Source organism: Nostoc parmelioides FACHB-3921 (assembly GCF_014696625.1).
Lineage (GTDB): Bacteria > Cyanobacteriota > Cyanobacteriia > Cyanobacteriales > Nostocaceae > Trichormus > Trichormus parmelioides.
The window spans coordinates 1-57,671 of sequence record NZ_JACJQL010000012.1 but is presented as its reverse complement, the minus strand read 5'-3'; the positions used below and the strand labels follow the sequence as shown (position 1 = coordinate 57,671).

The 57,671-nt window shown below is 41.0% G+C and carries 48 protein-coding genes, 1 rRNA gene and 1 other RNA gene (1 of these 50 running past the window's edge); 32 read left to right on the top strand and 18 right to left on the bottom strand.

Features of this window, described 5'->3' with window-relative positions; translation table 11 throughout:
* Together H6G14_RS10675 and H6G14_RS10670 are read left to right on the top strand one after the other, a co-directional pair.
* Window positions 1-375 carry the 3' portion of an amino acid ABC transporter ATP-binding protein gene (locus H6G14_RS10675; RefSeq protein ID WP_190567411.1) on the top strand. It extends 366 nt beyond the left edge of the window, so 375 of the gene's 741 nt are visible here — the last part of the coding sequence; its start codon lies beyond the left edge, outside the window; its stop codon occupies window positions 373-375.
* A gap of 871 nt (window positions 376-1,246) precedes the next feature.
* Entirely contained in the window at window positions 1,247-2,518 is a 1,272-nt protein-coding gene (locus H6G14_RS10670; protein ID WP_190567410.1) for a glycosyltransferase family 4 protein, read from the top strand.
* A gap of 180 nt (window positions 2,519-2,698) precedes the next feature.
* Here the strand turns inward: H6G14_RS10670 and H6G14_RS10665 are convergent, their stop codons facing one another.
* Window positions 2,699-3,106, bottom strand: a complete 408-nt coding sequence (locus tag H6G14_RS10665) for a universal stress protein (protein ID WP_190567409.1) — start codon at window positions 3,104-3,106, stop codon at window positions 2,699-2,701.
* 89 nt (window positions 3,107-3,195) lie between these two features.
* On the opposite strand from H6G14_RS10665, the gene H6G14_RS10660 reads away from it, so the two are divergent.
* Window positions 3,196-4,398, top strand: coding sequence for a phosphoglycerate kinase (locus tag H6G14_RS10660; protein ID WP_190567408.1), 1,203 nt, complete (start codon window positions 3,196-3,198; stop codon window positions 4,396-4,398).
* Between the two features lie 198 nt (window positions 4,399-4,596).
* Window positions 4,597-5,502, top strand: coding sequence for an amino acid ABC transporter substrate-binding protein (locus tag H6G14_RS10655; protein ID WP_190567407.1), 906 nt, complete (start codon window positions 4,597-4,599; stop codon window positions 5,500-5,502).
* Window positions 5,503-5,605: 103 nt separating this feature from the next.
* Here the strand turns inward: H6G14_RS10655 and cofH are convergent, their stop codons facing one another.
* Window positions 5,606-6,775, bottom strand: a complete 1,170-nt coding sequence (gene cofH / locus H6G14_RS10650) for a 7,8-didemethyl-8-hydroxy-5-deazariboflavin synthase subunit CofH (RefSeq protein WP_190567406.1) — start codon at window positions 6,773-6,775, stop codon at window positions 5,606-5,608.
* Window positions 6,776-7,030: 255 nt separating this feature from the next.
* On the opposite strand from cofH, the gene H6G14_RS10645 reads away from it, so the two are divergent.
* The 4 genes from H6G14_RS10645 (at window position 7,031) to H6G14_RS10625 (ending at window position 14,638) form a co-directional block, all read left to right on the top strand.
* Window positions 7,031-8,617: an LA_3751/LA_3752 family putative glycosyltransferase gene (locus H6G14_RS10645; RefSeq protein ID WP_190567405.1), complete on the top strand. Its 1,587-nt coding sequence runs from the start codon at window positions 7,031-7,033 to the stop codon at window positions 8,615-8,617.
* A gap of 373 nt (window positions 8,618-8,990) precedes the next feature.
* Window positions 8,991-10,859 carry a glycosyltransferase family 39 protein gene (locus H6G14_RS33555; protein ID WP_242053404.1) on the top strand — a complete coding sequence of 623 codons (1,869 nt, stop codon included), beginning with the start codon at window positions 8,991-8,993 and terminating at the stop codon, window positions 10,857-10,859.
* Between the two features lie 774 nt (window positions 10,860-11,633).
* Window positions 11,634-12,878, top strand: coding sequence for a glycosyltransferase (locus H6G14_RS10630; protein ID WP_190567404.1), 1,245 nt, complete (start codon window positions 11,634-11,636; stop codon window positions 12,876-12,878).
* A gap of 86 nt (window positions 12,879-12,964) precedes the next feature.
* Window positions 12,965-14,638: a glycosyltransferase family 39 protein gene (locus tag H6G14_RS10625; protein WP_199326122.1), complete on the top strand. Its 1,674-nt coding sequence runs from the start codon at window positions 12,965-12,967 to the stop codon at window positions 14,636-14,638.
* Between the two features lie 90 nt (window positions 14,639-14,728).
* Here the strand turns inward: H6G14_RS10625 and metK are convergent, their stop codons facing one another.
* Complete coding sequence (gene metK / locus H6G14_RS10620) at window positions 14,729-15,991, bottom strand: methionine adenosyltransferase (RefSeq protein WP_190567403.1); 1,263 nt, start codon at window positions 15,989-15,991, stop codon at window positions 14,729-14,731.
* 263 nt (window positions 15,992-16,254) lie between these two features.
* Window positions 16,255-17,259 carry a phosphoribulokinase gene (locus H6G14_RS10615; RefSeq protein WP_190567402.1) on the bottom strand — a complete coding sequence of 335 codons (1,005 nt, stop codon included), beginning with the start codon at window positions 17,257-17,259 and terminating at the stop codon, window positions 16,255-16,257.
* A gap of 1,167 nt (window positions 17,260-18,426) precedes the next feature.
* Between H6G14_RS10615 and petH the strand changes: the two genes are divergently transcribed.
* Together petH and H6G14_RS10605 are read left to right on the top strand one after the other, a co-directional pair.
* Window positions 18,427-19,749 (top strand): ferredoxin--NADP reductase, encoded by a 1,323-nt coding sequence (gene petH, locus H6G14_RS10610; protein WP_190567401.1) that lies wholly within the window; start codon window positions 18,427-18,429, stop codon window positions 19,747-19,749.
* Between the two features lie 223 nt (window positions 19,750-19,972).
* Window positions 19,973-21,262 carry a homoserine dehydrogenase gene (locus H6G14_RS10605; protein WP_190567400.1) on the top strand — a complete coding sequence of 430 codons (1,290 nt, stop codon included), beginning with the start codon at window positions 19,973-19,975 and terminating at the stop codon, window positions 21,260-21,262.
* Between the two features lie 206 nt (window positions 21,263-21,468).
* Here the strand turns inward: H6G14_RS10605 and H6G14_RS10600 are convergent, their stop codons facing one another.
* Complete coding sequence (locus tag H6G14_RS10600) at window positions 21,469-21,900, bottom strand: CAAD domain-containing protein (protein WP_011317642.1); 432 nt, start codon at window positions 21,898-21,900, stop codon at window positions 21,469-21,471.
* Between the two features lie 712 nt (window positions 21,901-22,612).
* Between H6G14_RS10600 and H6G14_RS10595 the strand changes: the two genes are divergently transcribed.
* The 3 genes from H6G14_RS10595 (at window position 22,613) to H6G14_RS10585 (ending at window position 25,499) form a co-directional block, all read left to right on the top strand.
* Entirely contained in the window at window positions 22,613-23,152 is a 540-nt protein-coding gene (locus H6G14_RS10595; RefSeq protein ID WP_010998257.1) for a DUF3172 domain-containing protein, read from the top strand.
* A 223-nt stretch (window positions 23,153-23,375) separates the two neighbouring features.
* Complete coding sequence (locus tag H6G14_RS10590; protein ID WP_190567399.1) at window positions 23,376-24,611, top strand: hypothetical protein; 1,236 nt, start codon at window positions 23,376-23,378, stop codon at window positions 24,609-24,611.
* Window positions 24,612-24,794: 183 nt separating this feature from the next.
* On the top strand, window positions 24,795-25,499 hold the full coding sequence (locus tag H6G14_RS10585) for a M15 family metallopeptidase (protein WP_190567398.1): 705 nt from the start codon (window positions 24,795-24,797) through the stop codon (window positions 25,497-25,499).
* 8 nt (window positions 25,500-25,507) lie between these two features.
* Here the strand turns inward: H6G14_RS10585 and H6G14_RS10580 are convergent, their stop codons facing one another.
* Both H6G14_RS10580 and H6G14_RS10575 read right to left on the bottom strand, forming a co-directional pair.
* Window positions 25,508-25,981: a TspO/MBR family protein gene (locus tag H6G14_RS10580; RefSeq protein ID WP_190567397.1), complete on the bottom strand. Its 474-nt coding sequence runs from the start codon at window positions 25,979-25,981 to the stop codon at window positions 25,508-25,510.
* 89 nt (window positions 25,982-26,070) lie between these two features.
* Window positions 26,071-26,544 (bottom strand): TspO/MBR family protein, encoded by a 474-nt coding sequence (locus H6G14_RS10575; RefSeq protein ID WP_190567396.1) that lies wholly within the window; start codon window positions 26,542-26,544, stop codon window positions 26,071-26,073.
* Window positions 26,545-26,758: 214 nt separating this feature from the next.
* Here H6G14_RS10575 and H6G14_RS10570 point away from each other — a divergent pair, with 214 nt between their 5' ends.
* Window positions 26,759-27,352 carry a DUF3611 family protein gene (locus H6G14_RS10570; protein WP_190567395.1) on the top strand — a complete coding sequence of 198 codons (594 nt, stop codon included), beginning with the start codon at window positions 26,759-26,761 and terminating at the stop codon, window positions 27,350-27,352.
* 23 nt (window positions 27,353-27,375) lie between these two features.
* Here H6G14_RS10570 and murD read toward each other — a convergent pair whose 3' ends face one another.
* A complete protein-coding gene (gene murD, locus H6G14_RS10565) occupies window positions 27,376-28,737 on the bottom strand; it encodes a UDP-N-acetylmuramoyl-L-alanine--D-glutamate ligase (protein ID WP_190567394.1) in 1,362 nt (453 codons plus the stop codon).
* Between the two features lie 84 nt (window positions 28,738-28,821).
* Complete coding sequence (gene glyS / locus H6G14_RS10560) at window positions 28,822-30,972, bottom strand: glycine--tRNA ligase subunit beta (protein ID WP_190567393.1); 2,151 nt, start codon at window positions 30,970-30,972, stop codon at window positions 28,822-28,824.
* A gap of 233 nt (window positions 30,973-31,205) precedes the next feature.
* On the opposite strand from glyS, the gene corA reads away from it, so the two are divergent.
* The 5 genes from corA (at window position 31,206) to H6G14_RS10535 (ending at window position 35,683) form a co-directional block, all read left to right on the top strand.
* The gene (gene corA / locus H6G14_RS10555) at window positions 31,206-32,348 is read left to right on the top strand and encodes a magnesium/cobalt transporter CorA (RefSeq protein ID WP_190567392.1); all 1,143 of its coding nucleotides are present in this window, start codon (window positions 31,206-31,208) and stop codon (window positions 32,346-32,348) included.
* Window positions 32,349-32,407: 59 nt separating this feature from the next.
* A complete protein-coding gene (locus tag H6G14_RS10550; RefSeq protein WP_190567391.1) occupies window positions 32,408-33,115 on the top strand; it encodes a hypothetical protein in 708 nt (235 codons plus the stop codon).
* A 47-nt stretch (window positions 33,116-33,162) separates the two neighbouring features.
* Window positions 33,163-33,609: RNase P RNA component class A (rnpB, locus tag H6G14_RS10545), an RNA gene on the top strand.
* Between the two features lie 93 nt (window positions 33,610-33,702).
* Window positions 33,703-34,431: a ribonuclease III gene (gene rnc / locus H6G14_RS10540; RefSeq protein WP_190567390.1), complete on the top strand. Its 729-nt coding sequence runs from the start codon at window positions 33,703-33,705 to the stop codon at window positions 34,429-34,431.
* A gap of 226 nt (window positions 34,432-34,657) precedes the next feature.
* The gene (locus H6G14_RS10535; protein ID WP_190567389.1) at window positions 34,658-35,683 is read left to right on the top strand and encodes a Gfo/Idh/MocA family protein; all 1,026 of its coding nucleotides are present in this window, start codon (window positions 34,658-34,660) and stop codon (window positions 35,681-35,683) included.
* A 60-nt stretch (window positions 35,684-35,743) separates the two neighbouring features.
* On the opposite strand, the gene H6G14_RS10530 is transcribed toward H6G14_RS10535, so the two are convergent.
* Window positions 35,744-37,801: a sensor histidine kinase gene (locus H6G14_RS10530; protein ID WP_190567388.1), complete on the bottom strand. Its 2,058-nt coding sequence runs from the start codon at window positions 37,799-37,801 to the stop codon at window positions 35,744-35,746.
* A 474-nt stretch (window positions 37,802-38,275) separates the two neighbouring features.
* Between H6G14_RS10530 and H6G14_RS10525 the strand changes: the two genes are divergently transcribed.
* The 3 genes from H6G14_RS10525 (at window position 38,276) to H6G14_RS10515 (ending at window position 40,786) form a co-directional block, all read left to right on the top strand.
* A complete protein-coding gene (locus H6G14_RS10525; protein WP_190567387.1) occupies window positions 38,276-38,959 on the top strand; it encodes a RibD family protein in 684 nt (227 codons plus the stop codon).
* 63 nt (window positions 38,960-39,022) lie between these two features.
* Window positions 39,023-40,198, top strand: a complete 1,176-nt coding sequence (locus H6G14_RS10520) for a GNAT family N-acetyltransferase (protein ID WP_190567386.1) — start codon at window positions 39,023-39,025, stop codon at window positions 40,196-40,198.
* Between the two features lie 204 nt (window positions 40,199-40,402).
* Window positions 40,403-40,786 carry a DUF4346 domain-containing protein gene (locus H6G14_RS10515; protein ID WP_010998241.1) on the top strand — a complete coding sequence of 128 codons (384 nt, stop codon included), beginning with the start codon at window positions 40,403-40,405 and terminating at the stop codon, window positions 40,784-40,786.
* Window positions 40,787-40,971: 185 nt separating this feature from the next.
* Here H6G14_RS10515 and psb32 read toward each other — a convergent pair whose 3' ends face one another.
* Together psb32 and H6G14_RS33550 are read right to left on the bottom strand one after the other, a co-directional pair.
* Window positions 40,972-41,709, bottom strand: coding sequence for a photosystem II repair protein Psb32 (gene psb32 / locus H6G14_RS10510; RefSeq protein ID WP_190567385.1), 738 nt, complete (start codon window positions 41,707-41,709; stop codon window positions 40,972-40,974).
* Window positions 41,710-42,165: 456 nt separating this feature from the next.
* Window positions 42,166-42,477: a LysR family transcriptional regulator gene (locus H6G14_RS33550; RefSeq protein ID WP_242053403.1), complete on the bottom strand. Its 312-nt coding sequence runs from the start codon at window positions 42,475-42,477 to the stop codon at window positions 42,166-42,168.
* A gap of 569 nt (window positions 42,478-43,046) precedes the next feature.
* Between H6G14_RS33550 and H6G14_RS10500 the strand changes: the two genes are divergently transcribed.
* The gene (locus H6G14_RS10500) at window positions 43,047-43,241 is read left to right on the top strand and encodes a hypothetical protein (protein WP_190567384.1); all 195 of its coding nucleotides are present in this window, start codon (window positions 43,047-43,049) and stop codon (window positions 43,239-43,241) included.
* Between the two features lie 522 nt (window positions 43,242-43,763).
* Here H6G14_RS10500 and H6G14_RS10495 read toward each other — a convergent pair.
* From H6G14_RS10495 to H6G14_RS10480, 4 genes are all read right to left on the bottom strand, one after another.
* Window positions 43,764-44,414: an HAD-IA family hydrolase gene (locus H6G14_RS10495; RefSeq protein WP_190567383.1), complete on the bottom strand. Its 651-nt coding sequence runs from the start codon at window positions 44,412-44,414 to the stop codon at window positions 43,764-43,766.
* Between the two features lie 82 nt (window positions 44,415-44,496).
* The gene (locus H6G14_RS10490) at window positions 44,497-45,726 is read right to left on the bottom strand and encodes an NAD(P)/FAD-dependent oxidoreductase (protein WP_190567382.1); all 1,230 of its coding nucleotides are present in this window, start codon (window positions 45,724-45,726) and stop codon (window positions 44,497-44,499) included.
* A 77-nt stretch (window positions 45,727-45,803) separates the two neighbouring features.
* Entirely contained in the window at window positions 45,804-46,025 is a 222-nt protein-coding gene (locus H6G14_RS33545; RefSeq protein ID WP_242053406.1) for a GNAT family N-acetyltransferase, read from the bottom strand.
* 529 nt (window positions 46,026-46,554) lie between these two features.
* Window positions 46,555-46,800, bottom strand: a complete 246-nt coding sequence (locus H6G14_RS10480) for a ChaB family protein (RefSeq protein ID WP_190567381.1) — start codon at window positions 46,798-46,800, stop codon at window positions 46,555-46,557.
* A 490-nt stretch (window positions 46,801-47,290) separates the two neighbouring features.
* Between H6G14_RS10480 and H6G14_RS10475 the strand changes: the two genes are divergently transcribed.
* The 3 genes from H6G14_RS10475 (at window position 47,291) to H6G14_RS10465 (ending at window position 50,694) form a co-directional block, all read left to right on the top strand.
* The gene (locus H6G14_RS10475; RefSeq protein WP_190567380.1) at window positions 47,291-48,352 is read left to right on the top strand and encodes a J domain-containing protein; all 1,062 of its coding nucleotides are present in this window, start codon (window positions 47,291-47,293) and stop codon (window positions 48,350-48,352) included.
* Between the two features lie 149 nt (window positions 48,353-48,501).
* Window positions 48,502-49,779, top strand: a complete 1,278-nt coding sequence (locus H6G14_RS10470; RefSeq protein WP_190567379.1) for a S41 family peptidase — start codon at window positions 48,502-48,504, stop codon at window positions 49,777-49,779.
* Between the two features lie 141 nt (window positions 49,780-49,920).
* Window positions 49,921-50,694: a hypothetical protein gene (locus H6G14_RS10465; RefSeq protein ID WP_190567378.1), complete on the top strand. Its 774-nt coding sequence runs from the start codon at window positions 49,921-49,923 to the stop codon at window positions 50,692-50,694.
* A gap of 102 nt (window positions 50,695-50,796) precedes the next feature.
* On the opposite strand, the gene H6G14_RS10460 is transcribed toward H6G14_RS10465, so the two are convergent.
* Window positions 50,797-52,326 (bottom strand): YifB family Mg chelatase-like AAA ATPase, encoded by a 1,530-nt coding sequence (locus tag H6G14_RS10460; RefSeq protein WP_190567377.1) that lies wholly within the window; start codon window positions 52,324-52,326, stop codon window positions 50,797-50,799.
* A 67-nt stretch (window positions 52,327-52,393) separates the two neighbouring features.
* Between H6G14_RS10460 and H6G14_RS10455 the strand changes: the two genes are divergently transcribed.
* A complete protein-coding gene (locus H6G14_RS10455; protein WP_190567486.1) occupies window positions 52,394-52,744 on the top strand; it encodes a histidine triad nucleotide-binding protein in 351 nt (116 codons plus the stop codon).
* A gap of 114 nt (window positions 52,745-52,858) precedes the next feature.
* Here the strand turns inward: H6G14_RS10455 and H6G14_RS10450 are convergent, their stop codons facing one another.
* Window positions 52,859-53,350: a hypothetical protein gene (locus H6G14_RS10450; protein ID WP_190567376.1), complete on the bottom strand. Its 492-nt coding sequence runs from the start codon at window positions 53,348-53,350 to the stop codon at window positions 52,859-52,861.
* 159 nt (window positions 53,351-53,509) lie between these two features.
* On the opposite strand from H6G14_RS10450, the gene nfi reads away from it, so the two are divergent.
* The 5 genes from nfi to H6G14_RS10425 form a co-directional block, all read left to right on the top strand.
* Window positions 53,510-54,175: a deoxyribonuclease V gene (gene nfi, locus H6G14_RS10445; protein ID WP_190567375.1), complete on the top strand. Its 666-nt coding sequence runs from the start codon at window positions 53,510-53,512 to the stop codon at window positions 54,173-54,175.
* A 128-nt stretch (window positions 54,176-54,303) separates the two neighbouring features.
* A complete protein-coding gene (locus H6G14_RS10440) occupies window positions 54,304-54,885 on the top strand; it encodes an FHA domain-containing protein (RefSeq protein WP_190567374.1) in 582 nt (193 codons plus the stop codon).
* A gap of 52 nt (window positions 54,886-54,937) precedes the next feature.
* The gene (locus tag H6G14_RS10435; protein WP_190567373.1) at window positions 54,938-56,896 is read left to right on the top strand and encodes an FHA domain-containing protein; all 1,959 of its coding nucleotides are present in this window, start codon (window positions 54,938-54,940) and stop codon (window positions 56,894-56,896) included.
* A gap of 134 nt (window positions 56,897-57,030) precedes the next feature.
* Complete coding sequence (locus H6G14_RS10430; protein WP_190567372.1) at window positions 57,031-57,186, top strand: hypothetical protein; 156 nt, start codon at window positions 57,031-57,033, stop codon at window positions 57,184-57,186.
* Window positions 57,187-57,370: 184 nt separating this feature from the next.
* Window positions 57,371-57,671 (top strand): 16S ribosomal RNA (locus H6G14_RS10425); the annotation flags it as partial.

Genomic DNA, 57,671 nt, shown 5'->3' with positions numbered 1-57,671 from the left:
GCCATGCAACTTTTAGAGAGAGTGGGAATTCTAGAACAAGCAAATAAATACCCAGGGCAATTATCTGGAGGTCAACAACAAAGAGTAGCGATCGCCCGTGCATTAGCTATGCAGCCGAAAATTATGCTATTCGATGAACCTACTTCTGCCTTAGATCCAGAAATGGTCAGGGAAGTGCTAGACGTGATGCGCTCTCTAGCCCGCGATGGTATGACAATGGTAGTGGTTACCCATGAAGTCGGTTTTGCCCGTGAAGTTGCCGACCGAGTAGTGTTAATGGATAGCGGTCACCTAGTCGAATCCGCTAGTCCTGACAATTTCTTCACCAAACCCCAAGAAGAGCGCACTCGCAAATTTCTATCACAGATTCTCTAGTATAGCTGTAGCCAGATATATTAGGACATCAACCTAAGATAAAACCCTGACAAGACAAGGCTTTCAAGTCTGTCAACCGTTAACTGTCAACAGCTATAAAAAGAATTACTTCGATTCAAAAACTGCATTTATCGAAATCTTACCCACTGCCGTCATTCAGATACAACCGCCCATAATATCTACTCTTCCTCATTGCCCAAAAGGTTGAATATAATCTCACTCTTCCCAATGGAAGATGTAAAATTTTTAAAATGCCATGACAGCATTTAAATTTACTAAATCTTTAAAATTAGTCGCTTAGTTTCAACGATGTGCAGCAAGTTTAAATAAGCGAAAAATTTTCAACCTCAGCCAATATGGAGGTTTAGCTAAAATCTCTATCTGGTTTTTTCGGGTGTAAATACTGTTCAATCACATCCATAAAACGGAATGATAAGCTAATGCGCGCCTAAATTACATAACTACTAACAAAGGCTGTTGACAGTCAACGGTCAACGGTCAACAGTTAACAGGCCTCACGATGGATTATCCGACTTAAGAGCAGAATAGCCTAGCTATGAGTTACCTTAATTTCGGCTATTATTTGCATATAAGTTGTATTTACTACAGTAATATTTAATGGATAACAATAGGGTTTATGTCTATAGTGAATAAATAAATTATACATGGTACTTACTTAATAAAAAATACAAAATCCATCACATCTTACTGATGAAAGCAATAACAATTTTTACCGAATCTTCAAAGAAAAACCAGTGACATAGAAATACTATAAAAGGGAAAACTAAGTATTAGATGCTCTCAAAAGATAAGCAATATAGACCTTGCTTTATTTATCCAAACCAGCCAGGGGACTTCTGACTAATTTGTTATGCGGATTTTAATTTACTCATATAACTACTATCCAGAACCAATTGGTATAGCTCCCCTAATGACAGAATTAGCAGAGGGACTGGCCAAGCGAGGACATGAAGTGCGTGTCGTCACTGCTATGCCTAACTACCCTGAGCGGAGAATATACGATGCTTACCGTGGTAAATGGTATCTGACAGAATATAAGAATGGTGTCAAAATCCAACGTAGTTACGTGTGGATTCGCCCCCAACCGAAATTATTGGATCGAGTATTGCTAGATGCTAGTTTTGTAGTTACGAGTTTTTTACCTGCTCTTTTCGGGTGGCGACCTGATGTGATTTTGTCAACTTCACCATCACTACCCGTATGCGTACCAGCATCTTTACTAGGATGGTTGCGTGCTTGTCCTGTAGTCTTGAATTTACAAGATATATTACCAGAAGCAGCCATTCATGTTGGTTTACTGAAAAACAAATGGCTAATTAAAGTATTTTCTCTATTAGAAAAATTTGCCTATCGTCATGCCACTAAAATTAGTGTAATTGCTGATGGGTTCGTAGAAAATCTCCTCTCCAAAGGTATATCGCCCGACAAAATAGAGCAAATACCCAACTGGGTTGATGTAAATTTTATTCGTCCCTTACCAAAAGACACCAATAATTTTCGTACTATTCATAATCTGCACAACAAGTTTGTTATCCTCTACTCTGGCAATATTGCTCTCACCCAAGGCCTAGAAACTGTTATTCAAGCTGCGGCAAAGTTGCGCGATATCGCCGAAATTGCTTTTGTTATTGCAGGTGAAGCCAAAGGTTTAGAAAGGCTGCAAAAGTACTGTACAAACTGCGGTGCTGATAACGTCTTGTTACTACCTTTTCAACCACGAGAACATTTACCAGAAATGTTGGCGGCGGCGGATGTTGGTTTGGTGGTACAGAAAAAAAATGTGATTTCTTTTAATATGCCATCAAAGATTCAAGTCTTATTGGCTAGTGGTAGGGCATTGATAGCGTCTGTACCTGATAAAGGCACAGCAGCCAAGGCAATTAAACAGAGTGGTGGTGGTATTGTGGTTCCCCCGGAAGATCCTCAAGCTCTAGCAACGGCAATTTTAGACTTATACAAACATCCCGAAAAAGCGAAAACTTTGGGCTATAACAGCCGGAAGTTTGCTGTGGAACAATATGCTTTTGAGCAGGCACTAAATCAATATGAAAGTTTATTTTACTCAGTGACTACAGAAGGTCGAACAATCCCGTCTAAGGTAGTTTCCAAGCAGGAAGTCTAAATTCCAAGTGGGAGAAGCTCTAGCCATAAAAGTTAGTTGTAATTTCTGGGGGTTGAGGATATTGGTATCTCCTTAGCCCTATTTTTGTGTCTTAATTTACCCCCTACTATAGGAATCATAAGTAGGTCGGTGTTCAATTTAGATGGTGCGTCAACGGATGTAACGCACCCAAATTGTCACTTAAGGGACAATTAGCACCGGACAAGGGGAAAGGTTAATGACGCGAGTCGTGACGCTATCGGTAGCGCCTTCCTCGGTTAAACCTAGTCCTCGACAACCCATGATGATTAAATCGGCACCAATCTCATCGGCGACATCGCAGATGGTAAAGGCAGGCTTGCCTTGTTTTTCCACAACTTCTGAAGAAATACCTTGCTGCAAAAATAAAGCTTGGGCATCCTTGAGCAGTTTGGCAACGGCTTCGGGAGACACCATTGGATCAGCATTAGGTGTATCTGGGGAAGATTCTTCTACCACAGACAGCAGTATTAAACGACTGCTATATTTCTGCACGACGTTGGTGACAACATCAGCAGCTTCCCTTGCTTCTCGGCTTTGATCAATCGGAAATAAAACTGTCTTGAACATCTCTGCACCTCCGCACCCCCGACTCCGGTAAAATCTTGATGGTTCTACTTTCAAAACAATAACAAAAAGGCAATCAGGAGGGTTTGGCTGTGTCTAAAAAAACTGTGGCTAGTTTATCTGCTGCTGATATCTCTGGTAAACGCGCTTTAGTGCGTGTTGACTTTAACGTGCCTTTAGATGATCAAGGCAACATCACAGACGATACTCGCATTCGTGCGGCTCTGCCAACCATCCAAGATTTGACGCAAAAGGGCGCTAAGGTTATTCTAGCAAGCCATTTCGGTCGTCCCAAGGGTGTAGATGAGAAGTTGCGTCTTACCCCAGTAGCCAAGCGGCTATCTGAGTTGTTGGGACAAGAAGTTATCAAAACTGATGACTCAATTGGTGATGAAGTTGCGGCGAAGGTGGCTACTTTGCAAAATGGCCAAGTTCTTTTATTAGAAAACGTCCGTTTTTATAAAGAAGAAGAGAAAAACGATCCTGAATTTGCCCAAAAATTAGCGGCTAATGCTGATTTTTATGTAAACGATGCTTTTGGGACTGCACACCGCGCTCACGCTTCTACTGAAGGCGTGACTAAATTCCTCAGTCCATCTGTGGCTGGATATTTGGTTGAGAAGGAATTGCAGTATCTCCAAAGTGCGATCGAAAATCCCCAACGTCCTTTAGCAGCCATCATCGGTGGTTCTAAAGTTTCCAGCAAAATTGGTGTGATTGAAACCCTACTAGAGAAGTGCGACAAGCTGATCATCGGTGGGGGGATGATTTTCACCTTCTACAAAGCTCGTGGCTTGAATGTGGGTAAGTCGCTGGTGGAAGAAGACAAGCTGGAACTAGCGAAGTCTTTGGAAGCTAAAGCCAAGGAACGCGGCGTTAGCTTGTTGTTACCTACAGATGTGGTATTAGCAGATAACTTCGCGCCTGATGCCAATTCTCAAACCGTCAGCATTGAAAACATCCCCGATGGTTGGATGGGTTTGGATATCGGCCCTGATTCTGTCAAAGTCTTCCAAGCAGCCCTTGCAGATACCAAAACCGTAATCTGGAACGGGCCTATGGGTGTGTTTGAGTTTGATAAGTTTGCTGCTGGTACAGAAGCGATCGCTCATACACTAGCAGAGATTGGTAAAACTGGCACAACTACCATCATCGGCGGTGGTGACTCGGTAGCGGCTGTTGAGAAGGTAGGTTTGGCTGATCAAATGAGCCACATCTCCACCGGAGGCGGCGCTAGCTTAGAGTTGCTCGAAGGCAAAGTACTGCCCGGTATCGCTGCTCTAGATGAGGCGTAAGTAGAGGATTGGGGAGTAGGGATTAGGGAGTAGGGAGTGGGGGGAATCACCCCAGCCTCTAACCCTTCATCTCTGACCCCAACCCCTAAACCCGTGTAAAAAATATATGCAGCCAAAATGGTTAGAGTGGACGCAAAAGCTACAAAAGCCAGATGAGAATAACTAATGACGATTAACTATTGACTAATAACTACAAATATGTATAAAAAATTGGCGATCGCTCTTTTCAGTTTGACGTTGACGACAGTTATACCAGATACAGCATTAGCAGAAACGGTAATGCAAAAAGTTGCGCGTACAGGGGTGCTAACAGCCGGTACTAGTAGAGATGCCATGCCTTTTGCCTATACTAATGCTCAGGGACAGTTGACTGGTTACTCTGTCGATATGTTGTCTGAGATTAAGCGACATTTAGAAAAAGAATTAGGTAAAAAAATACAACTAAAATTAGTGCCATTAACTCCTGCACAAAGAATTCCCAAAATAGTTAATCGGCAAGTTGATATTGTTTGTGATGCTAGTAGTTTTACCTGGGAAAGAGATAAAAAGGTAGATTTTTCTGTCAGCTATGGCGCTACGGGTACTCAATTATTAGTGAAGTCTGGCAGCAATCTTGGTTCGCCTGAATCCCTCATTGGTAAACGCGTTGGTGTGTTAGCACAAACTACCAATGAACAGGCTATCAAGCGGGTACAACCCCAAGCTAAACTGGTGTATTTGAAAAGTCGTTCAGAAGGTTATACAGCTTTGCAAGAGGGCAAAATAGATGCTTTCTCATCTGATAGCATTTTGTTAGAAGGCTGGTTGCAAAAGGTCAAAAATCCCGATGATTTTGCGATTGTCCCTGATCGCCCATATTCACGAGAGGGTATCGCCTGCATGGTTCCTGAAGATAACTCTAAATTTTTGGATGCAGTCAATTATTCTCTGGTGAAATTTATGCAGGGATTTGTCAATGGTGATACTCGATATGTGACGATTTTTGATCGCTGGTTTGGGGCTAAAGGTGCTTTGCTGTTGAATCGGGATTTGCGCGATTTAATGAAAGAAACTATGCAGTTGTTTATCGAATTTCGGGAAGAAATTCCTCAGCGTGAACTTTAACAGTCAACAGTCAACAGTCAATAGTCAATAGTCAATAGTCAATAGTCAATAGCGCCGCACTGAGCTTGTTGAAGTGTCAACAGTTAACAGGCCTTATTAGTAGTTATGCAATTACGGCATTAGTCAGTTGCTTAGCTGCATCCACTTTTTGATAAAGTGTATCTCGTTGTTGGTAAGGTCTGCCTATGGAGACGATCGCATTTTGCAAGGTTTCGACTTCCATACACGTACCACCGACAGCACCAGCCATTGTGGTGATGTGTTCTTCCATCAATGTGCCGCCGATATCGTTACAGCCCCATTTTAAAGCTTCTGTTGCTCCGTCTAGCCCCAACTTGACCCAACTTGGTTGATGGTTGGGTATCCAATTACCTAAGTAAATTCTTGCCACTGCACCTAGTAGTAAGGCATCAGCTAAAATTGGTTGATCCCGTCCTACACGACGGCGTAAAGATTTAGGTGCTTCTTGACCAACAAAAGGTAAGACAATAAACTCTGTAATTTTGGCTGGGTATTTATGCTTAATGGCTATTTGTTGGAGCGATCGCAATTTTTCTAAATGCCCAATTTGTTGTTCTGGGGTTTCAATATGCCCAGATAATATTGTGCTGGTGGTATGTAATCCTAATTTGTGGGCTGTACTAATAATTTCCAACCAAGTAGCAGTATTAATCTTCTCAGGACACAGTATGCGCCGGACTTGATCATCTAAAATTTCGGCGGCTGTTCCTGGTAGGGAGTTAACACCTGCATTCTGCAAAGCAGAGATTACATCAGCATATTCCAGTCCGTCCACTCTAGCGATAAACTGCACCTCTTGGGGTGAAAAAGCATGGAGATGAATGTGGGGATACTCTTGCTTAATCGTTTCTATGAGTTTGAGGTAATAAGGTAAGGATTTACCGTTAATCTGCGCTTGTGGGTGCAAACCTCCCTGCATACAGATTTCCGTCGCCCCTCTCTGCACCGCATCATGGGACTTTTCCCGAATTCCTGCCCAATCTAACCAATAAGCGTCTGTATCCCCATCATCTCGCCGGAATGCACAAAAACTACAGTGCTGCTCACAAATGTTGGTAAAGTTAATATTCCGGTTAATTACGTAAGTAACAATATCCCCGGCTTGCAGCTGGCGGAGTTTGTCAGATGTAGCGCGAATAGAGGCGATCGCTCCTGAGTCCGTTTGCGTCAGTAATACAACTCCCTCTTGTGGTGATATATCATCCCCTAACAAGGCACGCTCAAGAATTACATCAACAGTTTTATAATTCACAGTAAATTAAAAATATCTCTACAAAATTTTGTCCTGACGAGCCTACAGATACCTAATTTGTCGTTAATCACACCAAAAAATTATATAACTTTTACACTTTGGCTTAACAAGGTAATTTGCTGCATGGTATTGTAGGTCATATTACTTATGACTATCCATCAGTATATTACCCATTGAGTAAATACCTGCTGATCATCCTAAAGTTTTAACTTTCTCTCATTTAATTTTAGTAGTAATTATTCTGTAATTCTCAATATGAAATTACCAAAAATTAATCTGCCTTTACTGATAATTTTATTGGGTGTAATTTTTTCATTATACTTACTATCAAGGGTACCCGATGATATTTACTTTAGTGGCGACGCTGGATTAAAAGCTCTACTAGCAAAGCAGTTTAGTTCTGGGAAGTTAAACTTTGATTTAGATTTATCAGTACCCGGATGGGTGCGTAATCTTTGGGATAATGGGCTTTACCCTTTTGAGCCACCTTTTAGTTATAAAATTTCTAATCGTTACTACATTACTTTCCCCTTTACTTTTCCCTTAATTACAGCGCCTTTTCACGCCCTATTTGGTTATAGAGGTTTTTATATAGTACCAATATTGTCTACATGGATAATCTGGTTTAATTTTTATCGCATTTGCCAATTTTTCAAAACGAGTGTAGTTGCAACTTCTATAGGTCTTGCCACACTAATATTTGCTTCTCCACTCACAATGTATAGTGCCATGTATTGGGAGCATACAATTGCAGTGAGTTTAGCTTTTGCTGGGCTAATAATTATTTTAACTAAGGGTGAAGCAGGGTTTAATCAAAAAGATGCAGTAGTTAGTGGAATATTGATTGGTTTGTCTGTTTGGTTCAGACCCGAATTTCTTGCCCTAATTGCAATTCTAATTCCCTTAGCTCTTGTTTCCTATAAAGTTAAGCTAATAAACATCAGTATTATCAATCAGCATAAAATCTTATTCATTATTAGCTTACTGGGAACAGTTTCCTGCTTTTTTATCATTAACAAATTAATCTATAATCATCCCTTAGGCGCTCATGCACTCCAAGTCGTAGAAGAATTTTCTCTTCAAGAACGCTTATCAAAAGCTAATAGAATTTTCGGTCGGTTGTGGAAGAATTTCCGAGAATACTTTCCTGTTGTATATTTCACAATCATTTTTACTGGCTTGGCAGTGTTCTATAAATCTATAAACCTGACAGCCGCAATGCGAAAAATTGTGTTGATATCCATCCCCTTTATTTTTTTAGTGCCTATACTCTTGCCAAGTGACGGTGGTAAACAATGGGGGCCTAGATTTTTGTTGATTCTGATTCCATTACTGAGCCTATTAGCAGTATTTATTCTAGAATCTACGTTATCAATTAGAGAATTTGGCATCAAATATATTAGTACTGGCATCTTCGCAGCACTATTTATGATTGGTGTTCACGCAAATACATTTATGGGGATAAATTACAGCTATTTTACCGGAAACTCCGAAGCCATAGATATCCTCAATTTTTTCCGCCAGGATAACCACAAAATTGTAGCCGTTGCCCATCAATACATTAGCCAAAGTTTTGAAGCTGCTTTTGAAAATAAACTATTTTTTCTTACAAAAAATTCAGACGATGTCAGCAAGCTAGGTTTAGCTTTAAAAGAACAAGGATATGATAAGTTTGTTTACGTATGTGCTTCTTATGATCCATGTTTCTCTTCACCAACTATACCCAGTCAACTAAATATTTCTGCGAAAGACAAACTTTTACGCGTTCAACTGACAGAAGTGAAAAAGAATAAAAAGTATATCATCCAAGAAGCGGAGATTGTTCAAGCAAAGGATAGTTGAAAATTAATTCGTACCTCTAATAAGGTTTGGTACAGTGCGTCAGAGCGATAGAACCGAACTATACTGGAAAATTATTCATACTGACGCACCCTAAGTTTTGGATATTTTTTATCTGGAAATCTTTACGTAAGCTTTTTAAGGAAAAAAGTTTTACTATTTTTTGACTGAATCATTAATACCTCTGTGTATCTTCCAAAGGATGCCAAAGCCTTACTTAAGCATATTACTGGATGTATCTAAGGTTAAAAATATAACTTTAATTGCAAGTATTTATATTTAAATCAATCTCAAAGAGATATTTAACACAAATATTACAGTAGTCTGTGAATATTCTTGGTATCATCAGGGCAACACCATATAAGCAAATATATTGATGAATCCTGGGTTTCCAGTTACTAAACTTAATAAACTAGTTTCTCTAGAAACTTTAGCATTAGGTGCGATCGCTATCGCCGTGCTATTACGTATAGTGAATTTAGGTAGCCGAGAATTTTGGTATGACGAAGTGCTATCTCTACTCCTAGCTACAGGCCAAAAAAGTGCTTACCAGACCCCCAAAGATATACCAGTAGCCTTGGCTGAATATTTGCCGTTACTCACCTTACCTGTTGAAACTGGTTTTGGTGCAGTTATCTCTACCGTTAAAGAATTACTCCTGAGTCTACTGGGAGGAGAACCGCATCCACCATTATTTTATTTGAGTCAGCATTTGTGGTTGCGACTTTTCGGTAATAGCGAAGCAGCCATGCGGAGTTTAAATACATTATTCAGTATTGGCGCGATCGCTAGTGCTTACAGTTTAGGTAAAGTTTTCATTGGACATCGTGGTGGCTTACTGCTGGCGGCGTTCTTGGGAATCAACCCATTTTATTTATTCCACTCTCTGAATGTGCGGATGTATGCGCCTCTAGTTTTGTGGACAACACTCAGTGCTGCTGCACTCTTTCATTTGATTCATGAAAAAGCAGAGGAGCAGGGAGCAAGGGAGCAGGGGGAAAAATCACCCACAAGGGGTGTTAGCGAAGCAGAACTTAGTTCAACCAAGGGGGAAAAGGGGCAACGGAGCTTTCATCAACAAGGGGTGAGGTTTGTACCTTTAGTTACCCCTGCCCCCCTCCCCCCTACCTCTTATCAACCTACCGATTCCAAAGCTAATCACAGTCGTCATCATCAGTTGTGGTGGAACATCCTATTTATTGGTTCCATTGCTGCTGGTTTGTTAACCTTTTATTTTTATTTATATTGGGTGATAGCTTTAGCCGTTTTAGTAGTTTATCTTGATAGACAGCATTGGTGGCAACATGGTTTGCGTTTAGGCGCAGGAGTGATGCTAACCGTCCCTTGGATGCTGTGGGGGGGTATCAAACAAATCCGCAGTGCAGATTTGCAAAGATTTGGTAGTCTGAAAAATACTGGTTCAGCAATATTAACCCACTTGCAAGACACAACTCAAACCTTAGCAAGTAATTTAGTATTGGGAGACTGGGTAACAAGCTTGCCCACAATCAGTATAGTTATAGTTGGTTGTTTAGCGATCGCCTTGCTCATTGCCTCTAGTCTGAAACTTTGGCGACAAGGTGAGCGAAAAGATTTGACTGTAGCTTTAATATTAGGAATTTTGCCCCTTTTAATAGCTTTAGGATTAGATATTGTCACCAAAAAGACTACTTTAAATTTTGGTGGCGGAAGAACCATGATTATTATTCTTCCTGGGTGTTTATTACTACTAACTTTGTGGTTAGAAAAAGCCTTGTCTTCACAATGGCGCACACTTGTAGTTTCTAGTTTATTGGTGTTATATCTCACCATTGGCATCAGTGATTTTAGTTTACGACAGCGCTCAATCTTTCACGCAGTCGTCGAAATTATATCTCAACAGAGAGAACAACCAACCCTAATTGCCATGAACTCTAAAGCTTGGGGTCACGTTTTGCGTTTAGCATATTACGCACCTGCAAAAGCCCCAGTAATGTTATTGGCTGAACATCCTGCGGATTTAGCAACTTCACTAGAGAAGGTTTTAAAAAATGAACCCCAAAAATATCCCCGGATTCTTTGGTTAGAAAGTGCAAATCCTGTATGGTCGAAGTTAAAAACACCAGCACAGATAGAAACCGAACATCAGAAGGTACAGGAAATTTTATCAAAGCAGTTTCAACTAACAAAAACCCAAAATCTCACGGGTACGATGAACTTAGATAGTTTTACCCTGAAAGTTTACAATCATTCTGCCAATAGTTGAAATTTACAGAATATAATCATCAAAGACTAAATCAGACATTTAAATTGTGTGGTTAACATATTTCTCAATGGCATTGATGGAATTATTGTCATATTCTCATCAAAATACATCAAAGCCATTGGGAAATTTTTCTTATTTAACCATTTATAGTTGTTGACGGTTGACTTTGAGGCAGTCGCAGTCTTCTCTACGAGAGGCTGCGCCAAGGCGCTTTGCGTCGTAGGCGGAATGCCTTCCCGTAGGGTATGCGAACTGCCGTTAGCGTAGCGGTAGCGACGTTAGGAGCGTCACCCGGAGGGTTGTCTGTTGACAGACTAGAAAGCCTTTTATTGTCGGGGTTTCATCTTAGCTTGATGTCCCAACCTATCTGGCTACAGCTATATCACGTGAATTTAAATTATCTTGAAGTTTTAGATAGTATCTCATCAGTAAATTCAGTAGTATTAATAATTTCAATTTAATCAAGACTTTAAAATTAGCGCTCAAGTCTAAAAAGCTTGTGAACCTTTAAGGATTTCATTAGTCATATTCACTTAGTTACTGCATACTGAAGTAGTCACAGTAAAACTCTGGTTTCTTGACTCCATTCATAAAAACCTAATACCTGAATTAAGTAAATTTCCTTATTTCTATTTCCTATAGTAATCCGTTCTAATTCGTTTTGGTTTTGATGCTAGCCTTGCCCATCAAAGAGAATAGACTGCCTCAAAAGTAACTGACTAAGGACAACTGACCGTAAAAATAAGCTTTATTTTTCATCCCTAATCTAAATTTATGAAAATCAACATCACCAACGAATTATTGAATGTACCGACTGGCATTTTACAAGTTTCTGATGTACCACCTAATAGTGTCAGTACTGGTAATAGAGACATATATTTTTCCTTAATCATCCCCACCTATAAAGAACGGGACAATATTGAAAATGTCGTCAAAATTTTGAGTCAAACTCTAGATGAATTTATTCCAGGGGACTATGAATTAATTGTTGTGGATGATGATAGCCCGGACATGACTTGGGAAGTTGCCCACTCTTTGACCGAAGTTTATCCCCAACTGCGGGTGATGCGACGACAACAGGAACGAGGACTATCTTCCGCAGTTGTTCGTGGTTGGCAGGTAGCGAGAGGGAGCGTTCTAGGGGTAATTGATGGAGATTTACAGCATCCACCAGAAGTACTAACACAACTGTTGACAAAAATTACCCAGGGAGCCGATTTAGCATTAGCCAGCCGTCACGTAGATGGTGGTGGTGTTAGTAGTTGGAGTGTAGTTAGACGTTTCTTATCTCGTGGCGCTCAAGTTTTGGGGTTGATGCTACTACCGGGAGTATTGGGAAGAGTTTCTGACCCCATGAGTGGCTATTTTATGGTGCGTCGCAGTAGCGTAGCCGGAGCAACACTCAACCCAGTGGGATACAAAATTCTGTTAGAGGTAATCGGCCGGGGTAATGTTAAAAATATTGCTGAGGTTGGTTATGTGTTTTGCGAACGCCAGCAGGGTGAAAGTAAAGTCACATGGAAACAATATATAGATTATATTCACCATTTAATCCGGTTGCGTTTATCTACTGGGCGTGTAGGTCGAGTCAAGCAAAAAATAAATTTCCCTATAGATCGATTTCTGCGCTTTGCCTTGGTAGGACTGAGTGGAGTGTTTGTAGATATGGTACTGCTTTATTTACTCAGTGACCCCTCAACCTTGGCTTTGCCCTTGACTCGCAGCAAAATTATTGCAGGTGAAATTGCTATCTTCAATAACTTTCTGTGGAATGATGCTTGGACGTTTGCTGATGTGACCATGAAACAGCAGGAATGGCATCAACGCCTGAAGCGATTTGCTAAATTTAACGTTATTTGTTTGGCGGGGTTGGTGCTGAATGTATTGGTGTTGAATTTGGTGTTTAATTTCCTCATTCCTAACCGCTACATTGCTAACCTAGTAGCGATCGCCGTTGCTACTATTTGGAATTTCTGGGTTAACCTCAAACTTAGCTGGCGAGTCACTGACGTAAAATAGTCAGCAAACTTAAATTGGCGTGTGCGGTCTAATATATACAAATTGACTTGTTCTGCCACTTGGCTTTTCGCAAGGAATAAATTGGTTTGTATAATTGGCACTCTCAAGTTTCAACTCGCTGGTTTCATCCTTTACTCTTACTAGCCTGGTTTATCATCGGTCTGGGCTTACGTTTTACCAACTTGACCGCCAAGCCTCCGTGGACAGATGAATTTGCTACTTTAGTGTTTAGCTTGGGGAATAGTTTTTTACCAGTACCCCTAGATCAGGCGATCGCACCTGATATTCTCTTACAACCCCTACAACCAAACCCAGCCTCTGGAATTGGCAACGTAATTCACAACTTAATCACAGAAGACAACCATCCACCACTGTATTTTGTCCTGGTACATCTGTGGATGAAGTTGTTTCCCAATCAAGGAGAATTAGTCTCCCTATTGGCGGCGCGTTCATTTCCCGCTTTACTAGGCGCAGTTTCCATTCCCTTTACATATATATTAGGTAGGTTAGCCTTCCGTTCTTCATTGGTAGGACAGTTAACGGCTGGAATGATGGCAGTTTCACCATACGCTGTGTATTTAGGACAAGAAGCACGCCATTACACCCTATCTATGATTTGGGTGATTGCATCCCTGTTCTGCTTAGTAATTGCCACACGCCACATTCAAAACCGCACATTATTACCCTTCTGGTTAATCATCTTGTGGGTGGGAATTAATGCTTTGGGAATTGCCACCCATTACTTCTTCACTTTGACCCTTTGTGCAGAAGCCTTGGTATTAATATTTTTAGCCTGGCAACAATCTACACAAAGCAAAACTTTAGTATTTTTCTCATCTCTTTGGTGGCGCATCTATATTGTAGCCATTGGTACTGCTGTAGCTGGTTTAGTTTGGCTACCCAGTATTTTAGAAAATCGCTATCGCAGTAGTTTAACGGCATGGATTCAAGTTGATGGCATCGGTTTACACTTAATCAACCCGATTTTCCAAGCTTTCGCCGCATGGGTGACAATGATTATGTTGCTCCCAATCGAGTCATCACAGCTAGCGGTTGTGATTGCTTCTGGCTTGGTAATGCTAATTTTCGCTATTTGGGCTACACCGATTTTAGTTCGTGGTTTTAAATTCCAACTACAACAACCCCAAACCAGTTTGGCGACGCAAGTATTTATTGGGGTAGTTTTAGGAGCGATCGCTTTATTCTTTATATTGACTTATATTTTTGGTGTTGATATCACACGGGGCGCTCGTTACAACTTTGTCTATTTTCCAGCCGTCATTATTCTGGTGGGTGCTAGCCTAGCCGTCTATTGGCGAACTAGGAAAAAAGCCGTAATGATCATCTGGCTGATGGGATTCATCAGTGCTGTCACAGTTATTTGTAATTTGGGTTATCAAAAATACTACCGCCCTGATTTATTAGTTCAAGTCATTCAACAAAATTCTCAGGTTCCCGTTCTCATCGCCACAACCCATAAAACCTTAGTCCAAACTGGCGAAATGATGGGAATAGCCAGGGAATTAAAATTATCTACTTCACAAACTTCTACTCAGTTTCTCCTAGCTCATCAAGAAACAGATCCCAACACTTCCACTGTTTCCCTAGAAAATACACTGAAACAACTGCCACGACCTTTTGACCTGTGGCTCGTCAACTTCCACGCGCCAACAGCAGCAGAAGTCAAACAATGTCTGGCTGACACCAAATCGTTAACCACCGTAGACGGCTATGAATACAAAATTTATCAATGTCGTTAGTAAAGGGTGAAGAGTGGGGAATAAAAACACTCTCTTTCCCCTATACCCTTACACCCTTATACCCTTACACCCCTAATTCTATTGGAGTATCTAGGCGATCGCAGCTGACAATGAATGAGTAACCGCTTGCTTCAAGAAATCCGCCTTATCGGTACGTTCCCAGGGTAAATCTAGGTCATTGCGTCCCAAGTGACCGTAAGCCGCGACGTCCTGATAAAAACGTCCGCCTCGTTCGCTTGGTAAGTTGCGTAAGTTGAAACTGTGGATAATCCCTGCTGGACGTAGTTCAAAGTTATCTTTAACTAGTCCCAACAAAATTTCATCATCTACCTTGCCAGTCCCAAAGGTGTCGAGAAAAATACTCACCGGTCGCGCTACACCAATGGCATAGCTCAACTGGACTTCGCATTTTTCTGCCAACCCAGCAGCTACAATATTTTTAGCTACATAGCGAGCCGCATAAGCCGCAGAGCGGTCTACCTTTGTGGGGTCTTTGCCAGAGAAAGCGCCGCCGCCATGTCGGGAGTAACCGCCATAGGTATCGACAATAATTTTCCGTCCTGTCAAACCAGAGTCGCCTTGAGGCCCACCAATGACAAACTTGCCAGTGGGGTTAACTAAAAAGCGTGTCTCTTGATCTGGTTTAATTTCCAGGTCACCAAACACTGGTTCAACTACAGCAGTCCATAGGTCTTGTTTGATTTTGGCTTGTACTGCTGCTTCATCAGTAATATCCCCGATGGTGGCTGTATGCTGCGTGGAAATCAGTACTGTATCAATACCAACTGGGCGGCCGTCTTCGTAAACTACGGTAACTTGAGTTTTACCATCAGGACGTAAGTAAGACAATTCCCCAGTTTTACGGACTGCTGCTAGTCGGCGAGCAATCCGGTGAGCCAAGCAAATAGGCAAAGGCATCAATTCTGGAGTTTCGTTACAAGCGAAACCGAACATGATACCTTGATCACCAGCGCCGATTTTATCGAATAGTTCTTCACTATCCTGTTCGCGGGTTTCTTGAGCAGTGTTGACACCTTGAGCAATATCTGGTGATTGTTCATCTAAAGCCACAATTACACTAGTGCTGTTAGCAGAAAAGCCATTATCAGCATTGGTGTAGCCAATTTCCGCAATTTTTTGGCGGGCAATATTGGCATAATTAACATTGGCTTTGCTAGTGATTTCACCCGTAATTAACACCAAGCCAGTATTTACCACAACCTCAGCTGCCACCCGACTAGTCGGATCTTGTGTCAGCAAAGTGTCTAAAATCGTATCAGAGATTTGATCGCAGATTTTATCTGGATGGCCTTCGGTGACTGACTCGGAGGTAAATAAATAACGTCGAGACAATTCGTATTCCTCCTAATGATAGTATTTTCACTGACTAAGCATTTGAGATATTTAGTCAAGCTACTAATTACTGAAATCATAACAATCTTGACACATCCAGCAGTGAGTATCTTGTTTTTTCGGGTAAAGTTACTCTATTTTTAAGTATTTATATTAGACAATTTTAATTTACCGAAATTATCAATAGGTTGAATATGTTTTCATAGATACAAAAAAAGGGTACTCGTAAGTACCCCAGAAGTTTTGACACAAAAACTGCTGTATTAAACCTGAACTGCTAGTTTGGCTTCCTTTGCTGTCAAGCGCTCGTAAGCAGCACGCATTTTCAAACCTGTTAGTACTTGGAAAAAACCAGTTCCGTTGTTAGAACCAGGATATTCACGGTGTTGGAGTAACAGCTGAGTTAACTCACCTTGATACTTAGTGGATGTATTGCTGAGGTGTGTTTCGATGTAGATTACTTCTTCGAGGTTGTCAAATTGACCATCCACCTCTAGAACTGAGACATAGCGTCCGTAGTAAACATCGGAACCGTAGTATAACTGCATTCCTGGGTAAGAACAGGTCAGCTTACGTCCGCAAGGAGTCCAGTTGATTGTTGAACCTTCATCAAACAAGTAAGCTGGTTCAAAACCTTCTTTACCTTCCCGTTGTAGCATCCGCACCCGCAGGACTTTACGCTCTGTATCATCCTTGATCAAGTTGGTGGGCAATACTTGTAGCACCACATCGGCGAATTCTCTTTGAGGTTCGATATATTTTTGGAAATCTGGCTTACGAGAATTGATAGCAGCTAGAACGTCTTCGTAGCGATGACCCCTTTCTGCCATATCACGCTGGATTTTCCAAGCAATCTTGACTTCATCGCTGATGTCAAAGTAGACGCTGAAATCGAGGAGCGATCGCACCCGTTCATCATATAAAGGGTGTAGACCCTCAACCACTACAATGTGATTTGGCTTTACTATTTCAGGTGGATCAATTAGGCCGGTTTCGTGGTTATAAATCGGCTTGTTAATCGTTTGCCCTTCTTTGAGCGCTTTGATTTGCTCATACATCAGGTCAAAATTGTTGGCCCTGGGGTCAAGTGCGGTGATTCCAGTTTCTTTACGTTGTTTCCGATCTAAAGAATGATAGTCATCTAAACAGATGACCGTCATGAACTCTTCACCAAATAAATCTATCAGACGACGCAAAAACGTAGATTTACCGCACCCGGAGTCTCCGGCTACTCCAATCAGTACCACGCGTTCCGGCTTAGTTGTCATAAATCTCCTCAGATACTAAATGTGTCAATCAATAATTTTTCACACAGCAGAATGTGAAGCCAGGAGTTTACCCCATAGGTTTGTCCTGCGTTCTTGCTACCTAACAGCATTAACTAATCATCCAGATAGGACTACAACCGAAATTAACGACTGCAATCCTCTAAATATCCTTGATTTATAGCTGGTAAGTATTTAATCCTAGTGGTATAGCTGATTTTAACAGAATGGGGTATCCCATACAAGATTGATTGTCAAGAGAACCTACCGACTGAACAAACATACCAATGATGTAATTGTGGTTTCTAAAATTCCACTAATCACTACTCGTAATCTGTGTAGCAAACTCGTCTATTATTTTGTAAGTTTATATCATTCAGTCTATAAGGTATAAATTTTTTTTGCAGCGAATTTGGGAAGATTTTCGCTAATTTTTTACTTATACCGTCGCCATAGCGAAAAATATTCTCGGCTGAATCTATCTCCAGAGCGAACCACCAAGTTGTACAAAAAAGTTATGGGGATCATCCTATACAGATACACAAAGCTGCATTTAAGCATGATCCCAAGCTGCTGATATAGGTTGACAGATGTTTCACATCAAGTAAAACTTATGTTATGTATCTAACTTCGAAAAGTGCTGAGTGCTTTGTGCTGTAAAGCCCTACGCGCATAGCTTTGCTTAGAGCAGTAGCAAGGCGTGTAGTCAGTGGTGAGTGCTAAGTAGAAAGCACAGATATCTCATCTCCAGTCTCTATTCGCTTTTTCATCCGTCCTGGTGTATACAGTTGATGATGGCTGCTGATAACAAGTCTTCCCAATAGCATTCATGTTTGCTAATTGCACTTGAATACAAGACTCAGGACTCAGGACTGAAAACTAATTGCTCTTTCAAGGCAGGCGTATAAGTTCACGAAAAAAAAGATTAAATTGATTCATTATTAACATTCTCCACAAGACTTATCCTCTAAGTTAGAAGGTGAACAGGTGTGTTTATTACTATGCCTGCACGTCTTAAGGAGAGTGTAACAACCAAAGCATTGTATTGATAATGCTACTTTCTCAGAGTGCTAGTTTTAGTAACGAAAAATCCGATAAACTAAAGCTGGCTTGTGAAGAGAAAAGCTTTTTTGAGAAACGGTTAAGTTAAAGATCGGAGTGGTAGAAGGAATGTCTAATCAAGGTGCTTTTGATGGTGCTGCCAACGTAGAATCAGGTAGCCGCGTCTTCGTTTACGAAGTGGTGGGTATGCGTCAGAACGAAGAAACTGATCAAACGAACTACCCAATTCGTAAAAGTGGCAGTGTGTTCATTAGAGTGCCTTACAACCGCATGAATCAAGAAATGCAGCGTATCACTCGACTAGGCGGCAAAATTGTTAGCATTCAAACGGTAAGCGCACTACAACAACTCAATGGTAAAACCGCCATTGCAACAGTAACAGATGCGTCTAGTGAGACTGCTAACTCTGAGGGGAATGGTAAAGCCACACCTGTAACAACTGATAGTGGAGCTAAAGGCTTCGCTAAACCACCAGCTGAAGAACAGCTTAAGAAAAAAGACAACAAAGGCAACACCATGACTCAAGCGAAAGCCAAACACGCTGATGTTCCTGTTAATCTTTACCGTCCCAATGCTCCATTCATTGGTAAGGTAATCTCTAATGAACCACTGGTAAAAGAAGGTGGGATCGGTATTGTTCAGCACATTAAATTCGATCTAACTGGTGGTAACTTAAAGTACATCGAAGGTCAAAGTATTGGTATCATTCCACCAGGCGTGGACAAGAATGGCAAGCCGGAAAAATTGAGACTCTACTCCATTGCCTCAACTCGTCACGGTGATGATGTTGATGATAAAACCATCTCATTGTGCGTCCGTCAATTAGAGTACAAACATCCCGAAACAGGCGAAACAGTTTACGGTGTTTGTTCTACTTACTTGACTCATATTGAACCAGGTTCAGAAGTAAAAATTACTGGACCAGTGGGTAAAGAAATGCTGTTACCAGATGATCCTGAGGCTAATGTCATAATGTTGGCAACAGGTACTGGTATTGCGCCCATGCGGACTTACCTATGGCGGATGTTCAAGGATGCAGAAAGAGCTGCTAACCCAGAATACCAATTCAAAGGATTTTCCTGGTTAGTCTTTGGTGTTCCTACAACTCCCAACATTCTTTATAAAGAAGAACTGGAAGAAATCCAACAGAAATATCCTGATAACTTCCGCCTAACTTACGCTATCAGCCGGGAACAAAAGAATCCCCAAGGTGGCAGAATGTACATCCAAGACCGTGTGGCAGAACACGCTGATGAACTGTGGCAATTAATCAAAAATGAAAAAACCCACACCTACATCTGTGGTTTGCGCGGTATGGAAGAGGGCATTGATGCTGCTTTAAGTGCTGCGGCTGCTAAAGAAGGCGTTACCTGGAGTGATTACCAAAAAGACCTCAAGAAAGCTGGTCGCTGGCACGTAGAAACATATTAGGTTGGTCATTTGTTATTTGTTATTTGTCGGTGGCGAAATACAAACAACTGACAACTGATAACAAACAACTAACAAAATTGATGAATTTGTAGGGTGGGCAGTGCCGACCCTACAATTGTTTTGTATATAAATAGCTGAGAAATGAGTTCTTAGTTCTGGGGATGATGACTCAGGACTCAAAACTCAGGAATCAGCACTTAAAACTAAATTTGGTACAAAGTTTGTGGGTGTAAAGCTGGGAATCTTAGGATTAGGTACGGTAGGAACGGGGACAGTGCAACTGCTACAAGATGCAGTTGGTCGTCACCCTTTACTGCAAGAAATAGAAATATATCGGGTGGGAGTACGATCGCTTGATAAATCCCGTGATGTACAATTACAGCCGGAAGTTATAACTACAGATTTAGAGTCGATTGTCAATGACCCGGCAGTAGATATTGTTGTTGAGGTGATGGGAGGATTAGAACCAGCGCGATCGCTCATTCTCCAAGCCATAAATAACGGTAAGCACGTAGTTACAGCTAATAAAGCGGCGATCGCTCGTTTCGGGGCAGAAATTTTCACGGCTGCTAATCAAGCCGGAGTCTACGTGATGCTGGAAGCCGCCGTTGGTGGCGGTATTCCCGTAATTCAACCATTGAAGCAGGCTTTAAGTGTCAACAGGCTGCATACTGTTACAGGCATTGTTAACGGTACTACCAACTACATCCTGACTCGGATGCAAACAGAGGGTAGCGACTTCGGTGATGTATTAGCTGATGCTCAACGTTTGGGTTATGCAGAAGCTGACCCTACGGCAGATGTGGACGGCTTAGATGCAGGCGATAAAATTGCTATTCTGGCATCACTAGCTTTTGATGGGCGAATTAACTTAGAGGATGTCTATTGTGAAGGGATTCGCCAAGTTAGTAAGACAGATATCGCCTATGCCGAAAAATTGGGATTTGTAATTAAATTATTGGCGATCGCTAAAAATCAGGCTCAAGATGCCACTAAACTATCGGTTAGGGTTCACCCCACCTTCGTACCCAAAACACACCCCCTAGCAAGCATTAACGGCGTGTATAACGCCATTCTTGTAGAAGGAGAACCCATCGGTCAGGTGATGTTTTTTGGCCCTGGTGCAGGTGCAGGTGCAACCGCCAGCGCCGTCACCTCAGATATATTGAGTTTGGTAGCGGCACTCAAGAGTAATACAACAGCCCCCAATCCCCTATTAACCTGTAGACACGAAGAATATAGCCATGTTGCTCCCATCAGCGACCTTATAACCAGATTTTACGCTCGATTCCTCACCAAAGACCAAGCTGGCGTAATTGGTCAATTGGGTACTTGCTTTGGAAATCATGGCGTAAGTATAGAATCAATCGTCCAAACTGGCTTTCAAGGGGAACTAGTAGAGATTGTAGTTGTGACGCACGATGTCAGAGAAGGTGAATTTCGCCAAGCCTTAGCAGAAATTCAGAATTTATCCGCTATTGATAGCATTCCTAGCATATTGCGGGTGTTGTAGTAAGCGGGATGGGCATTGACAACTGACACCAATTCTCTATGAAGTTGCACCAAATAAATGATGTAGAGACATTGCATGCAACGTCTCTAAAGTCCGGAAGAAACTGTATGACACGCACAGCACAGTAAAAAAATGACCAAGCAAAACTATGCTTGGTCATTTCTCTTATGAAACTAATATTGGGTGCTAGTTAGTCAAAAATTAGACTATGAGTCCTCTTGACCAACTACTTGGGATTTGAGAGTAGTAATTTCATGAGTTAGCTCTTGTCTAGTTGAAGCTTTCAATAAGTAGCGGTAGACAAACCAAGCAGAGTAACCAATACCAATCAATTCAAACGTCGGTGCTACTAAAGGAATATCATTCAAAGAATCTAAAACTGCTAACAGTACCTTAACTGCGACAATTGATGCCACAATCAAGCCCACACTGACTAAGGGTTGTTTGTATTGATTAAAAAAGTTTCCTACGTAATCGGGAAGAGTCGCTAAAAAATCAGAAACTTGTTCTCCATATTTGCGCCATTCCTCTTGAGACTGCACAGGAGGCTGGAGTTTAGTAATAGTTCCTGTTTGGCTGTTGATTTCTGGCACTGTTGCCTCTTTTGACTGGGTTTGGGCGAATTCCGGTTCTTGCATTTTCACTTCCGTAAATTTGACAGTTGAGGTTCTCTATTAGGACAATGACAACCGAAAGGCTGTTGATTAGGCAATGCACAAGTGCATCAGATTGAGTTGGGGAACAGGGTTTGGTATCCTATTAACCATACTTGTCCCATAACATCTACTGCATCAACTACAAGGTAGACGGTCAGTAGGAAGATAGAAGTCAGAAAACTGCGAGATGTAATACAATCAGCACCTTTCTAAATTCTGTTTTCGTGGATCAACTGCAATCTTCAGGTTGTTATTATCCCAAACTATGTCAGTTGCTCATAATCGTACTCATTTAAGTACTAATTATGCAAAAATCACTCTACCTCTCATTTATATAAGCATAAACGCCAATTTTATCTGAATATTAAAGCTATCTTAAGCCGTGATGGTCTAGAACTGACCGTCAGTCATCATCAATTAGCCTGATGGTTCTCAACACCAATATTGAACAGAAATTCTTATAAGTTGAAATTCACTAGACATTGGGATTTTCTTATGATAAGACATCAGATATTAAATATTGTCTGAGAAGTAGCGGTCAATTACGTCAATAATCGGCATACTGAAATAGGGAGAGTAAATTAAATCAGTGAACAGCAAACAGTTATTAACATTCTCTTGCATTGATAACTCGTAACTTATTACTGTTAGAACAACTCCCGACTTTTTCAGGTATGAAGGTTATAAGGCAAGAATGAGACGTAAATCTACTGGTAGATCAACTACTACATCTAAATCTCCTGGTTTCCAACCCTCCATATTTAACTTTGCCACCATTGCTATTTTGGGGGGAGTCCTTGTACTAGGAATTGGAATCGGTATTGCTTTTAGCTCTACAACCACCTTATCTTCATCAAATGTTGCCTCTCGTGAATTTATCGACACGAAAGCACCAAATCCAGAGATTTGCGTCCAGTATGGGGCTAGTGCAATGGTAATGGACGCTCGATTATTTGTAACTCTTAACCCGTTCAATGTCTATGTTGCTCAACCTAGTATGCGGCCTGGATGTGTTCTGCGTCAAAATAACTGGGCGCTTTTGGAACAACGTAAGCTTGTTACATCTGATCAAGTTAGAGAATGTAAAAATCGTCTCAACACCTTTGGCTTTACAGGTAATTTAGACAGCGAAAAACCTGATATTAGGTGTATTTATCAAAACGAGTCTGCCCAAAACTTCTTTATGTCTCAACCGGGAGCCGTCGCACCATCTCAGGAAACAGAAAGATTTTAATGAATGAAGAACAGGTAATGGGTAATAGGTAATTGGTAATGGGTAAGAGTCTTTTCTTGATTGGCAATTATTTTTTTACCGTTTGGCTGACTCTGATGGTAAAAGCCCATTACCAAACTTCAAGACTACAACACCTATACTTTAAATAGGTAAGTAAAAATAAATCATACAATCCTAAGTATAAATAATATAAAACTATAAATCAGTCATCTAGCAAAAATATATGCCAAATCCTCGTTATCCCTCTCCATACTGGCGCTATCTCAGAGCTAGGTTATTAAATTTGGGCAAACCTAGTTTTTGGGGAACAGCAATTTTCTTATGCGTCGTAGGGCTAGTTCTTCAGCAATACTGGGCTAACCCCGATGTATCAACTAATAATCCAGCAACTCAGAACCCTGTTACAAATGCTAATGACCCCTCTCTTTCCGAGGAAGATAAAGCTATTGCGGCAGATATTGATAATTTGCAGTCCTTGTTTGCTGACACTGAGCCAATCATTACACCAACAACGACAGCTAAATCGCAGGAGAATAAAAATAAAACTCCATTACCTAATACAGCCAACAAAACACAGTCTATTGATACGCCTAAACCAAATTCAGGTTCCAATTTAGTTAACGGTCAATTACCTACAACTGTTGGAAAAAATATTTTTGTGTCAGAAGCAGAAAACTTATTACGGTTTGGTGCAACAGATAATAACCAGTTGTTGGGATACAAGGTGGGGAATGGTTCCAATACACCTACAAAAGAAACTGCTAATTCTTCTATAGTCAATCCAGGGTTAGTTAATCAAATTAACGGTGGGCAAAATGTTAACTCAAGTACTGTATTACCAACAGGACTGAGCCAATCGCCTAATCAAACCGTGCCTAGTTTAAATAATAACCCTTCAGCCATTATCAACCCTACAGGCGTAACTTCTTATAGTGGAGCGATCCAGTCTTTTCCCAGCAGCACTCAATCTAGTCAAACGTTTTCACCCAGCACTGGTTTAAATCCTGGCTCAAATTATACACAACCTGGTTCTTACAATAACTTAAATAACGGTCAGGCTGTTCCACTAAACACGAGGTTAAATTCGGGAGCAGGTTATATTCAGCCACTCCCTTACAATAACTTGAATAACAATCAGCCGATCGCACCTAATACAGGAATCAATTCGGGAACGAGTTATGTTCAGCCAACTTTACCGAATCCTGCCAATAATCTAAATTATCTTCAAAATTTACCAAACCAAAATCAATCGACATCAACTTTCCTGACTGGAACATCGCCGATTATTGGCCCCTACCGTGTGCGAAACCCTCGCGCTAACGTTAACACAACCACAAATCCAGCAATTCCTGGGAATTACGGCAATTCACAAATCCCTCAATCCAATTTCCCCAATAATGGCTTGCCTCAAGGGCAGAATATCAACGGCATTCAAAATAATGGTTACTCTTATCCTTAAAAGGACTTACACACCCAGGTTGTCTGTTGAGACTGAGTATAAGGGGGTAGGGGTATAGGGGTAGGATTTTAAACATTTACACCCTTATACCTTTGTGTAAACCCTTGATTTTTCCTTTTCATGGGTAAATCCTACTTAAAAAAAGGTAAATTCTAGGTTTAGTTAAATCTAAATCTACTGAGAGTGATTAATTACCAAGTCAGACCTTATCATCAAATACTTATTGTGGAATGTGGTGAACCACTAGTAGAGATTCCTTTAGAATTACTTGCGTGGGAGTCTCCCCATCCTTATGCAAGATTAGGGGCTGCTTACGGAGAATATTCACCTTATTTTTTACGTCAGAGTGTTGTTAACTGTTTAATAAAAGCTCAAAATTATTTAGATTTGGTGCGTCCTCACTGGCGTATCCAGATTTTTGATGCCTATCGTCCGGTAGCTGTACAGCAGTTTATGGTAGATTACAGCTTTGCTATGGCGGTCGAGGAACGGGGGTTAATTGCGGCTGAATTAACGCCGCAGCAACGCCAAGAAATTTGGCAAGCAGTTTATGAAATTTGGGCTGTACCGAGTTTGGATGAAAAAACTCCTCCTCCCCACAGTACGGGCGCAGCAGTGGACGTGACTTTGGTAGACGATAGCGGACAGGTTGTGAATATGGGTTCGCCGATTGATGAAATGTCAGAGCGATCGCATCCAGATTACTATGCCAATAGTGTAGAACCAGGAGCGCGGGAATATCACGCCCATCGTCAGTTGTTATATGATGTGATGTTAAAAGCTGGTTTTCAACGCAATCCCAAAGAGTGGTGGCATTTTTCTTACGGTGATCAAATGTGGGCTTGGTTGAACAAGCAGCCTACCGCCCTCTATGGACGTGTGTTATAGTCGTGGGTTTAAGCGTCTTCGGGATTGAGTTGTCTTAATTCATCGGTGGTATATGTACCGATGGGACTCCATAGTAGATAGGGAATCAGTAATACAGTTGCTAGTCCAGAAATGGGAAGTACGGCGATCGCCAACACAATACCTGTGATGAAACCGCTTAAGCCAATAATTTCTCCTGTTTTGAGACTGCGAAATCTCAACATTAAAGGTATATAAGTTACGGTGATGATTTCTACTAAAAGGTATAAACCCATCAGCAACCAGGTGATGATACCGCCTGGATTATGTTCCCAAACGATGTAGGCGGAAACTGCACCGGAGATAAAAATTACAGTCCAAATTAAGGGGATAAACGGCTCAAAAACTAACCATCGGGGGCGACTTAATTGGGCAAACCATTTAACATCGCGGGGTGTAATGAAGAAACTACCAACTGCAACTAAGAAAGTTACAGCCCCAATCACCATCCAAGAGGGAATCATACTTTTTCCTATCCCTACACTTTTGTCCAGTCATATACTGTCAGTTTGACAATCGCGGATAAGGGATTAATCAGTCGTTGGTAAGAAGATTAAGCATCTTGAGGATTGAGATGAGCCATTTGCCAAGTGGTGTAAGTGCCGATGGGACTCCACAGCAAATAAGGAACTAGTAATAATGCTGCCCAACCAGAAATATTTAAGACGACCAGCGTTAAAATTACGCTAACAACTAAACCTATACCTCCGACAATTGTACCCACCCGAAGACTGCGGAGCTTAGACATCACAGGTGTATATGCAATAGTTACAATTTCTAATAGCAGATATAAACCCATGATCATCCACGTTGTATTGGTTCCTGGGTTTTTCTCCCACACAATATAAGCAGACCAAGCACCACAGATAAAAATTACAGTCCAGATCACTGGGATTGCTGCTTCAAAAGTCAGCCATCTAGGTCTTTGCAGGCGGTTGAACCACTTGCGATCGCTCGGTGTCATTACATTAGCAGCCAAGGCCACCAAAATAGCCACACCGCCAATCACCATCCAAGATTTAATCATGCCCCTTATTCCTTAGTAAATGCTATTTATCGCTTAAATATGCCTTATCCTGCCCACATTTTGGCAACTAGAATGCTAATTACTCATCAATCCTAAGTTTGAGATAGCCAACTTTATGTCTCCAGGCTGGAGGGGAGTTGTGTCTGTGGGTGGGGGTATGTGTACAAGAGGGGAAATATCGTGGTAGTTGGGGGATAAGACGAGGAAAATTGATATGGAAGCGGAATCAGAAATGCGATCGCCAACTGTGGGTGAAACGCCATCTGTAGCACCAAAACTATACGGAATTGCCAATACAATTCGGCTCACAGGCTGGATAATACTTTGGGTACAATTGGGGCTGGCTGTGGTTACTGGTTTAGTTTTACTATTTGCCTCCACTGGTCGCGGTTTTGCAGATCAACCGAACGCAGGCTTAGGAATAGGCATATTTTGGGCTGTCTGTGGTCTTATAGCGCTCTTATTTAGCGTTTATTGGGATTTTCGTTACACCCGCATCGGGAAGCATTTGGCCAATCCCAATCCGGCTTTACACCCCAGCAAGGCAGATACAACTCAAGCGATTCGATTAGGAATCATAGTTAGTTTAGTCGGGATATTATTAACCCTGGTAGGTGCTGGTGCAACTCTGGGTGTACTTATAGCAAAATCGATTTCTCAACCGCCAGGAGTAGCCATCACCGATCCCAACAAAATTATCAGGGCGCTGGATGTGTTTGTCATGGTAGCGAATATTAATGGTATTGCTGCCCATTTTGTCGGGGCGATCGCTTCAATTTGGTTACTTGAGCGAGTACATCAACATTAATGGTGATTTGAATTTGTTTCTCTTTACCCTACCAATTCCAGACACAGTTGACGAAAATGATCGCCTCGTGCTTCAAAATTGGGGTATTGGTCGAAGCTGGCGCAGGCTGGGGATAGTAAGACTACGGGGGCTTGATGGTGTTTGGCTAATTCTAGCGATCGCCTTACCGCTTTTTCCATCGTTTCCACTATTTCATAATTGCTATAGCTGATTTCTTGTAGACGTTGGGCAAATGCTGGTGCTGCACTACCAATTAGTAATACGGCTGATGTTTGCCCTTGGATTTTCGCTAACCAGCCTGTATCATCCCCTGTTTTGGCTTCACCGCCAGCAATTAACACCACTGGGCTTTTCACCGATGCTAGTCCTACTTCCGCCGCATCGTAGTTGGTGGCTTTGCTGTCGTTGATAAAGTCGATGCCTTCCCAAGTACAGATGTGTTCTAACCGATGGGCAACCCCTGGAAATTCACGCAAGGCTTTTTCAATTGCTTGAGGGGGAATATCTGCTAAACGGGCTGCGGCTACTGCCATGAGGAGATTTTGCTGGTTGTGCGCCCCTACCATGCGTAAAGCTGAGGCTTCGACAATTCTTTGGGGTGGGGAGTTTGGCAATTGTTCTACCACCCAGCCATCTTCAATATAAAAGCCTTTTTCACTAAGCAAAAATTCTTTACCTTTGACGCTTGTCCAATAGGCATCCGGCCAATGACTTGCACCTATTTTGGATAAGTAAGCGTCATCACCATTGAACACCTGTAAATGGGATTGACGTAATAACTTGGCTTTGATGTCGTAATAATTTTCTAACGTTTTGTGACGGGCTAGGTGGTCTGGGGTGAAGGTTGTCCAGATACTAATGTGGGGGGCTAAGGTAATGGAAGATTCTATTTGATAGCTGCTGATTTCCCCAATAATCCAATCGGGGGGTATTTCTGCTAAGGCGACTTCACACGCAGCATAGCCGATGTTACCACAGGCGGGGGCATCAAATCCGGCTGCTTGAAAGATAGCGGCAATTAAGGCGGTGGTAGTAGTTTTGCCGTTAGTGCCGGTAATTCCTACCCAAGGCAAGGACTTTAAATGTCGCCAAGCGAGTTCCATTTCACCGATAGTTTCTATGCCTAATTCTCGCGCTTTGATTAAGGCGGGAATATCCCAAGGAACGCCCGGACTCACAACAATCAAATCGGGCAAAGTACCAGCAAAATCTAGTGAATACCCTAATTCAACTGTGATTTGTTCTTTAGCGAGTTCTTGTTGCTGTTTAAGGAGGGTATCGGAGGTATTGCGATCGCTCAGAATTACCTCCCAACCTTCCCGTTTCAACAATCTCGCCGCAGCAACACCGGACTTTCCTAATCCAACTACATGAGCTTTGGACATAGACTGTAGCAGAGTTCCCTGGTTAAGCACTCATAATGGTAGCGCTTAATGGGCAAAAATTACACCACTTTTTATTGCTTTATACTACAGATTTTTCACGATCGCCCCAAAGTCAGCTAACACACGGGCATGATTCCGCAATAATCCCAGGATATTTAGGCGATTGCGCTTGATTTCTGGGTCGGGGTCAATAACTAAAACGCTATCTGCTCCATCAAAGAAGTTACTCACAGTAGGCGCAATCTCCACCAACCCCGCGACTAACAATTGATAGTTGCGTGACTGTTGTGCTGCTTGCGTTTGCGGTACTAGTTTGACTAAAGCATCATAAAAAGCTGATTCGGAAGGCTTTTGGAACAATTCAGGACGCACTACAGAAGCGGGGTCTAGCTGTTGGGTATCTAAATCACCTTGGGCTGCTAGGCGTGTGGAACGGTTCACGGTTTCGTAGATTTTATCTAGTGTACCGTCGCGGCGGATTTGTTGCAGGTAGAGAGCGCGATCGCGCACATCTAGTAAATCCTGTAATGCCCTTGCTTGATACTCTTCGTCATTCTCTCCTAACACCGCATTTACCAAGTCGTAGTCAATTTGTTTTTCTTCTTGTAATAAGGTGCGGATGCGTTGTAAGAAAAATTCGTTTAAGGCTGTGATTAATGGTGCTTGGTCTTTGTTGTATTGGGCGGCAAATTCGGCGACTGTTTGTGCTAGCAAACTAGCTAAGTTGATTTGTAAATTAGCAGCCCAAGTAATGTTAACTACAGCGTTGGCGGCGCGGCGTAAAGCAAAGGGGTCAGATGAACCTGTGGGAATTAAGCCCAAGCCAAAGATACTCACTAAGGTATCGAGTCTATCTGCCAAACCCACAACTTGACCTGTGAGGCTTTGAGGTAAGATGTCATCGGCTCCTCGTGGGAGATAATGTTCAAAAATTGCTGTAGCGACTTCTGGACTTTCTCCACTAGCTACAGCATACTTTTGTCCCATAATTCCCTGTAATTCTGGGAATTCAAACACCATTTGAGTGACTAAGTCAGCTTTACATAATAAAGCGGCTCTTTGGTTGTTTTGGCGATCGCTTTCTCCCAGTTGCAGTTGAGCGCTGAACCGTTCAGCAACCTTAACAATTCTTTCTACCTTGCCACGTAGCGATCCCAAGTCTTCTTGAAAAGTGACTGTTTCTAATTGGGGTAAATAACTTTCTAAACTCTTGGATAAATCTGTTTTATAGAAAAACTGACCATCTGCTAATCTAGCCCGAATCACTCTTTCATTACCAACCGCAATCACTTCTGATTTAGTGGGGTCGCCATTAGAAACGGTGATGAAATAAGGTAAAAGTTCTTGATGATCCCCAGTCTTGAACACAGGAAAATAACGCTGGTGACTCACCATGACGGTTGTCGTCACTTCCGTCGGTAAGTTTAAAAATTCTTCTTCAAATTTACCGACAACTGGGGAAGGCCATTCTACTAAATTAGTAACTTCCTCTAACAAATCTGGGTAAATTTCTGTATAACCGCCTAATTTTTGTACTGTAGCTGTTACTTGCTCTTTAATTGTAGTTTTCCGTTCATTAGCATCTACAGTCACATAACCAGAACGTAGTGTGTTGACATAATCAGTGGCTTGGTGAATTGTGATCGTTTCTGGGTGTAAAACCCGATGACCGTAAGAAATGCGATCGCTCTTCACTGTCAAGGAACCATTCACCAATTCCAGGGGTAAAATCGCCTCATCTAATAAAGCAACTAGCCAGCGAATAGGACGAGAAAACCTCACATCCCCATCACCCCAACGCATCAACCGCTTACCTTCTAGGCTATAAATCCATTGGGGGACAAGTTCGGTTAGAATGTCTGCCACAGGACGACCGGGTGTTTTTTTCTGAATAAAGACAAATTCCCCCTTATCCGTGGGGCGTACCTCTAACGCCTCTAGTTCTACCCCTTGCTTTTTAGCAAAACCGACGGCTGCGGGAGTTGGTTGACCATCTTTAAAAGCTGCTTGGGCGGGTGGGCCTTTGATTTCCTCTTCCCGATCTGGCTGTTGGGATGGTAAACCTGTGATGAGTACTGCCAAACGCCGGGGAGTCCCGTAGACCTCTACAGATTCACTGGTGAGGCTATTAGCTGCTAAACTCTGGGGAATCCGCGATCGCCACTGCGCGATCGCACCACTGAGAAAGCTTGCAGGTAATTCTTCTGTTCCAACTTCCAATAAAAACCCAGGCATAGGACTCTGTTTTTAACTTTGCGTAGCTTAACTTTATCAATTCCAACAGTTTACCTTGCAGACTGGCTTAGGGTGTAAGGGTGGGTGTAGGGGTGTAGGGGTGTAGGGGTGTGGGGGTTTAGGGGAAGAAACTCTGAATCAGCGTTCAAGAGGTAGATACACAGAAGCTAGCTTTTGACTATTGACCATTGACTCTTGACTCTTTTTATTAATTAAGTTTCGGGTAAAACTGCATGATTAGAAAACTGCGTCGCTTTGCCAAAGTAGTCAATAAACCATATAAAGATGAGTTCTATCACTACCCTGGAACCATCCCCGGAACCATCATTATTGATGCAGATGCGCCGCCACCGGAAATTGACTTAATTGACTATAACCAAATTGATTTTACTCATCAGCGAGTTGCCACACCGGAAGAATGCGTTCCCTATTTGGATACGGAGTCTGTGACTTGGGTAGATGTCCAGGGTTTGGGTAATCAGGAAATATTAGAGCGATTGGGGCAAGTTTTTGAGTTACCGCCTCTGGTGTTGGAAGATGTGGTAAATGTCTCGGAACGTCCTAAAACAGAGGATTACGACGACCAATTATTATTTATTGCCCGGATGGTTGTACCTAAGGAAAGAGAGTCTGGGTTTTATAGTGAGCAAGTCAGTCTAGTTTTAGGTAAGCACTACTTGTTAAGTATTCAGGAAGAACCAGAGCATGATTGCTTTGAAGGCGTAAGGATGCGAATTGAAAAAGCTAAAGGGACTATCCGCCGCCAAGGAGCCGATTATTTAGCTTATGCTTTGCTTGATGCGATTATTGATGGTTTTTTCCCAGTTTTAGAACGTTACGGCGAGGAACTTGAGGATTTGGAGGAAGAGGTAATCGTTAGTCCTACGCGCCAAACACTGCAAAAAATTTATCATGTGAGGCGCGAATTATTACAACTTCGTCGCGCTATTTGGCCGCAACGGGATGCGATTAATTCTTTGATACGCGATCGCAGTCAACTAATTAGCCCAGAGGTGCAAATCTATCTCCGCGATTGTTATGACCATGCAGTGCAAGTCATGGATATGGTGGAAACCTACCGTGAGTTAGCCTCTGGATTAATGGATGTATACTTGTCAGCAGTCGGTAACAAAATGAATGAAGTGATGAAACTACTGACAGTGGTTTCATCCATCTTTATTCCCCTAACTTTTGTTGCAGGTATATATGGCATGAATTTTAATACAGAAAAATCGCCATACAATATGCCTGAGTTGAACTGGTATTGGGGTTATCCCCTGTGCTTGGGAGCGATGGGAGCGATCGCTTTTGCATTACTATTTTTATTTTGGAAACGAGGTTGGCTAGAAAATTCTTCTATGATTGAGCGTGATTAATATTGAACGTTGCCGAGGGGTTGCGTAAAAAATTATTATATGGAGTTCATATATTAAGTATGACTAGGAGTACTGACCAAAATTTACTTGTCTTAACAATCTATATTATTGGTGTATCTTATATATTCAATCGCATGGTTGATGCCATTGACGATCGCATCAAATATGAGTTTAAAAAATCCGTAGTAGATGACCAACTCAAAGAACAAGAACTCGACGACAAAATAGGCATATCCTTTAAACTTGCAGCCTCCAACTCCTATGATGACGTTAAAGACCTCTCAATCAGCATTGAGAATAAATCTGATGATGTTGCTGTTTATGTAGACTGGGACAATAGTTCTTTAGTCGTTGAGCATTCCAAACAATCACGGCGAGTTATTAGAAAATCACCAGATTTGACCCGTGATTTAGCTGTACCACAAAGCCCTAGTTTAATTGTTCCCAAAAAAACACTAACAGAGTCAATTACAGCAGAAGATGTCTTTGAGCGCGACAAAGAAAGTGGCACTTATTCAGCGAAAAAACCCTTAATTAATATTACAGGGTTACAAAAGGGCGGGCCACCTCAGAAAAAATTGTATGGCGAATTTATGAATAGAGGTAAGGAAATAGACTTTTCTCTACAACTAGTACTGCGTGTAACTAAAGTACGAGCAGGTTTTGCTCCTGGGTCAGAATTTCCTCCCATATCCATTATTAATTGTCCCTTCACTATCAGAAAATTACCTTGGACTTACGCCCTACCCTGGAATAAAAAGAAATAAGCAAAACAGACACAAGACACCATCCAAGATTACACTGGAACTAGGGAGAGAGTAGGCGTTGGCGGTTGCAGACCAGTTAGTTTAACTGATTTGAGGAAAGTCCGGACTCCCGAAAGACCAGACTTGCTGGATAACTTCCAGTGCGAGCGATCGTGAGGATAGTGCCACAGAAAAATACCGCCAAAACAAGTTAAAAGTAAAAAGTGAAAAGGCAAAAGAAACATTTCTTTCTTTTTAATTTTGCCTTTTATCTTTTGCCTTTTTTGGTAAGGGTGCAAAGGTGCGGTAAGAGCGCACCAGCAGTATCGAGAGGTACTGGCTCGGTAAACCCCGGTTGGGAGCAAGGCCGAAGGAACTATGGTTGGTCTTTTACCAGTTCCGTTATCAGAGAGCCGCTAGAGGCGTTTGGTAACAAACGTCCCAGATAGATAATCGCCCTCCTGTAAAGCAATTTACACAGAGAACAGAACCCGGCTTACTACCAACTCTCTCCTCTTTTTGTCAATAGTCTATAGTCAATAGTCCATAGCAAAGACTATTAACCGTTGATTGTTGACTGTTGACCGTTGACCAATGACTAATGAATAATGACTCTTGTGTATCCCCGCCGACAAAGGCAACTTGAAAGTTTAGTAAGAAAATTAGGTCTACCAACAACAGCACCCATTAAGTGGGAATTGCTGGATTTGGCATTGACTCATCCTACTGTGTCCGAATCCGCTAATTATGAACAGTTGGAGTTTGTTGGTGATGCGGTGGTGCGATTAGCTGCGGCTGTGATGCTTTGGGAGACTTACCCTGACTGCCCTGTGGGGGATTTTGCGGCAATTCGTTCGGTATTAGTGAGCGATCGCATCCTTGCCCAGTTAGCTAGAGAATATGGTTTAGAATTACATTTATTGGTTGCTGGCAGTGCCACCAGTGACAAAATTGGTCAGGAGTCCCGATTAGCAGATGCTTTTGAAGCTGTTTTAGGTGCGCTTTATCTCAGCACTTCTAATCTAGAACTCATTCGCCCTTGGTTAGACGTTCACTTTCGCCAACTAGCAGCCGAAATTCGCCTCGACCCCGCCAGACTTAACTACAAAGCCGCGCTACAAGAATGGACGCAAGCACAATTTAAGGTGTTACCTGAATATCGAGTCGTCGAAATCAATCAGGCAAACCGCACCCAAGAACGTTTCGCCGCCGAAGTTTGGTTACACGGTAACAAACTCGGTGAAGGTAAAGGACGCTCCATCAAAGCGGCCGAACAAGCAGCCGCCAAAGTAGCCTTTTTGGCTATCACTCCTCCAGAAGAAATTGGTAGTCAATAGTCATTGGTCATTAGTCCATAGTCAAAAGCAATTACACGTAACTATTGACGCTTAATCATTTACCAGTGACTATTAACTAATAACAAACATAAGAGATAGTTCACGCAGCATATTTGTTCTTAAGCTGTGTATAAAAAAACTAGCTTCCAATGACCAATGACCAATGACCAATGACCAATGACCAATGACCAATGACTATTGACTATTGACTATTGACTATTGACCAATGACTAAAATCGCTGTTATCGGGGTAGGACGCTGGGGTGTGCATTTGTTGCGGAATTTTTTAGCACATCCGCAAGCTGAGGTTGTGGCAATAGTTGATCCCCATCCAGAAAGGTTGGCTGTAGTTAAGCAGCAGTTTAATTTGGCTGAAAATGTTCTGTTAACCACCCAGTGGTCTGACTTACAAAAAGTGCCAGGATTAACAGCAGTAGCGATCGCCACTCCAGCTACCACTCACTACGCTTTAATTAAAGACGCTCTCACTCAAGGCTATCATGTTCTAGCAGAAAAACCTCTAACCCTAGACCCTACAGAGTGTTTAGAACTTTGCCAATTAGCAGAGCAACAGCGATTAATACTCATGGTTGATCACACCTATTTATTTCACCCAGCCGTAGAAGAAGGTCAAACTGTAGTTCAGTCCGGTAAATTAGGTGAGTTACGTTACGGCTATGCTACACGCACTCATTTAGGCCCTGTCCGTCAAGATGTTGATGCTTTATGGGATTTAGCCATTCATGATATCGCCATCTTTAACAACTGGTTAGGTAAGGTACCTGTGAGTGTACAGGCGACGGGTACAGTTTGGCTACAGTCAACAGTCAACAATCAACAATCAACAGGTTTAGCCGATTTAGTTTGGGTCACACTAACTTACCCCGATGGTTTTAAGGCGTATATTCACCTGTGCTGGTTGAATAATGATAAACAGCGCCGTTTGGCGGTGGTAGGAAGCCTTGGGACTTTGATTTTTGATGAAATGTCACCATCATCACAGTTAACTTTGTTACACGGTGAATTTGAACGTCAGGGAAATCTATTTTTGCCTGTAAATCAAAGCCGAGAAGTTTTAGAACTAAAAACCGGCGAACCTTTACAGCGAGTGTGCGATCGCTTCATTACTTCTGTTTTCCAGAATACACCTACAAGTATTTCTTCTGGTTGGGTAGGTACAGAATTAGTCAAAATTCTCTCTGCTCTAACCACGTCTCTCCAACAAGGCGGCCAATCTGTTTCTCTTCAATAAAATTTATAATAATTTACAGCATTACTACAACACGAATGTTTACCCACATCACATAATCAATTACGAATTATGAATCACAAAAAGATTAACTCGCTCTATATCAGTATACTCTTCTAACTCTGTTTTTTTCGAGATGTAGTTTTCATCACAAGCGAAATGTACTACTTCTGGATGGTTAGAGGAGAAGGAGTCTTTTCCCTTAATATTTTCATCTTCTTCTGAATTTTTCGGGTTTTTAGTATTATGATCTGTGGCTGATAAACCTAATAAAGAGATATCAATTAATGGCAAAGTAATATTAACTGTTGTACCTTGATTGATACCAGCACTTTCCAAAGTGATAGTGCCACCCATGAGTTCAATTAAGTTTCTTGAAATAGCTAATCCCAAGCCTGTACCCTCAAATTTTCGTGTGGTACTACCATTCACCATCACAAAGGGACGGAATAGTTTATGTTGTTGAGCAGGTTCAATCCCTAAACCTGTATCTGTAATACTAACCATCACTTGCGATTTACCATCAATTTGAATTTGAATGGTTGTCGCAATACTAATACCACCTTCATCGGTGAATTTAGTAGCATTACCAATGATATTAATTAATACTTGCTTTAATTTAGCTGCATCCGCTTTCACAGGAATGGGTTCTGTGCCTAAGTTGGTTTTCAGTTGTAAGCCTTTTTGTTGGACATTGACTGACTGTAAATTGATTACTTCTAAAAGTGTTTGTCGCAAATCTAAAGGTTGGCTGACTACAGAAAGTTTCCCAGCTTCAATTTTAGAAATATCGAGTAGTTCGTTAATAATTCCTAGTAAATGTATCGCTGTTTCATCGGCACGCTGAAGAAATTCTATTTCTTCTTCTCGATTATCACACAAGCCATCCTTAACTAAACGTACGCAGTTGATAATAATATTTAATGGATTGCGTAATTCGTGGGAAGTAGTAGCTAAAAACTGACTTTTAACTTGATTAGCACTTTTTGCGTCTTTCCATGCCGTCTCGATTTCTTCTGACCAGACTTTAAGCCTATCAACCATTTGGTCTATTGCTTGTGCTAGTTGGTTAAACTCCCGAATCTTGAAGTTATCGGGGACTCGTCTAGATGTATGGTGGCTATGAATGTTTAAAGCATAATCGCGCAATTCTTCCACAGGACTAGCTAAGTAAGGTGCTAGATACAAAGATGCTACTAAACTTGCACCAATTAGACCAACTGTTAAAACAATAAGGATGAGTTTGATTTCTTCTAAGCCAAATAGAGCATTTTCTACAGTTGTCACAGACATGACTATCCATTTCTGCTGTGGCTGTATTGTTGTGGGACTGTCAATTACTGTATAACCTGCTACTAATTCTTTCTTATTCTGGAAAATTAAATTGATTGGCTCGTTACGTCCTGCAACTGCATTTTTGATGATGCTTTGTACTTGCTTGGCATCTGAGTGTTCTTTGATATTAGTTCCCACTAAATCAGATAGGGGGTGAGCTAATATTGTCCCATCTTCAGCGATGACTATGGTAGAACCAGTGAGTGAACCTGGTTGATTACGAGTTTGTTTATATAATGCTGACTGAAGATTCAAAGCATATTGCAATTTCCCAGACTTGTCATATACGGGGGCGGTGAGTAGTAATTGTAATTGCTCTTGGGGATTACGTGGGCCAGTCACTCCAGGTTTTGGGGGGGCGATGCTTCTCAGTTCCACACTATCACTTGGTAGAAGCGGGCCAAATTGAGTAATTTCTTTTTTACCACAGCTACTGGCAACTATTTCACCATTTTGCCAGTTAATTAGCTGCAAGCATTCAATTTGGTTGGGTAGTGCTTGTACTAGCTGTGTCAGAAATGCTTCTATCTCCTCTGGAGAACCGGACTGTACAACCGTTGTGCGGCTGGCAGTTAGTAAGTTAGTTTTAAGAGTGGCGATCGCATTGAGAATTCTCTCCCCTCTAATAACAGCACTTTCTGTGAGATTTTGTCGCGCAGTTTTTAGTAAGCTAGAGCGTGCCTTATTCAACGCCGCTATCTGTCCAACAAACAACACCGGGACAAACAAGAGCAAAATCCTGGTTACTAAAATACGTCGAAAGGATGATTGACCGTTACTAGGCATCTAGTGTCTCACTTCGCAACTGCACATCACAACAGAAAACACGGGCAATTTAGACTAGCTAAAGGAGACATTTATGAAGTTATCATAAATTTGTTATCAGGAAATAAAAGTATCAAATATTTAATATACAAAAAGCAATGTAATATACAAAAACTTAAGCAAAGTAGATGTAGGAGAGACTTGTGCTGCATACAGATTCAGTACCAAGTGACAAAATATCCTATGGGTAAGAGACTTCCTATTCAAAAATATCTCAATCTTATGCCGACTTTATGCAGGTAGGGGACAGGGCGCGGGGAGCAGAGGGGGGAGAGAAAACATGATTGAATAATTTATGTTGTGGAAATCCCTGAGCTTGCGCTGAACCAGGAAGGGACGCTGCAAAATTTAAACAGCTTATAGATTATTTAAGCGTTTATGTAAAGTTATGATACTTTTGTTTCTGGCATCATTTCCGACTATCAAACCAACCTTATGGTGCAACACCGTCCTCATACCACAGTAGTTTTGGCAATGAGTGCAGATGGCAAGATAGCAGATTTTAGGCGATCGCCTGCTAGATTTGGTACCAGTGTCGATAAAACACACCTGGAACAACAAATTGCTGCCTCTGATGCCGTTTTAATAGGTGCTGGCACTCTCCGAGCTTATGGTACAACACTGACCGTATCTGATACGGTTCTGCTGCAACAACGCCAACAGCAAGGCAAGCCTGACCAACCGATTCATATAGTGATTACACATTCTGCCAACCTCAATCCGGAAATTAGGTTTTTTCAGCAGCCAATTAGGCGTTGGTTAGTTACAACAACCTTAGGCAAGAATTTTTGGCAAGGACGCTCAGAATTTGAGCGCATTCTGGTTTTTGAAACTCCAACGGGAGAAATCGATACTATCGCAGCCGTAGAGCAACTAACATCACTACAAATAGCACGATTGTTAGTATTAGGCGGGGGAGCATTAATAGCTTCTATGCTGGAATTGGATTTAATAGATGAATTTTGGCTTACCGTCTGTCCATTAATCTTAGGCGGTGTGACCGCACCCACACCCATCGATGGTAGAGGATTCACATCACAACTAGCCCCCCATCTTCAACTTCTGGAAGTTAAAAAAGTGGAAGATGAAGTTTTTCTCCACTATCAGCTACAACGCTAGATCAATTAAATTTTTTACCTTTTTACTTTTTACTTTTTTGTCCCCAATCCCCAGTCCCTAAATATGGTTGAACAACTCAAGCCTCGCTATTCCAGCGTTTGGATTAACAAAATCGCTGAAGTACCCCAAGATGCTTGGGATGCTTTAGCCTTACCACTCAAAACTCCTTTTTTGGAGTGGGATTGGCTGAATAATTTGGAAACTTCTCACAGTGCTACAGCTAAAACTGGTTGGTTACCAAATCACTTGACCCTGTGGCGAGATAGAACATTGATTGCTGTGGCTCCACTGTATATTAAAGGACATAGCTATGGTGAATTTGTTTTTGATCACCAGTGGGCAGAGTTGGCAGAACGTATTGGGGTGCAGTATTATCCCAAACTTTTGGGTATGACACCATTCACCCCAGCCGAAGGTTATCGGTTTTTAATTGCCGATGGGGAAGATGAAGAGGAGATTACTGCCATGATGGTGCATGAAATCGACTCTTTTTGTGTCAAACATAATATTTCTAGTTGCCATTTTCTTTATGTTGATCCCCAATGGCAACCAGTATTAGAAAAACAAGGGTTTACAGCTTGGTTGCACCATAGTTTTATTTGGGAAAATTCAGGTTTTCAGAATTTTGATGATTACTTGATGGTGTTCAATGCTAATCAGCGTCGTAATATTAAGCGCGAACGTAAAGCTGTGGCAAAGGCGGGTTTACAACTGCAAGCCGTGACTGGTGATGACATCCCTAAGTCTTTATTTCCCTTGATGTATCATTTTTATGCTGATACTTGTGACAAGTTTGGTTGGTGGGGCAGCAAATATTTAACAAAGCAATTTTTTGAGCAGTTACACCATAACTATCGTCATCGAGTCGTGTTTTTCCCTGCTTATCATGAGCAAGATCCCCGCCAGCCTCTAGGTATGTCTTTTTGTTTATTTAAAGACGATCGCCTATATGGTCGTTATTGGGGCAGTTTTCAAGAAATCGATTGCTTACATTTTGATGCTTGCTATTATGCACCGATTGAGTGGGCGATCGCTAATGGTATTCAAAGCTTTGATCCTGGCGCTGGCGGAAGACATAAAAAACGTCGCGGTTTTCCGGCTGCACCTAATTACAGTCTCCATCGCTTTTATAATAATCGTCTAGGACAAATTTTACGTCCCTACATTAGTGAAGTGAATCAATTAGAAGAGCAGGAAATTGCAGCTATCAATGCAGAGTTACCTTTTAGTCAACAGTAAATAGTCATTAGTAAGTTGTTAGTTGTCATTGGTTCATAGTTCATAGTTATTCTTTTTTTCTTCCCCCGCTTGCCCATCTCCCCTAGTTCTTCCCATTCCCTACCTCTGAATATTGATGATTGCAGGTAACAGGTAACTAATAAAGATTTACACTTGATATGGAGTGTAAAATCCCTGAATAAAGAAATTTAATTTTTAAAGCTTATGGATTTGATAGTTGAAGATTTAGCTGCCATTGATAATAAACTTTCTCAGCGTCATATTGACCTTGACCCGAACGGATACTTCATTATCTATATAGATAAAACTGCTGGCTTGATTTATGCCAAGCATTTTACAAATATCATTGACGAACGTGGTTTAGCAGTAGACCCAGAAACAGGTAAAGTAATTCCTGCTAGAGGAAAGGTGGAAAGAACTTACACCACTGTTTTCGCCGGAAGAACAGCCAAGGAACTTTGTGTCAAAATTTTTGAAGAAACTCAGCCCTGTCCCGTAACTATGTTGGATCATGCGGCTTATTTAGGTCGTGAATTTGTTCGTGCTGAAGTCGCTTTGGTAGCTGGGCAAGAGTACGTGCAAGATTAAGTAGGGAGTAAGGAGTGATAAGCTATTCTGCTTTTAAGTTGCATAATCCATCGAGAAGACTGTTGACCGTTGACCGTTAACAGTCAACAGCCCCTATCAGTAATTATGCAATTTAGGCGCGCATTCGCTTAGGTAGGGATTAAAACATTATTCTTCCCCTACTCTCTACTCCCTATCTCCTAAACCTAGCCTTCAGATGATGGTTGAACGGCTAGGTAGATGTAGTAGGTTGCCATTGGGATGATGGTAGCAGCAATCAAAAGTCCTACTACCCAAGCAGTGGCGTTACCTTTATCGGTTTCTCCGGCTTTTTTGAATGTGCCTTCTACTTGTACTGTGTCAACGATTTGTGGGGGGCCAGGATCAGGTTGACCTGAGAGAACAGCAACTAGGCGATCGCTAGCATCTAAAAATGCCTGATTATATTTATTACCATCTCGCAAGGGTGCAGCCAAGGTTTCCTCAGCCACACTGTTGGCAATGGTATCTGTGAGTAAAGGCTTGACTTCATCTCCAGTAATAATGGCAGTACCGTTAGTCACGGTATCCAGTACTAACAAAATTTGATTTGCTTGGGCTTCTTTGCTGGGAAACCATTTTTCAAACAGTGCTTGACCAAAGCTTTCGGGCGTTTCCCCATAGTCTAGGCGATGGATCGTCACAAATCTGACTTCCTTACCTGTTTGTTTTGCTAAGTTCTCTAAGCTGCTGCTAATTGTACCTTCATTGATTCGGCTAATTACATCGCCTTGGTCTAGCACCCATGTAGAATCACCTGCTGTTAGGTTTGGTATTTGATACACTCCCGAAGCTAGTGCAGGGGCGCTAGATAGCGATGCAGCGAGAATAATAGTCAAAAAAGGCAATATTAGCCGGATGAGGAGTTTTTTCATCCTAAAAACTTGCTGGAGGATATGTGTCATTGGATAATTCCATAAGTACGAATAACACAAAAATACTACATAACTAATGTCAAAATCACCCTCTAAGGGGGGTTAGGGGGATAAGCAAGTTATTAAAATCACATTCTACCACTCTTAAAACAACCTCTTAAAGAGTGATTTATATTTTTTAAATACAAATTAAAAATTACATTTGACTAAAGTAAAAAGGTCAAAATCCTTGAGTATTTGTAATAATTTAAATACAGTCAAGATATGGAGAGAGTAAAGCAGATTATCTAGCTCAATTGCTCTTTCTAAAGGTTTTTGTAAACTATAAACTCACACTATTGAAGGAATTTTTACTGCCGCTAAACGAGGAATGATTGCGGCTGTTAATCCCTGTTGAACCATGTTAACAATTATTGATTATTCTGCAATATGACTGGTAGTAATGATCACAAGTGCTAATTGTTTGAGGCTTTGAATGAGACACTATTACTGGTGAGTATCTAGTGATATCTTCCCAAGTAAGGTGACACCATGTAGACCTTTGTGGATGTTGGCTTCTTCCTGTAGCATTTCTAAATGCTGCATTACTTGGCGAATATGATGTAAAATTCGCTCTCCAACTGGTGTTAATACAGCGCCATGACGACCTCTGGCAAATAAAAGTATACCCAATTCTTCTTCTAAAGTGGCGATCGCATGACTAACCGCCGGCTGTGTCAGATGTAATTCTAAAGCTGCTTCACTAAAATTACCATGCTCTGCTACTGCAACTACAGCGCGAAGTTGGGAAATTTTCATAGGGAATTAAACAGTTAACTTTTTTATCAATAATTAATGATGGCTAATTAAGAAAGCCCAAGTTATCTTGGATTTCTGAAAGCCATATTTAATTACTACTTGAAATATTGTTAAGCTTCTATTTGTTAGACAAATGTTATATTTAATTCTATGGAAGGTTATATTGTTTGTCTACCGCCTCAAGATAGATAAGCGGCAACTATTATAATATTTGGATATTTGGCAAAATTGATTTCTAATATCATTTGCAAAATATTTTCTAAACACTTGTAAAAATCCTATTTCGATTTTTACATAGGACTCATATTTGATTTCTGAAGAACCAAATGGGCTAGAAGCTTGCCATACAAAGGTTTATTTCTCAATATACTTAGCAAGATGCAAGTACGATTCCTATATACTTTGTAGTAAATGCCCATTTTGAGGGTTTAGTTAAAAATACATCAGAAATCCTAAACAATACTTCCGATAGAGGCACAAAAGAGAAATTACTAGATTTTAGATAGATAAAATCACCAATATTGTTCTACTAAAATGATGGGCAAGAATAAACAAAGGAGTATTGAATTATGTCTGAAGAGAAAAAAGCAAAGTCTAAGAGTCAAGATACTACAGCTTCTGGTGGCTACCAAACTCCCCTCAATGAAGAGATTCGTAAAACTGGCACTGCTGCTGAATCTAACGCGAGAGAAAGTGCTAAACCAGAATCACCGGGTGAAGATGATGTTGCAGGTAGCCCCAATCAAGGGACTGAATCACGGTAATCGGACTTAAATATTTCCTATAGAAATAACTTTGGTGGATTTTTGCATACTTGCCATAGTTGAACTTGAGCGGATAAATACATTTTTTAAAGTATTTATCCGGTCTTTTTATACTCTTATTTTTCAGTTATATCTGTTAACTGTAAACAGACTCGAAAGCTTTTTATTATAGCCGTCGCCAGTAGTGTTAGGGTATCAATAGATGATACAACATATATACAGAGAGACTTTCCACTCAGTCCCCAGTCCCCAGCTATAATATATAAAATCAGATGATTCAGGAATAAAATCGGATTCCTATAGATAATTAGTAAGAGCTAACACATAGAATTCTTCACTGGCATCTATGGGTTTTGAATGTTATGGAAAAATTACAAAAGTTTTAGGTGCTGTATAAATCTGGCTACAAAATACAACGGCATCAAGAAGCAAAATTTCAGCACATGAATTTGGGCAATATATCAAAGATAATTATTACCAAGGTTATATTTTCGCGGTATTAATTACCTAAGAATAGATATTTTAACCTTTCTCTCGATTAATCCAAACACCCCTTAACCCGGCTGCTTTTGCGCCTTGATAATCTTCTTCAATGCTATCGCCAATGTGCCATGCCTCTTCAGGAGAACTATTGTGTTTTTCTAGAGCGATCGCAAAAATTTTGGGATCAGGCTTTGCAGCACCTACTTGAGTGGAAATAGTTACCGAAGAAAAGTAGTGACTCAAGCCTAAACTTTGCAAAACTGAGTACAACCGCGAATCGAAATTAGACAAAACACCCAATTCAATCCCTATATGTTGCCAGTTGCTTAAAGATTGCACAACATCAGGATATATCACCCAAGGTTCAGCAGTGCCAAAGTGAATATATAGTTCGCCAAAAAAGCTGGAAAAATCAGCAAATTGGGGCAGAACACCAGCACTTTCAAAAGTATTCAGGGCAATTCTGCGCCACCACTCAAATTCAAGTTGTGGTATGTCTTCAGTGTCTGCATCAGGGAATACAGGCGGCGGAGATGCTTTAAAACTTTCAATAAATGCTTTATCCACAATATCCGGTGCAACTTCTACACCAAACTCCTGGGCTATTTGACTGTAAACTTTTCCGACACTACCCTTAACGCCAAATAGTGTCCCCACAGCATCCACAAAAATAACTTTAGGCCTTTCCATTAAACTGCTTGCAAATTATGAATGTTAGTCGTTAGTCATTGGCTTCCCTGCGCGAAAGCGTTCGAGCAAGGAAGTGCAATTCCTAATACTTAGTACCCTTTTCATTCACAGCATCCACTGCTGAGTAAATTGTTTCTATAATAGGACGTACAAGCCAGTTAAAGCCAACTTTAAGTTGATGATCTAATGTTGGTAACCTATACAAGTAGGCGAGACGGCGGGCAACATAAGCCAAAGAACCATCTAGTTTCACTCCTAACCCTGTAAGAGTGGCATTATCTGTACCTAGTGCCATCATCTCCCCTAACTGCTGGTAACGGAAAGGTAATAGGGGACGTTGAGTCAGAGAAGCCCAAATATTCCAAGCGGCGTAGTCTGCTTGTTGAAAAGCGGCTTGTGCGGTAGCGGGTACTTGCTGACCTTCAGCGTCAATACAGTCAGCTAAGTCTCCCAGGGCGAAAATGTCTGGATGGTCAAGAACTTGGAGAGTTGGTGTATTGGTAATTTGACCACGCTGGTTCTGTTTGAAAGGCAAACTTTTCACTACGTTTGTCACCCTTGTACCCACAGTCCAGATTACCAAATCTACGGGAATGGTATCCACTTGATTTTTGTACTCTAGGGAGATGGTATTTTGTCCTATTGATTCAACTTTGGTTTCTAAATCAATAAACACACCTTTTGCATCCAAAGCTTTCTTGGCAGCCTCGCGGTTAAAATCTGGGGAAGTACGTAAAATTTGATCGCTAATCTCCACCAGGCGGAAGCGTCCTCTTTCCCCTAGTCTATCTGCTAACTTACAAGCTAACTCAACACCGCTATAACCAGCACCAACAATTGCAACACGAATTTTTTCTGCATTTGACTCTTCTAAAACTCGCAGACGTTCTTCCAAGCGATAGGTGTCAGCAATAGTACGGAAAGGATAGGCGTAGGATATGGCACCAGGAACTAAGTCTAATGGTGTTTCGCCACCCAGTGTTAAAACTAAGCGATCATAAGGGATTTCTGGGCCATCTTGCAGATGTACTCGTTGCTGGTCGATATCAATACCAGACACAACTGCTTGATAAAAACGTACACCTGTACCTTCGAGAAGTTCAATAAAAGGGGGTGCAATTTCCCATGATTGCAGTTCTCCTGTAAGCAATTCGTACAATAAGGGGGAAAATAGAAAGCGATCGCTTTGATCTACCAGTACAATTTCCGGTTTTTGCTGAGTTTCCCAAGGTAATTGGCTTAGACTTAAAGCTGTATAGAGGCCGCCAAAGCCTCCACCCAGAATTACAATTCTCTTAGTCTGTTCGGTCATAAATTCTATGGGAGATTCTATCCCAGTGAGGCAACTAACTCTCAGTGTAATGATTTATTTCCTTATATGACCATCAGTCAGCAATCTGAGTACTTTCCTTCACGCAGTTCATGAGCAGGTAATAACTTGACTTTTACAAACCCACATTTCTCATAGCACGGGATAGCACGGATATTGCCAACAAGGGGATCAATCACAATCTGAGCAGCTAAGAATACGTCAAAAATATAGCTTACAACTATTCTTAATATTTCCGCACCAGTTTCGCGATCCCAATTATTGGGTTCTCCCGTACACAAATCAATATCACAAATCAATATCGTAGACCTTATCTGTACTATCTAGACAGTATTTTTGTTGATCTATCTCTGATAATTCGGACACTGAATATTACTGTGAATAGCCAATCTTCGTATTTTTATAACTAATAAAATACGGCTTAACTGGCTGGCTCATTTTCTATAATGATGGGTTTGTAGATTTCTATAAACTCTTTTAAGCTAAAAGAATTATTTCTGCATCATAGAATTGTATTACTTGTTAACCAGTCAACTATTTTGACATTAATTGATAGTCTAATTCAGTATCTTCTATGATAAGAATACTAGGTTCACATTTTTGAAACATCATAGCAAAAAATCGTAATTCGTAATCTTCAGGCTTGACCCACAGAATTATAAAATTAGTGGTCTTCCATTGGTTAAAATCTAAAACCATAAATAAATTAATTACGAATTACGTTAGCTTTGGTCTTTACTAAACTACGCTACCACGAACCATACAAAGGCATTAGGATAACCGTAGACTAAGAAAAACTACGAATTATGTTTAGTTACCACCTGTTGTGATAGATTTATGATGTATTGCTGAGTCTTCAGCTTTTTTTTGCCATTGACCATTGTTGCCTTGTTTATACTCATTTCTTACACTATTCCAAGCAACATCAGCTGCACCTTCTTCACTTAATCCATCACTTTGAGCTGCATTGAAAGCTGCGAAAAAAATCTGTTGGGCGTGTTCTGGCAATTGTTCTTTAATCTCTTGAGGTAATTCACTTATTTGTTGATAAGGCATAATTGCACTCCCATTAGTCTAACTTTAGTTCATGTTAAAATAACTGTCAGTAATTTTGCCTCTTTCTATAAGTAGAGATGTGAAATACCCTTCTGCGGGATTATTCAAATAGACTGAAATTCAATCGAATTATAATATTAAATTAATATTAGTAAATAACATCGTCAAATTATATCTATCCTAGCTAAGTTAGAGATATTGAATTAATTAGAATATTAACTATAATAGACCCATCCGTATCATAAATAATTAAGTAATTTTCATATACAATATTTATTATTAATTTTGTCAAAAGTAACTCATTTTAAAATAAATATACAAATAGTCAATTATTAATTGACTATACAACGATTGTAGATAAATATCTTAAACATAGATACTTCTGCCGTAACTCTTTGTTATAGATCATGTATTATCTAAAAAGTATAGTCGATGGGTATTAACCCAAAAAGCCAGACACCTTAAAACCTAAAACTGACCTGCATATCCTATGCCTCGTAAAACTTCATCTACATCTCATAGCCTTCATACAACACCATTAGCTCTTTCCCAGCTACATATCCGCTTGGCAGGACTAGAAAAGGAGCATAAAGCTTTACTTAAAAAGATTAAAAGCAAGCGTACTGAACTGAAGAACTTTATTGAACAGATGCGTTCTTTAGCAACAGAAACATTTCATAGAGCCAGTCCTGGCTTTACCAAAATATCAGAGCTAGACAAGGAAATCCACACTCTGTTTGCAGAAATTTTTACCACTAGAAAATTTGGTAAACAAACTGAGAAGAAAATAAAGGCAGTTTATCTTAATCTTCAGATGGCTGGGATCATCAGTCCAAAATTTGAGAGTAACCAGCCAGAACTAGAACTGGATGAGACTTCTGATGAGTCTCAGCAAGAAAATAATTTCTTTCAAGGAAATAATTCACACCAACATCAACGTGGACAAACACAGCCGGAATTAGGATTTTCATCTGTAAATAGAACAGATGAATCGAGAAAAATTCGTCAGACATTTTTGAGGTTAGCCGAAATATTTCATCCTGATAAAGTAAAAGATAGTGAAACGCAGATAAATCATACAGAGATTATGAAGGAAATTAATAAAGCTTACCAAGAAGGAGATTTAGCAAGACTCCTAGAAATTGAGCAAAAGCATCAGGTAGGGGAGCTTATTGATCATAATAGTGAAGATGATTTAACTAGAAAATGTAAAACTTTAGCACAGCAAAATGAAATCTTGATAACTCAATATGAAAATTTAAAAAAAGAACTTCGTCTAGTAAAAAATACACCTGAAGGTGCAATGGTTGCCGATTCTCGTAAAGCAGCAAAACAAGGCATAGATCCTATTGCCCAAATGTTGGAATCTATGGAGATTCAAATTAACTTGGTTACAGAAATTCGTGATTTTGTCAAGAATTTTAAAGCGCAGAAAATAACTATCAAAGAATTCCTTAATGGGCCAGAAAGTTTATATTCTCTACAACAGGAAATGATGGAAGATATGCTTGAGCAAATGTTGTCAGAACTAGATGGGATGATTATATTTTAAATTAACCACTTAATTCATTTAAGAAAAGTACAGGCTGTCAGGTATTTATTAGTTAGTAAGTATATTAAATTTTTTATTTGGGAATGGAACTCATATTGGAAGATTTCTATCAATTGTTGTAGTATCCTCGATTAACAGTTAAAATTCAGATGAAAAAATCTCTATTTTCACTATTCAAGCGTTTCCTCCTGGCACTTTGCTTAAGTATTTGTATTTTACCTATTCTCTGGATAAATTCACCACTTTTGCCATTACTAGCTAAACCTGAAACTCTAATTTTTGAGGAAGTTTGGCAAACAGTAAATGATAATTTTTATGACCCAAAAATGAATGGAGTAGATTGGAAAATAATTAAAGAAAAGTATAAACCTGAAGTATTAAAAGCGAAGTCAGAACAGGAATTTGCTCCTATTTTCAATCAAATGTTGTCTGAACTCAAAACTTCCCACACCCGTTACTATACCCAAGATGATCTGGCTTACTATCAACTTTTAGGCATTTTTTATGGTAATGGACTGGAATTACCCAAGGAATTAAACAAGTTTTTTCCTAACGGTAAATTTGAATATTCCGGTATTGGTTTATCTACTAAAGATATTGATGATAAGACTTTTATTAGCTCTATTTTAGATGACAGTCCTGCTGACAAGGCTGGGTTAAAAGTAGGTGACCAGATTATTAGTGTAGATGGTAATAAATATTACCCCATACGGTCTTTTGCGGGTAAAGTAGGGCAAACAGTCAAAATGTTAATCCAGCGATCGCCTCAATTAAGCAGTCGCCAAGAGATTACCATAGTACCAAAGATGTTTGATGCCAGCACAATGTTTTTGGCATCTCAAATGGCTAGCATTCAGATCCTCGAACAACAAAATAAAAAAATTGGCTACGTCCACATCTGGTCAAATGCAGCTGATCCATATCAGCAACAGCTTCAGAATGAGCTAATCTATGGTCGCCTGAAAAACGCCGATGGGTTAATTTTGGATCTCCGAGATGGATGGGGAGGGGGAGATATTAGTTACCTCAACATATTCACGGCTGAACAAAGTCCCAGTGTCACTCATGTTCAACGCAACGGCCGCCGATATACTTATAATTATCAATGGAAAAAACCTGTAGTGATGTTAGTAAACGAAGGAAGCCGCAGCAGTAAGGAAATTCTGGCGTTTAACTTTCAACAAAATCACATTGGGCCAGTCATTGGCACTAAAACAACAGGAGCCGTAGTTGCTGGTCGTCCTTATATTATGCAGGATGGCAGTTTGCTTTACGTAGCAGTCGCAGATGTTTTTCTCAATGGTAATCAAAGATTAGAAGGTAAAGGTGTTACTCCCGACATTAACGTTCCCTTTTCCCTGGAATATGCACAGGGAGTAGACCCACAAAAACAAAAAGCAATAGAGACTCTACTCAAAGCGCTGTGATTTTTGCTGTCTCCTGCTGATTCTGCTTCGACGACGAACAGTTTTTGTAAACACTTAGTAAATATTAGAGAAATATTCAAAACCCCGTGTAAACTTATACGCAATACAACAAACCCTTTAGACAACTAAACATAGCGCCTTATGTCAATTATTGCGCTCAGAGCATGGTATCTTCAGGATTATGAGCCAATTTCTGAACTAGAAAAACGGCTGCCAGATATTCGTCTTAGTAAAAAAAGCTTGCTGAGATCGGCATTACGTGCGGACTTTTTAGAAGATAGTGATGCGGTTAAACATTCCACTTGGTTTGGGCGGTATCTGGAGGGAGAAAATGTAGAATTTTATGTTGAAGGTAGCGGTAGCTACTGTGTAGCCAACATAGACTTAATTAGCCACGAAATTTATTTCACCAAGCAGACCGTTTTAGCTCAGTTAGAACCAACGATTTTCTTTTCCTCTCAAACTGAATACGCCGAAGCTAGCGATATTCTCAGGGAAGGACTGGGAAAGAGTGTAGAAACATTAAATTTGCGATCGCGTATCCCACTCACATTAGTAGAATCATCTCGCCCCAAAGATGCGCCTTTACGTTTAAATCGCACCACATTGAGAAAATTACGTAAAAGTTTATTGTTCATTGCAGACACGACACCCATTGCTAGCATTGATAGTCAAGAAGTACAACAATTAATTCCTAGCCCTAATGTTTGTGTAGAAATCGGCTATGCCATTCAAAGCAAGCGGACAGAACAAATCTTATTAGCACATCTGCAACGTCCAGATAATCAAGGAGAGGCAAGATTTCCTTTCGATCTACCCACACCACAAATATTGCCATTTCGGGACGGCAAAGAACTAAATAAAATTCTCACAGGAGCAATCAAAACCCAACTAACAAGATTCAAATTATTTTAACTATAGCCGTCATCAGTAATGTTAAGACATCAATAGATGATACAACCTAGACAAAAAAAGGCTTTTCACCCAATCCCCAGTCCCCAACCATAACTGATAGTTTTACTGCATCCTATCTATAGTGCGGTACTGAATCGCCTCTGCGACATGATTAGGTTTTAGCTCGTCTTCATCTGCTAAATCTGCAATAGTCCGAGAGACTTTCAGAATGCGATCGCTTGCTCTGGCAGATAAACCCAGTTTTTTAATCGCCGCTTCTAATAAGCTGCGACTACCATCATCTAGTTTGCACCATGTTTGTAAATGACGACTCTGCATTTGGGCATTACAACGCAGATTAGGCTCTTTTTGAAAGCGATTAATGGCGCGATCGCGTGCTTTTTGTACCCTTTCCCGCACGGAAACGGACTCTTCTCCTGTAGGCTGTTGGGTGATTTCTTCTGGTTTTAAGCGATTGACAGCTACTTGCAAATCAATGCGATCCATCAACGGGCCAGAAAGCTTCGCCCAATACTGCTCTCGTTGTCTGGGTGAACAGGTACACTGTTGGATAGTATCGCCGTAATAACCACAAGGACAGGGATTGGTACTCGCCACCAAAGTAAACTGTGCGGGGAACATTACAGATTGTCTAGTACGAGAAATGGTGACATAACCATCTTCTAAAGGCTGGCGGAGAAATTCTAAAACATCACGTTTAAACTCTGTTAACTCGTCTAGGAAAAGAATCCCTCTGTGTGATAAAGAAATTTCACCAGGACGGGGAAAACCACCACCACCGACAAGAGAAGGCCCGGAGGCTGAATGGTGAGGACTACGAAAAGGGCGATCGCGCACTAAGGAACCACGATTTTTCAACAACCCAGCCACGGAGTGAATGCGAGTCACTTCCAAGGCTTCAGCAAAACTCAGGGGTGGTAATATCCCAGGTAAGCGCCTTGCCAGCATGGTTTTTCCACTACCTGGAGGGCCGACAAAAATCAAATTATGTCCGCCAGCCGCCGCAATTTCTAAAGCACGACGACCATTAGCTTGTCCTTTTACGTCCTTTAAGTCGGCGATCGCATGAGATACTGGTGTGAGTTCTTGTGATTCCTCTAACTTTACTGGTTGATGCTTGCTAGGGTGATTTAATAAATCGACAACCTCAGACACATTCTTGCAGCCATACACCGCTAAACCCTCCACCACGGAAGCTTCTTGAGCATTATCCACAGGTACTACTAAGCCTGTAATCCCCATTTTTTTCGCAGTAGCAGCGATCGGCAAAACACCAGCTACGGGACGTAAGCTACCATCTAGAGAAACTTCACCCAAGAAAAGATAATCTCCCAACAAATCAGGGTTAACCTGTTCAGAAGCAGCTAAAATCCCTATACTGATAGGCAAATCGAAACAAGGCCCTTCCTTGCGTAAGTCTGCTGGAGTCAAGTTAATCACAATTTTTCGCATCGGAAAGGCAAAACCTGCATTTTTGAGAGTTGCTTTGACTCTCTCTTTTGATTCCTGAACGGCTGAATCTGGTAGTCCCAAAACCACAATTCCCGGCAAACCCCCCGATATATCGACTTCTACGCCTACTTTCACGGCATCGATGCCGACAATTGATGCACTCCAGACTCTAGCAAGCATTGGCTAAATCTTTCTTATGTGAACAGTAACCCTTTAAAATCTCTAGCAGATGAGTTCTTATAACCGCATGAGTGAAACTACAGATACCATTTTCAGCAAAATTATTCGTCGAGAAATTCCTGCCAATATCGTCTATGAAGACGATTTAGCCCTAGCTTTTACAGATGTGCATCCCCAAGCACCAGTACACATCCTGGTCATTCCTAAACAACCCCTTGCCAAACTTTCTGATGCAGATTCTCATGATCACGCTCTTTTGGGACATCTTTTATTAACTGCCAAACGTGTTGCTCAACAAGCTGGACTGGAAAATGGCTATCGCGTTGTCATCAATAACGGCAATGATGGAGGGCAAACAGTTTATCACCTGCACTTACATATTTTAGGTGGGCGACCAATGGCATGGCCTCCTGGTTGATATGAAGTCATTAATCGCGTCTAACGACGCGATTAATAGATAAAAATTTAGCACTACGTGACTGAAGCATTATGTAAAAAATACGTCGAATTAAAGGAGTTAGATATTTACACACTAGCGTTCTTGTGTAATTACAGATATGCCATTACTGATACTGACTTTTTGAACTAAATAATCTTTACAAGATGACAAAATATCCTTTGTCATTTGATTAGCGATACTTTCAAAATTTTGACTCGTTAATCCACATTCCGTATCACCGTTCAAAGTAATAGAAACAGTGACAATATGAGGCTCATCTACTGGTTCTATTTTCCCTATTTCAAATTCTTCAGTCCAAGCTGGCAGTTCTTCACCAGTTTGTCGTCCATACACTTTCACTCGCTCAATAGACCCAGTACCTAAACTGGTAATTCCTTTATGTACAAATGCAACCAAGGATTGTTGATTGGGAACTTTGGCAGATTCTAGCATTACCTGCAAGCAAGCATCTTTCAGGAGAACTTTTGCTGTGATGCCTTTGGGCTTTAGGTGACGATTCATCAAAAATGCGATCGCCTGAGTATTGCCTCGTTTAGCAAGTTTTACAAGTTTTTCCTGTGACATAAGCAAGTACAGCCGAAAATTAAGCAATAATTTCTTTATTCTTAAGATTCCCTATTTACTAACGTAACCAACAATAGTTAAAAATTTCACAAATGTTTTAAATAGCTACGTACATTTATTGAAATTGCTAAAATTATTATTTACAACCAATTTTTATATATGCAGATTTACCAACCTCATCCTTGGCCGTTAACGGTGGAAGAAGCCATAACTATTCAAGAAGAATTAAGACATCAAGTAATTACACAAGACCAATTTACACAACCTGTGCAGTACGTCGCTGGTGTTGATATGGGTTTTGAAGCCGATGGTACAATTAGCCGTGCCGCAGTAGCGGTACTGAGTTTTCCTGATTTACAAGTCATCGAAACGAACCTAGCATACCGTCCTACCTCATTTCCCTACATTCCTGGTTTTCTCTCTTTCCGAGAGATACCAGCAGTACTGGATGCTCTAGAAAAAATTCAAACAAAACCAGATATTATTTTGTGTGATGGACAAGGCATCGCCCATCCTCGAAGATTAGGTATAGCTAGTCACTTAGGAGTACTGCTGAACATCCCAACAATTGGTGTAGCCAAATCTCTATTAATTGGTAAACATGAAGAATTAGCAGACACCAAAGGCAGTTGGCAACCACTCATACACAGAGGTGAAATTATTGGTGCAGTTTTACGAACCCGTGTAGGGGTAAAGCCTGTGTATGTTTCCAGTGGACATAAAATCAGTTTATCGACCGCTATCGACTACGTGTTACGATGTACACCAAAATACCGCCTACCAGAAACTACTCGCGTAGCTGATAAATTAGCATCCAACAGATAAAGTCATCAAGCCACAATATAAATTTGTTGAAGTTTGTTCTCAAAACTTGCTTGCGACTAGTTACTCATGTTAGGAATCGCACAGAAGGAAGTTGAAGTAGCTAAACAAGAGTTACCCAAGTTAGAAAAATGAACGCACTAACTCTCCAGTGGCAAGACGGTGGTCAAAATAAAACTCAGCAAATTTACGAACAACAGCCAAGTAAAAATCCTGGCACTGTCCGCATTGGTCGAGATCCGCTCCGGTGCGATATCGTTTTAACTAACCCAACGGTATCGGGGCTGCACGTAGAAATATTTTTTCATTCTCAGCAGCAAAATTTTTATATCAGAAATTTGCGATCGCAAAATCCCCCACTCGTAGATGGAAAACAACTAATTCAAGGTGAAAAACCCTTAAATCAGGGCAGCATTATCTATTTAGGTCAAGCTCAAATTCACATCACAAATATTACTATTAACACCATCGCTGCCACCATTTTATCCCTACCGCAACCACCCATTGCCAGCCCTCAGCCAATTACACCCCCTCTACGCCAACAGCCATCACCATCACCGATACATCATCATCTAGCTACACCACAAGGCGTGTACGGTTTAGAGTGTCCAAAATGCCATCGCGTATCTTCACTAGAAAATTTGCCAGTCGGCTGCCCTTGGTGCGGCACATCTTTAGCCGCAGCAGTCAGCGTATTAGTAGCACCAAATTGACGAGATCGACAATGGGAGATATCAGGGATAAAAAACTACTGACAACTGACCAATGACTAATCCACAAATTCAATTGAGTTGGGAAGACCCCACAACTGGAGAACGGCGAGAACCAAAGTTGGATGTACCTATTGCTTTTGGTCGAGAATTCGTGCGTTTACCTGCCGAATTGGATGGAAAGCGTGTTTCCAGAATGTTGCTAAACAGTGATCAAGTTTCTCGTTACCATGCTCTCATTATCTGGGAAAATAACCAAATAATAGTAATTGACCAAGGTAGTGTTAATGGTCTATTCATCAACGGTCAGCAACAAAAACGTAGTATTCTGACTAGCGGTGATACATTGCAAATTGGCCCCTACATAATGATGGTGACACTCACAGTTCATGTCACTGCGCCAATCACCAATCCTCCTTCATTAATTCAATTCAATCCCAATACCAATCTTCCTGATCCAAACTTACCAGCAAGCCCTCCTATCCTACCTTTAGGACAAAATTTTCCACCACCAGTATTTCAAGCAGAACAGGTTCCTGTACAAGCACTCCACGCTACAGGTCTGCCCGTAGATGAATGTGACTACCTAGCAGTTGGTGGAGGATTAGGCAGCTTTATTTGGACTGATTTATTGCGAATTAGTGGTGTCCGTGCGGAGAAAATTGTAGCGATAGGATTAGAAGCAGAACCTTACGCCCGTTATAAGCGCCTTTGCCTAAATTCCCAAATACCTTTACACGAAAGATTGCGGTCAAATTCTGACTCTTGTCCTGATAATATTTGGGGTTGGCCTAGTTATGCTTGGCGAGAAGCCTGGCAGGACTGCACTAAAGGTCATTTAAAATCAGCATTACAGTATTTATGGCAAGTATTCGCTGAACCAACCTTTGCCGAAACTTACACTCCCCGTGCAAGAAATGTTTTTGATTCCATTGATAGAGAAGCCAAGCGGATTAACTGGAATCAAATTTATCGTTATGGGCGAGTCAGATCAATTCGCAAAACTGATGATGGGAGATATTGTGTAGCCTATTCTCTTGGGCAAGGTAATCATGCTTTTTTGGTTAGTCGTTATTTACATTTAGCTACAGGGTATCCAGCAATTCAGTTTCTCCCCGATTTGCAAGCTTATAGAGAGAAGTACCGAGATTTTAAATCTGTCGTCAATGCCTATGAAGCACACGATCATGTATATGAGCAATTAGAACGCCAAGGTGGTACAGTCCTGATTCGGGGTCGCGGAATTGTCGCTTCACGTATCGTCCAACGCATCTATGAAGCAAGACAGAAAAATCCTCACATTACAGTTTTGCACTTGATGCGATCGCCTAAACCCCAAGGCAACACATTTCAAAAAGCCACACGTCTAGTCAAAAACCATTACGAATTTCAACCATTCAACTGGCCAAAAGCCTGCTGGAGTGGTGAACTCCGCGTTATGTTAGAACAAGCCACTCCAGAAGAGCGCAAACGCTTACTAACAGACTGGGGCGGTACAACCACCGCCGACCGACAAGACTGGCAACACATTACAGAACAAGGGTTAAGAGAAGGTTGGTATCAAATTACTTTTGGCGAAGTGTTGGGAGTAGAAAGGGATACACAAAACCGTACTATCACCAAAATCCAAGAAAAAGGTTTTGGGGAAATGAAACTGAAGGCTGAGTTTATTGTTGACGCTACTGGTTTAGATGCCAAAGTGCAAGCTAATCCTTTGTTAGAAGACCTAGTAAAACAATACAACCTACCTTTAAATTATCTAGGACGCTTAACGGTCACAAACGATTTTGAGATCGCAGAAATGCGTCATAGTAAGGGACAAATGTATGCAGCCGGGGCAATCACTCTTGGCGGCCCTTACGCAGCTGTTGATAGTTTTTTGGGTTTACAATATGCTGCTCTCGTTGCCCTTGACGGACTTGCCGCAGTCCGCGCGCCTGGTGTCCGCCGTTTAAATGCAGTCAGTTCTTTTAGCCAATGGTTAAAGTGGGTATTTAATCAGTCACCATCATGACCACGACAAAAATTTGTTGATGTAGTTGCTTTTATACAGGTAAGTTACAGAAAGATTACCCTCAAATTAATATCAGTCTTCGCATTGAAGTTGATTGACGTTTATTAGTGCGTCACGACTCATTTAATTTGGGAATGCTATTAAATGCTATCGAAAGAAACCTATTTGAACTGCATCGCCTTTTTCTTGCTGGTGTCACTGTGCCTGAAAAGCTTGTATGTGGAGAGTTGGAGGGTGAAAAAAATAAGTGGCAAAAAATTTTTGAGAAAGTAGTTGACAAGGCAGAGTAGGTTAGATATATTGGATAAGTGCCTGAGAGAGGGGCGCGACGAAGCGCCGCTCGGAGGGAGCCGAACCTTGAAAATATTATAGTTTGAAAGCTAGTATACGACAATAGCCTGCGTCAAGAAAATAAAAAACACCAGGCTGAGGTGGATAAAGAGCAGTCAAGAAGAGCTAAAAACAAATGTCTTCAAAACGGAGAGTTTGATCCTGGCTCAGGATGAACGCTGGCGGTATGCTTAACACATGCAAGTCGAACGGAATCTTTAGGGATTTAGTGGCGGACGGGTGAGTAACGCGTGAGAATCTAGCTTCAGGTCGGGGACAACCACTGGAAACGGTGGCTAATACCGGATGTGCCGAAAGGTGAAAGATTAATTGCCTGAAGATGAGCTCGCGTCTGATTAGCTAGTTGGTGTGGTAAGAGCGCACCAAGGCGACGATCAGTAGCTGGTCTGAGAGGATGATCAGCCACACTGGGACTGAGACACGG

Excerpts from the sequence above, each read along its gene's own strand:
- H6G14_RS33550 (WP_242053403.1), bottom strand. The coding sequence starts at position 42,477 with ATGAAAATTTCCCAACTTCGCGCTGTAGTTGCAGTAGCAGAGCATGGT.
- H6G14_RS10525 (WP_190567387.1), top strand. The coding sequence starts at position 38,276 with ATGGTGCAACACCGTCCTCATACCACAGTAGTTTTGGCAATGAGTGCA.
- glyS (WP_190567393.1), bottom strand. The coding sequence starts at position 30,972 with ATGCCTGGGTTTTTATTGGAAGTTGGAACAGAAGAATTACCTGCAAGC.
- H6G14_RS10665 (WP_190567409.1), bottom strand. The coding sequence starts at position 3,106 with ATGTTCAAGACAGTTTTATTTCCGATTGATCAAAGCCGAGAAGCAAGG.
- corA (WP_190567392.1), top strand. The coding sequence starts at position 31,206 with ATGATTAGAAAACTGCGTCGCTTTGCCAAAGTAGTCAATAAACCATAT.
- H6G14_RS10580 (WP_190567397.1), bottom strand. The coding sequence starts at position 25,981 with ATGATTCCCTCTTGGATGGTGATTGGGGCTGTAACTTTCTTAGTTGCA.
- petH (WP_190567401.1), top strand. The coding sequence starts at position 18,427 with ATGTCTAATCAAGGTGCTTTTGATGGTGCTGCCAACGTAGAATCAGGT.
- H6G14_RS10515 (WP_010998241.1), top strand. The coding sequence starts at position 40,403 with ATGGATTTGATAGTTGAAGATTTAGCTGCCATTGATAATAAACTTTCT.
- H6G14_RS10440 (WP_190567374.1), top strand. The coding sequence starts at position 54,304 with ATGAACGCACTAACTCTCCAGTGGCAAGACGGTGGTCAAAATAAAACT.
- H6G14_RS10520 (WP_190567386.1), top strand. The coding sequence starts at position 39,023 with ATGGTTGAACAACTCAAGCCTCGCTATTCCAGCGTTTGGATTAACAAA.
- H6G14_RS33555 (WP_242053404.1), top strand. The coding sequence starts at position 8,991 with ATGAATCCTGGGTTTCCAGTTACTAAACTTAATAAACTAGTTTCTCTA.
- H6G14_RS10670 (WP_190567410.1), top strand. The coding sequence starts at position 1,247 with ATGCGGATTTTAATTTACTCATATAACTACTATCCAGAACCAATTGGT.
- H6G14_RS10465 (WP_190567378.1), top strand. The coding sequence starts at position 49,921 with ATGTCAATTATTGCGCTCAGAGCATGGTATCTTCAGGATTATGAGCCA.
- H6G14_RS10495 (WP_190567383.1), bottom strand. The coding sequence starts at position 44,414 with ATGGAAAGGCCTAAAGTTATTTTTGTGGATGCTGTGGGGACACTATTT.
- H6G14_RS10575 (WP_190567396.1), bottom strand. The coding sequence starts at position 26,544 with ATGATTAAATCTTGGATGGTGATTGGCGGTGTGGCTATTTTGGTGGCC.
- rnc (WP_190567390.1), top strand. The coding sequence starts at position 33,703 with ATGACTCTTGTGTATCCCCGCCGACAAAGGCAACTTGAAAGTTTAGTA.
- H6G14_RS10490 (WP_190567382.1), bottom strand. The coding sequence starts at position 45,726 with ATGACCGAACAGACTAAGAGAATTGTAATTCTGGGTGGAGGCTTTGGC.
- H6G14_RS10615 (WP_190567402.1), bottom strand. The coding sequence starts at position 17,259 with ATGACAACTAAGCCGGAACGCGTGGTACTGATTGGAGTAGCCGGAGAC.
- H6G14_RS10470 (WP_190567379.1), top strand. The coding sequence starts at position 48,502 with ATGAAAAAATCTCTATTTTCACTATTCAAGCGTTTCCTCCTGGCACTT.
- H6G14_RS10630 (WP_190567404.1), top strand. The coding sequence starts at position 11,634 with ATGAAAATCAACATCACCAACGAATTATTGAATGTACCGACTGGCATT.
- nfi (WP_190567375.1), top strand. The coding sequence starts at position 53,510 with ATGCAGATTTACCAACCTCATCCTTGGCCGTTAACGGTGGAAGAAGCC.
- H6G14_RS10435 (WP_190567373.1), top strand. The coding sequence starts at position 54,938 with ATGACTAATCCACAAATTCAATTGAGTTGGGAAGACCCCACAACTGGA.
- H6G14_RS10645 (WP_190567405.1), top strand. The coding sequence starts at position 7,031 with ATGAAATTACCAAAAATTAATCTGCCTTTACTGATAATTTTATTGGGT.
- H6G14_RS10430 (WP_190567372.1), top strand. The coding sequence starts at position 57,031 with ATGCTATTAAATGCTATCGAAAGAAACCTATTTGAACTGCATCGCCTT.
- H6G14_RS10570 (WP_190567395.1), top strand. The coding sequence starts at position 26,759 with ATGGAAGCGGAATCAGAAATGCGATCGCCAACTGTGGGTGAAACGCCA.
- murD (WP_190567394.1), bottom strand. The coding sequence starts at position 28,737 with ATGTCCAAAGCTCATGTAGTTGGATTAGGAAAGTCCGGTGTTGCTGCG.
- H6G14_RS10600 (WP_011317642.1), bottom strand. The coding sequence starts at position 21,900 with ATGCAAGAACCGGAATTCGCCCAAACCCAGTCAAAAGAGGCAACAGTG.
- H6G14_RS10500 (WP_190567384.1), top strand. The coding sequence starts at position 43,047 with ATGTCTGAAGAGAAAAAAGCAAAGTCTAAGAGTCAAGATACTACAGCT.
- H6G14_RS10480 (WP_190567381.1), bottom strand. The coding sequence starts at position 46,800 with ATGCCTTATCAACAAATAAGTGAATTACCTCAAGAGATTAAAGAACAA.
- H6G14_RS10535 (WP_190567389.1), top strand. The coding sequence starts at position 34,658 with ATGACTAAAATCGCTGTTATCGGGGTAGGACGCTGGGGTGTGCATTTG.
- H6G14_RS10460 (WP_190567377.1), bottom strand. The coding sequence starts at position 52,326 with ATGCTTGCTAGAGTCTGGAGTGCATCAATTGTCGGCATCGATGCCGTG.
- H6G14_RS10450 (WP_190567376.1), bottom strand. The coding sequence starts at position 53,350 with ATGTCACAGGAAAAACTTGTAAAACTTGCTAAACGAGGCAATACTCAG.
- H6G14_RS10475 (WP_190567380.1), top strand. The coding sequence starts at position 47,291 with ATGCCTCGTAAAACTTCATCTACATCTCATAGCCTTCATACAACACCA.
- H6G14_RS10550 (WP_190567391.1), top strand. The coding sequence starts at position 32,408 with ATGACTAGGAGTACTGACCAAAATTTACTTGTCTTAACAATCTATATT.
- H6G14_RS10455 (WP_190567486.1), top strand. The coding sequence starts at position 52,394 with ATGAGTGAAACTACAGATACCATTTTCAGCAAAATTATTCGTCGAGAA.
- H6G14_RS10595 (WP_010998257.1), top strand. The coding sequence starts at position 22,613 with ATGAGACGTAAATCTACTGGTAGATCAACTACTACATCTAAATCTCCT.
- psb32 (WP_190567385.1), bottom strand. The coding sequence starts at position 41,709 with ATGACACATATCCTCCAGCAAGTTTTTAGGATGAAAAAACTCCTCATC.
- H6G14_RS10655 (WP_190567407.1), top strand. The coding sequence starts at position 4,597 with ATGTATAAAAAATTGGCGATCGCTCTTTTCAGTTTGACGTTGACGACA.
- H6G14_RS10590 (WP_190567399.1), top strand. The coding sequence starts at position 23,376 with ATGCCAAATCCTCGTTATCCCTCTCCATACTGGCGCTATCTCAGAGCT.
- H6G14_RS10530 (WP_190567388.1), bottom strand. The coding sequence starts at position 37,801 with ATGCCTAGTAACGGTCAATCATCCTTTCGACGTATTTTAGTAACCAGG.